The following is a 57,671-nucleotide window of genomic DNA, read 5'->3' as shown; positions in this document are numbered from 1 at the left end:
AAACTTTTTGAAAGTGAATGGGCACTCAAAGTCCAAATCAAAGATGGTAAAATTTTATCTTACCATTTTTATGAAGACAGTGCTTCCTTTGTGGTAGCTTCCAAAGATTAAAATTTTGTCAAGAAGTCACTTTAGAGCCAATCAACTAGGGAAATGAAGTTCATTCAATCGGAAGATAGATATCCGTAATGTGTTTATCATCCTCTTTTTCAGAAGGGTTCAGATAACATTCCCAAGGTGGTTGGTTCTTTATTTTTAATGTTGTGGTTTTTGGGTATTCGTTGATTAGCCAATCATAAACTTTTGGTAAACCTTGGTACTTACCTTGGTATCGAATTTGTAAATACTTCCCACCAACTATGGATTGGATTCCAAATCCATCGGGGAGTTGGTTCGAGATGGGACCAACTGTGATTCCTAAATCAAATCGAATTTTTCCTTTTGGTGAAATTTCTGGATCATCTTGACTGATACCTATCCATTTGTGGTTGGCATTCGTTGAATTCCATTTTTGTATGAGCGATTGGATTTGTTTGACTTCCTTACTTCCTGGAATTGGCCCAGGTAGTTCTTCATAAGTTCCGATATGACGAACATAGATGATAGAAAAGGAAGAAATCAATTTTTTCTGGAATCCAAATTTAGAAATTCCGTCTGGTATTGTTAGGTTTCGTTTATTAGGACTGACTTTTTTTCTTTGGTATTTTTTTCGAAACTCAGAAGGAGTTAATCCCATCACACGTTTGAAAGCTTTGGAGAAAGCTTCGTGTGATAAAAATCCTGCTTCCATCGCAATTTCTATAATAGGGAAGTTTGTGATTTTTAATTCATAAGCTGCTTTTTCTAATCGTAGTCTTCTTATGTATTCTTTTACATTTTCACCTTGTATGGATTTAAACAACCTATGGAAATGCCAGTCACTATACCCTGTGAAAAAAGCAATTTGGTTGAGGCCAATGGCTTCATTCAATTTACCTTCTAATTGGTTCCAAACGGGATAAAGATTCGGTGTTTGCGACAAGTGATGCTTCCCTACTTAAGTATAAAACTAAGTAAGGAGAGCCTAGATTCATTTGTCGTTCTAAATTTTAGTTTGGATTTCGTTCTTGGACAATATCAATACCGATTCCATTGGGGTCTATCAAAGTGAAGTGAACATCACCCCATTCTTCAGTTGTGAGTGGAAGGTCAATCGGTGCATTTTTTTGTTTCAATTCCATATATTCTTTTTCCACATCTTTAGATTCGAAAATAAACCAAATTCCTTTTCCTGGATATGGAATTTGAAAGTATGGTTTTCTCACCTGTGGTTGGTTAGGTTTCATAATAGCGAGTTCTACTTCTGGGCGGTTGGGTAAACAAAGTAAAACAAACCAATCTGATTCAAATTTAGTGCTAAGTCCTAACCATTTTTCGTAAAAGGTTTTTGTTTCGATTAATTTCTCGGTAATGATCCCTGTTTGGATTTGTTGGAAAGCCATAATATCTCCTTTTGTCATTATAGTTTACCAAAGACAAAAATCCATATTGGATCATTTTTGCTATTTTTCTCGGCGCATCGCAGAACTGCGACCGGGCTCTCCGCTTCAATCTTTACTTCGTAAAGGATTTACGCTGCGATCCCTTGCGCTTTTTCCTACTGATTCCAATTGAATTTAATAGAGTTTAATTATTTTTGTTTCAATTGGATACATTTTCTTCCTAAAATTCTCGCCGTACGTTCTTCAGTGGAACAATCGTATCCAGATTGTTCAGATTTTGTAAGGATGGATGTAAAGAGTCTTCTTTCGTCTTTATTGTAGTTTGTTTCTTTCTCAACTGTTAAAATAGTGAATTCGTTTGGCATATTTTTTTTGAGATTTTCAGAAAAATAATCGAGTAGGTTATCTCTTCTTACACAAATTACTTTTTTATCTACTAACTCGAGTCCAAATCCGCCTGAGATTAATTCGTTTGTGGTTACGATGAGAGGGGAGTTGAATTTGGACAGTTCTTTACGTAATTTTCTGAGTTCACTACTTGAAAAATAAAAAATCAGGATAACAACGAATGAACAGAGCAACATCCATGTGTAAATAGAATATAGAATCCATTTTTTTGTTTTCAGTTTTTCCATTTGTTCATTTAAGATAAATGAAAGAGGGAATATTGTAACCACTAAATATCTACCTGTTAAAGTGATACCATCGTTTGGTGAGGATATACCTGCGATGATAATAAAAATTACTGCAGATAAAAGGTGGAATAATAGATTTAGATGATCAAGGATTTGTTTTTTTCTTAGTTTTGCAATTGCATATAAAAAAATGGGGCTGTGAAGAAAAAAACCAAAGGACCAACCATCTGGTCTTGGATATGTGAATACCATCGAAAAGAAAATTTTAATTTGGTCTGTGATTGTTCTTCCATTATGGTCAAAATTTGTAAGATGTCTTGTGCCTAACGGGTGTGAGTAACTAAAAGTATTCCAAAGAAGAAAAGCTATTAAAAACAAAATAAAAATAGAATATCGAACCGGGTGGAAATTTTGAATGATTGATTCTTTTTTGATGAATATTTGGATGAATCCAATCGTGGCTTGGATAGCAAAAAAGAATAAAATTCCTTCCAATCGAAACCATAAAGATAATCCAAGGAAGAGATTCCCTAATATCCAATCATTTTTTTTGTCTGAGAGAAATGCTTTGAAGAGAAAACTATATCCATAACCAGCAAGAATGATAAACAGTCCATTTTCTGAGAAGTCGACTAACAGAGGAAAAACAACCGTACCTAATGATACAATAATAATGGTAGATATTTGAATCGAATTTTTAAATAATAAATTTATAAATAATAATAAAAAAATAAAATTGAAATAGGGAAGAACAGAAAAGGGTAAAAAACCAAACAAAGAGTATAGTGAGGTAAAAGCAATTGGATATTGGCCAATGAGTCTATCGTTATTTAAGAAAACAAATCCTTCGTTGAGTGGGCTTAATTGAAAAAGCGGATCTAAGTCCCGTGCAGGATAAAGTATGCCCTCCGTTGACCAATTTTGGTTCCAGAGGGAAACTGTTTGGATCATTTTTACGAGAGGATCGGATAGGTAATAGGTATCGACTCGAATCAGAACTTGTAAAATAAAAAATAAAAAAGCAATGGAAGCGATGATAATGGCCGGGCTTTTAGACTTTAATGTCATAGCCTCATATTTGTAAGCTTACGAAAATAGCAAAGAAAAAATTGACAGAAATTTTGTTTGCCAAATATAATTTCAGACTCTCTTTATGATGCAATTTAGATGCATTCACTTCTGTTTTGGTGTTTTTTGGTAAAAAGTAATTTGATGATTTGGTCTACAATCTATTTAAACTGGGAGTAACACGGTAAAGGTGGTTTTTCCTGGAACGGAGTTCACTTCAATATGCCCATTGTGTTTAAGAATGACTCTTCTGACAATATCAAGACCCAAACCACTTCCTTCGCCTAATTCTTTTGTGGTGAAAAAGGGTTCAAATATCCTTTCTTTTATATTTTCAGGAATTCCACAGCCATTGTCTTCTATCGAAACTTCGACAAGAGGGATCTCTTTTGTTTCTGATCGTTTTTCTCTTACGGTCACTATTAATTTACCTTTGTAACTCATGGCTTGGATGGCATTAAAAACTAAATTGGTCCAAACCTGGATTAAATCATCTGGGTAACAATAGACTAGTTGCATAGTTTCTGGATAATCTCTGACGATTGTAATGCCGTTTTTCATTTGGTTATTATAAAGTGTTAGAACTGTTTCTATATTGGAGATTAGGTCAGCCTTCACTTTAACACCTAGCTTATCAAAATGGGCAAAGTTTTTAAGTGCATACAATATTTTCGAAACACGTTGGATGGACTCAAGGGTTGAGTGAAGGTATTGAGCCGCTTGGACAAAATCTAAGCCATAATTGAATAATTGCAGAAAGTCTTCTTCTTTGACTAAAGATTCGATCATCGAAAAAGAATCTTGAATTCCTAAATCGATTACTTCTTCCGCTATTTCTGCCGAGTGTTTACAACCAAGTTCATTCAAATGAATGGTCAAAATTCTTTTTTGTTTTCTCGAAATAGAACCGTGAAGATGGTTTTTTGTATTAAATGATTTTAAAAGCCAATCGAAGTATGTTTTCCTTACTTCTTCTGATTTTTGATTTAGGAAATGAATGATTTCGTTTTGCCTTGGAATTTGGTCTTTGATTTTATTTAAAATCAGTTCACTTGATGCTTTTATCGCGCCAAGCGGATTGTTAACCTCATGAGCAATTCCTGCTATTAATTGACCCAAAGAGGCCATTTTTTCGTTTAAGATGAGTTGTGATTGAGTGAGTCTTAGCTCTTCTAGTGCTTTTTCAAGTTCTATTTTCTGTGTAATGATGTGATCGTTTCTTTCTTGAATTTCGTTTAATGCTCGTTTAATGGATTCTGCTTCGTTGATCGAAGTTAGGTCTATGAATGATAGGAGATACCTTCCATCTCCTAAATCCTTTTGATTGATTTGTAAGGGAATGGAAATCCCGTTTTTTTTATGTCCTTCTGTCGAAAAACTTTTTTCTTTGAAAGACAATCCCATCCAAAGAGGGTCGCCGATTAAACTGGATATTGTTATTTCAGTAAAGTCATCATAACCGAATAATTTTTGAAAGGCTAGGTTGGCATCGACAATTTTGTCGTTTTCCGTAATGACAATTGCTTCATTTGCAAAGTTGTAAAAGTTTCTAAATCTTTTTTCTTTGGTCTCAATCGTTTTAAGAAACTCTAATCTTGCGGAAACATTTTCTAATACACCAACAAGCCGGCCCGGTTCGGAAAGATCCTTGGATAAAAATGCACCTCTTTCTTCGATCGGGGCAAAGGAACCATCTTTTCTTCTAATTCTATAGTAAGCTCTGTAAGGAGTGCGAGTCGCAATAGATTCTTTTAATGCTTGGATTGTATACAAACGATCTTCTTTATGAATGAGGTCTTCCCAACCATCAATATCTACTTGGTTGAATTCTCCTTTTTCATAACCTAATACTGATTTAATGGCACCATCCCATTTAATTTTTCCACTAGAAACATCATAATCATAAATGATTAGTCCTGTTTGGTCAGCAACTTTATGGAATCGAAGTTCATTTTCTAAAAGTTCGATTCTTTTCTGTCTGGAATCGTTGATGTTTTCGATACTTCCTATGATTTTTTTCATAGAACTAGAATTTTCGAAGGTTCTTCCCTGGATACGAACCCAAAACTTTGTTTGAGCTGACATTTCCAATTCTAAATCAAAAGGTTCATTGTTTAACTCTGCTTGTGTGAGGGCATTCGTTATGGATTGGCGTGATTCTGCAGTAAAAAATTCAATTAATGTTTGTTTGGTTGGTTTTAAAGTTTCGGGATCTGTTCCGAGTAAAAAATAAAGGTCCGGGGTCCAAAACATTTCATCCGTTGTTATCGTCCATTCCCAAACTCCTGATTTAGATGTGCGGCGGATTTCTTCGCTCAGTTCGTTTTGTTTTTTCAGATTCAATTCGAGATTTTTGATACTAGTAATATCTTGTGCGATTCCGAGTACTTCTGTGGGAACTCCCTCTGCATTAAAAGAAAAATTTGTTTCCCAAACACGAAGCCAATGAATGTTCCTGTTATGATGAAAAACTCTGAAGTCAATTTCATAAATCTCTGTATTTTTTTCTAATAACATTCGTTTGGCATGTTCTTCAATCAGCGGAACATCATCAGGATAAAGAATGTGTTCGATTAAAAAATCAAAATCGAGAACGGAATCAACTTTATAATCCAATTGTGTTTCGAGCGTATTGTTTAAAAAGAGAAATTCATTAGTACCCATGGACTGGATGTAAATGATCCCTGGAAGAGTTTGTGTTACTTTAGAGAGGAGTTTCTCTTTTTGTTCTAATTGTTTTTGTAGTTGTACAACCTGATCCTTCTTCTGGATGACTGCTCTGGCAAAGGCCCCGCCATTAGCTGTAGAGTAGTTGTATAAACGCACTTCGCAAAAAACTTCTTCTGCTTTACTATTTAGGTGGACCCAGTCAAAACGAATGTTCCCATGTTTGAAACCTTCGCTAATGTAGTGTTTGGCGAGAATTTCTGATAATTGCCCATTTGGTTGGTACTTGGGGCTAATGTCCATAACTGATAGTTTGGTAAATTCTTCTTTCGTGAATCCTAACGTGGATGTTAGTTTTGCATTACAGTCAGTGAACAATCGACTTTCCGTATCAAAAACAACGATTGCCTCTTCATCCTGGTCGAAGAAGGTTTTGTAAGTATTTTCTTCTTTCTCCTGAAGTTTTCTTTCCAATTCAGCGATTCTTTTTTTTGCTTCTTCCAGGCTGATGGTGTCTTCGGTCTTCATGGTGATATGGGAGTGTAATAGATAGAATTAGAAAAATTCTCTAATTTAAGTCCAGAAAATAATCTGATTTCTTTCATGGAAATGGGTAAGTTGGATTTTTTTCTGTCACTCTTTGAGTGACCTCTTGTTGAAAGCGTTCACTAGTGTTTTGATTACTTTCGTAGTCTTCCGGGGATCACTAGCGCTAGGTGATCTCCTTAGATTTTAGGTTACAATCTGTACCAATATTACACAAATGTCCGTGAAAGAAAAACATCAATTCCTTTTACCAAAACAAACTTTTCGTTTTTTTCTGAGACAGCTTATGAGCGGCATTCACTAAACCCACATGACTATATGTCTGCGGAAAATTTCCCCATTGGTTTCCAGTGCTAGAGTCTATATCTTCGCTAAATAGTCCTAAATGATTGGCATGTTCATTCACTTTGTCAAACAGGTTAGTTGCTTCTTCCAGTCGATCCATACATGCCAAAGCTTCAATGTACCAAAAAGTGCAAACTAAAAATGTAGTTTCTGGTTTTCCAAAGTCATCACTGTGCAGATACCGATATAAAAATCCTTCTTTCGTTTTTAGATTTTTTTCAATTGCTGCTAGATGAGATTTTGCTTTTTCCGATTTTGGATCTAAATAACCGAGAGTGATGAGTTGTAAAAGGCTGGCATCTAAATCTTTTTTTCCAAATGCTTGCGTGTAACATCCCAACTCAAAGTCAAAACAAGATTCTAAATTAATTTCCGCAGCTTGCATTAGAGATTCTGCTTTTGTTTGTAGTTCTGATTCTCCTAGTCGTAGAAAAATTTCTCTAGCTGCTTTGGCACCTACCCAATGGAATAAAAAAGTATAACAATGTTTTTGTGAAAAATTTCGAAATTCCCAGAGACCTGCATCTGGTTCTGACATTGTCAGTTCAATTTTGTCTAAAATGTTTTTGATCAAGTTTAAATTGTGAAATCGGTTTTTCTCAGGGATTCTTTCATCTAAATAGAGTGGTACCAATGATAACAAAATTTGACCGTAGGCATCATTTTGTTTATGAGTATATGCTGAATTTCCAATGCGAACGGGTGCATTATTCAAATAACCTTCTAAATTTAGAATTTTTTCTTCTAAAATTGATTCCCCGAATATACTATATAAAGGCTGAAACCTTCCGTTTTCTCCTGGAGTTAATTTACCGATAAACTTAGAATACCTTTCGAGTTCTTCGAATTGTCCCAAATTAGTTAAAGCATATAATGTATAAAAACTATCACGTAACCAGCAGAAACGATAGTCCCAATTGCGACCAGAGTTAGGCGCTTCAGGAAGACTTGTTGTGGAAGCTGCGATGATAGCTCCTGTATCCTGAAATTGATGTAGTTTTAAACACAAAGCAGAACGAATTTGTTGTTTTTCGGCATAGTGAGGAATTGTACAATGTTTCACCCAGTTTTGCCAATAGAGTTTTGTTTTCGTGAATTCTTTTTCTATCAAATCTTCGATTGGAACTTCATCGGGAAGAATTTCCAATAATCCAAGATAAACTGTTTTGTCTAAATGAAAAAAGTTTTCATTATTGATTTGGTTTAAGGAAACATTACTTAAAATATTAATTGTAAACTCAGGTTCTTCGATTATCATTTGATCTGATAAAACCTTAGGAATTATTGTTTTTTCTCCGTAGTGATAAGTTGGAGTTATTTCGATTTTTATCTGAACATTTCCTTCTAACGGAACAATTTTCCTATAAAAGTTTCTTTTGTATTTTAATTCTCCGTTTTCGTAATATCTTGGCGCAAAGTCAATAACAGCGAAAGAACCTGAATCGGTATGGATTTCTGTTTGAAGGATATTTGTATTTTCGATATAGGTTTGTCTGGAACTGGTTTGTTTTGATTGAGAAGTAATAGAAAAGGTTCCACATTTTTTATCGAGTAGTGAACCAAAGATTGGTGAACTATCAAAGTTTGGCCAACACAGCCAAACGATTTCGGCATCGGTGTTTATATGTGCAATATAACTTCCGTTTCCAATGATTCCTGAATTGTATTTATGGGGTTTCATTTTTGCCTTCTAAATAATTGATTAAATTTTTGATCCAAATCTGAACCTCATTAGGACTTTTGAATCGATATTTAGCCATGGTCTCTGATTTCCCGATTTTGACTGTGATCGCAGGTTCAGGCATTTCTCTGAACATATCTTCATCAGTTGCATCATCACCAAAGATAAATATATTCATATCATCATTAGGTAAAATTTTTAAAGCTGCTTTGCCTTTTCCTGTTCCATACTCTCGAACTTCTATAATTTTATTTCCTCTCTGCACAAAAAATCCGCTATTAGAAGACACTTGTGAGAGTTCATCTAACATTTCTCTTGCGGCATTTAGCCCGATATCGGGATCAGCGTTTCTGAAATGCCATACTAGTGAAAAATCTTTTTCTTCAGTAAAAGAACCGGGAACTCGTTTTGTGAATTCATTTAAGTGATTGAGTATTTGAGATTTCCATTCACCAGAAGAAGTAAATAAAGAATTCCAGTTTTGAATGTTTGGTGGTTTGTGCCATGCTCCATGTTCTGCGACTAGATGGATGGGAAAATCGCCAAAATGATTTTCTAAGAAGGTTCTATCTCTTCCGCTGATAATAGCGATTGTTACATTTTTTAAACTTAAGAGTTTTTTGAAGTTTTCGATTAATTCTGGGTAAGGTATTGCTAGATGAGGCAGGGACTGAAAGGGAACTAAAGTCCCATCATAATCAAATATTATGAATATAGGTTTGTTTGCATTTGGTAAGAGTTGCTCCGAATTTGGGGAAATAGACTTGGTTTGAAATGATAAATTCTTTGTAGCAGCCTCTTCTGTTTCGTGAAAGATTTTTTCTGCCCAATCTTTCACAGAATTCTCTGAGAGTCTTTTGATCATAATTTGGTTACGGTTTTGGATTTCTTCTTTTGGCATTTCGATGGCTTCTCGAATTGCTTCGGATATACTCTTTAAGTCATTTGGATTGACGAGGATGGCTTCAGGGAGTTCTGCGGATGCACCCGCCATTTCACTGAGCACTAACATCCCTGAGTCTTGTGAAACCAAAAATTCCTTTGCTACAAGATTCATTCCATCTCGAAATGGTGTGACAAGCATCACATGAGTATTTTTATAAAGTGGAACTAGTTCTTCAAAAGGGAATCCCTTATATTGGTACAGTATTGGAGTCCAATCTAAAGTTCCGTAAATTCCGTTAATGGATCCCACTTTTTCATCGATGGCTCTTTTCATTGATTGGTAGGAGGACACATCGGTTCTAGAAGGAACGAGTACGAGGACAAATTTGCATTTACGAATCCAATGGGGATTTTCTTTCAAAAATAGGTCGAAGGCATTTAATCTTTGTAAAACACCTTTGGTGTAATCGAGTCGGTCAACAGAAAGAATTTGTTTAAGGTCTTTATGGTTTCTGTTAATGGAATTGGCAATTTCTGCACACTCTTTGGATTTTGCATAATTGGAAAATTGTTCCACATTGATTCCCATTGGAAATGCACCTGTTTTTGTTAGGTGATTTTGGTGGTAAACTACACCTCTTTCGTTTTCTATTCCTAAACATCTGAGTAAAGTTCTAAGGAAATATTGAGTGTAACTTTGTGTGTGAAATCCAATTAGGTCTGAGCCAAGTAATCCATTTAGTATTTTGGTTCGGAACCTTTCTGGCATCAATCGAAAGATTTCGAAAGTAGGAAAAGGAATATGTAAAAAGAAGGAAATAAAAATATTTGGGAAAAAATTTCGTAACAAGCCTGGTAATAAAAAGAGATGATAATCATGAACCCAGACCCAGTCGCCTGGTTGATAAATCTTAGCTACGGTTTGAGCAAATTCTTCGTTTGCTTCCTCATAAGATTGGAAGGTGAGATCCGAATATTCACAATGAGCTGTAAAATAGTGGAAGAGTGGCCAGATTGTTTTGTTACAAAACCCGTTGTAAAAGGAGTCAGCTAACTTTTGTTTTAAGAAAACAGGAATGGTCCCATATTCTTTTTCCATTTGTTCAGAATACTTTTTCTGTTCTTTTTCTGGGATGCTTTTGCCGGGCCAACCTACCCAAAGGACTTCGTTTCCCTGTGATTTCCAATGTGACAAGAAACTAGAAAGGCCGGTTGCTAGTCCACCAACGCTCGGTGTTCCGTCCCACTGTACTGGTAATCTATTGGATACAAGTATCAGTCTCATAAGAACACTCAAACATTTAGAAAGAGTATTGCAAGGGAATAATGGATTAAAAAATTTTCCTTTATCTTGCGTTTTTATATTTCTGTAAACTTATTAGACTGTGTTGCAATGTATAAGTTCGTTTTATTTTTATGTTAGCAAACTTACTTTGAAACAAGATATTCGCCGAATTCGTTTCCCAGTCATCAAGGATCTAAGCATAAAAATTTCCGAGATGGTAATCATAATGGTCTTTTGTATTTATGGACTTTCATTCTTTAAGATTTCCAAAGCCCAAAGTTTTTTAGTATAGTAAATCATTCTTTCGAAATTCTCCTTCCCTTGGTGGATTTTGTCTTTGGATTCCTTTGTTTTTATGAGCTTGAATAAATCCTCTTTGAATTTTTTCGTACATTGATTTTTGTTTAAACCATTTGTTGTATCTAATTCACTGGATTTTTCCAAACAATCGTATTTGGATTTGCAAACAGAATCTAGGCCATACGAATCAATGGGACAGTTCTCGTAGATGGACAGGTTAGTTTCTTTTCGACAATAACAACCAAAATAGGTGGTATCGATTTTCGATTGGACTTTGGACAGAAATATTTTTGAAAAACCATCAGGATTTGAATTCTGTTTTTGATCCGCTTTAGTTCTGAGTCGAATTTCTCCAATATAATTGGGGTCTGTGGCACATTCATAAGGAAATTCTAAACAGGAATCGACAAGCCTTACATCGGGTAAACTAACAATTTCTAACTTCGGTTTGGGTTCCCAGATTCTAATTTTGGAAAATGGAGCTTTGGGGTCAGGTGCGGTGTAAGCTCGGGGTTTTTCTTTTTGTTCTTCTTTCTTTTGGGAAAGGATTTCGGAGTCCATCAAGTTGTATTCCCGGACCACCATCATCGGGAGGTCGGGTTGTTGTTTTCCCTTTTCGGTTTGGAGTTTTGAGTATAACTTTTGTTTGGATGGATGATCAAAATAGACCAAATAACCTGTGATATGGTATTGGTCGCAGTCGTATTTTTCAAAAAACGGAACAAAGAATAACATCCAAAGGTAATCATAGGATTGATAAATTCTTAGATCTTCAATGATATCGAACGGTTCTTTTGATAAATTGGTGGTTCTATACGCACCATCTTCCCAAATTTTAATCATTGAGAGGTGTTTGAAATAGTCATGTGGGAAAAAATGTCTTGGAGCACAAGCAGATCCAATAAAAGGCAAACGTTTGGTTGTTGAGTGATATTTTTTATCAAAGCTGATTTGTCGGAAGGAATTGTGGTTTGTGCAAGCGAACAAAAAGCTAAGGAAAATGATTAATAGTATTCGATACATATAAAACCAGAGGATTCATAAACTGCGACAATGATTCGTTCGTCGATCAGATCAAAAGTTTTAACCAAATCTATATCAGTAGTTTCGCAAATTCTTTTTTTCTTTAAGTTTGGGTCTATATTTTTGGTTTCATCAACAACTACAGTTCCCAGTTTGATGATATTCCCTCTGAAATTCGCGATGGTTTCAAAATTACCTGTTTTTTCATCATAGTAAACTCGGTGGTTACTACCTGCGGAACTCATATTGCCCAATCCATGGAAACTAGGTCCAAAAATGCAGTTTTGAAAGCAAAACAGAAATAAGGTGATGGATCGAAGCATTGATTTATATAGTTATTTGCTTTAGTACATTCGCAACTTATTTTTTATCTATTCTTCTTCTTTGTTAGGTGTGTAATTCGAATGGCAGAGCCACATTGGTTTAACCTCCCGGCTCAACCCCACGTGTGTGGGGAATAGGTCCATCAGTACCTCGAGTCTCCCTTGTTAGTGATTGTGGAATTTTTCGAACCTATGGTAAACGAAGAAGGATTTTATGATACCATCTGTGTCATCGATATCAAAACGACACTTTTGACTCTTGATTCTAGGGAATGGTAAGTCCCTGCGCCAGGGATCCGCAGGGCTTGGTCTGCCTTTTGGCAGACGGGAGCGAAGGCGGACCCCGGAGTGAGCCCGTTCCTTTTTTTGTGGGACTTATGAAAGCCTGGGGATTGGGGGCGCCCAAAGAAGACGGTTCTCGTGTGGTTTTTTGGCGAAATGGGAACCAAGCAGGCCATTTCAGAACCTTCCGATGCCTTTCCCCTTGACAATCTGCCTAAATTCCAAATCCTGACAGGAAAGCTTGACAAAGGTGCTTTTGGATGAACAAAACCCAAATCGGGAACCTGCTTCTCGTACTTTTTTTGGGACTGATGGCGGGAGCTGTGGCTGGAGTGGTCCTTGACCGACTTCTTGGCACTACATACCTCTCTCGGTTTTTGTTCGAATCACCAGTATCTCTCGAGCTTTACATAATTAAAGTCGAGTTCCAGCTAACCCCTGCAAGTATCGTTGGTCTTGTAGCGTCTGGATATCTCGCATTAAAAAAGGGGTAACTATGTCAGTAATTTCCATGAAGAGTCTGCTAGAAGCAGGCGTACACTTCGGTCACCAAACACGTCGTTGGAATCCAAAAATGAGCCCGTATGTTTATACTGCTCGTAACGGAATCCATATCATCGACCTTCAAAAGACGGTTCAAAAAACAAAAGAAGCTTATGATGCTTTGAAAAAACTTACCGGTCAAGGTAAGAAGGTTCTTTTTGTAGGAACTAAAAAACAAGCTCGTGGCGCCATTGAAAGAGCAGCACAAGCGTGCAGTATGTACTATGTATCTAACCGTTGGTTAGGTGGGCTTTTAACTAACTGGAATACAGTAAAGAAGTCAATTGCTCGTTTGAAAAAACTAGAGCAAATGGAAGAGAACAACTCTTTCGAACAAGAAGCTAGAACTAAAAAAGAAGCACTTTCACTCAAACGCGAATTAGAAAAACTCCGCCAAACACTTGGTGGGATTAAGGATATGGCAGTTGTGCCTGAAATCCTTTTCGTAATTGATCCTAAAAAAGAAGAAATTGCAGTAAAAGAAGCAAAAAAACTCGGTTTGAAAGTGTTCGCAGTGATTGATACTAACTGTGATCCAGAACCAATCGATTACCCAATTCCAGGTAACGATGATGCGATTCGTGCGATTTCTTTATTCCTCGATACAATGGCAAATGCTGTTCTCGAAGGAACTGGTGGAGAAGTCATCCAAACTAATTTTGCTGAAGATATGGACGCAGAACAACTTGCACTTGAATACCAAGGTGAGTATGATGAGTCTGGAAAATTCATCATGGACGATGAACTTCCTCCAGTGGCAAAAGACATCCCTGTGGATGCGGATGCTGCAAAAAAAGCAGAAGTAAAAGTTGAAGCTACAGAAGGAAAAGAGTAATGGCAGTTAGCTCCGAACAAATCAAAGATCTCCGCGAACGTACTGGCGCGGGGATGATGGACTGCAAAAAAGCCCTCGAAGAAAAGGGTGGCGATATTGAAAAAGCAGTTACTTATTTAAGAGAAAAAGGTTTAGCGAAAGCAGCGAAACGTGCTGGTCGTGAAACTGGTGAAGGAAAGGTCATCGCTTACATTCACGGAACAGGGAAAACAGGAGTTCTTGTGGAACTTAACTGTGAAACTGACTTCGTAGCAAATAACGAAGCGTTCGAAGCTCTTGGAAAAGAGATCGCTCTTCAAATCACTGCGATGAACCCACTTTATGTAAATGAAGAGTCCATCCCTAAATCAGAAATTGACAACGAGATGAGTGTGCAAAAAGCACTTCTTGAAAAAGAAGGGAAAAAGGCAGACCAAATCGAAAAAATCCTTCCAGGTAAAATGAAAAAATACTTTGAAGAGATTTGTCTCATTCACCAAAAATCGATTCGCGACAACTCCAAAACCATCAATGACCTTCTCCAAGAAGCCATTGCGAAATTTGGAGAGAACATTACTGTTGGTAGGTTCTCGAGGTTCCAAGTAGGTGGGAACTAGTCCGCGTTTCAAAAGAATTCTTATCAAACTCTCCGGCGAGGCTCTTGCCGGCGAGGGTGAACTTGGTATTGATACCAATAAAACATTTTCACTTGCTGGTCAAATTAAGGAAGTTCATGACTTAGGTCTCGAAGTTGCTGTGGTTGTCGGTGGTGGGAATATGATCCGTGGAGAAACTTTAGCAAAGTCCGGAATGGAACGAGCGACAGCAGACTACATGGGAATGCTTGGCACCATTATGAATGGTCTCGCCTTACAAGATGCATGTGAAAAACAAGGGATGTTTACCCGAGTTCTTTCTGCTATCGAAATGAAATCTGTTGCAGAACCTTATATTCGTAGACGTGCGGTTCGCCATTTAGAAAAAAATCGTGTTATTATATTTGCGGGTGGGACAGGAAATCCGTATTTCACAACGGATACAACTGCCTCACTTCGTGCAGTGGAAGTAGGATGTGAAGTCATCCTCAAAGCCACAAAAGTAGACGGTGTGTACACTGCGGATCCTAAAAAAGATCCAAGTGCAAAACGTTACTTAGAGGTTTCTTTTATGGAGTCTATCAAACACCGCCTAAAGGTGATGGATTCTACTGCTCTTAGTCTCTGTATGGACAATAATATGCCCATCATCGTGTTTGATATTTTTAAGGCAGGAAATTTAAGAAAATTAATCGATGGGGAACCTATTGGTACACTCATCTCCAATTCAGAGGAAGTGATTCTAGATGGTAGATGAAATTATAAAATCCATGCAGTCCAAAATGGACAAAACTGTTGATGCTTTGAAAAAAGATTTTGGTACGATTCGTACAGGGAAAGCAAGTCCGATGATGGTAGAAGATGTAAGAGTCGACTATTACGGAACACTCACTCCTCTAAATCAACTTGGTAAAATTGCTTGTCCAGAACCTAGAATGATTCTCATCACTCCTTTTGAAAAGGGTATGCTAAAGGACATCGAAAAAGCAATTTTTGCAGCAAGCCTTGGTCTTACACCTAACAACGATGGTTCTAGCATTCGTATCAATATCCCTGAGCTAACAGGAGAAAGACGAAAAGAACTCGCAAAAGTGGTCAAACAAAAATCCGAAGAAAAAAAAGTTGCGATTCGTAACATCCGTCGTGATGCCAATGATGAGTTGAAAAAACATCAGGCTGAAATGTCTCAAGATGAACTAAAAGGCCACCAGGACAAAATCCAAAAAATTACGGATTCTTACATAGCCAAATTGGGAGATTTGGAAAAGGAAAAAGAAAAAGAGATCACCACTCTTTAATTTCCTATGAAGTTGAATACAATCCCCGCGCACATTGCTGTCATCATGGACGGAAATGGAAGGTGGGCGGAAAGCCAGGGGAAAAAAAGAACCGAGGGCCATAGAGAAGGGGCGAACGCGATCGATCGCCTTTTGGATGTGGCTTTGGAATATAAAATCCCCAACATTTCTCTTTATGCGTTTTCTACAGAAAACTGGAAACGCCCCATCACCGAAATCCAAGCCATCTTTGGTTTGTTAGTTGAATTTATTGAAACTCGCCTCGATACCATCCACGAGAAAGGGATTCGGATTCATCACAGTGGAGCGAGAAATAAACTATCTAAAACTGTTCTCGCAAAAATTGACCATGCTATGTCGGTCACAAAGAAGAACAAAAAGCTCACTGCTAACTTTTGTTTGAATTATGGTGGGCACGAAGAGATCCTAAGTAACTTTTCTCGGATTATGGCAGTGCGGAAGTCCAAAAAAGAGGCCTTGGACAAACCGATCAGCCCCAAAGAATTTGAAAAATATTTGTATACATCCCCTTTGCCACCAGTAGATTTATTGATCAGAACTGCGGGAGAACAAAGGATTTCCAATTTCCTTTTATGGCAAAGTGCGTATGCTGAAATGTATTTTACAAATACACTTTGGCCGGACTTTGGAAGAACCTCTTTGGAGGAAGCCCTTCTTTTTTTTGATTCCCGAAAACGTAAATTTGGTGGTTTGTTATGAGTGAGACAACACTCCGTATCCTATCTGCAATTGTACTGACCTTTGTCTATGTGTTTATGATCTTCCATAGTTCTTGGTATTACCTCGAATTTTATTTGTTTGGTTGTGTTACGATCTACCTCGGATTAAAAGAACTTTATGCATTCTGCAAAAGAGAGGATTCCAAACCTTTTTTCGGAACAGGGCTTATCTTCTCACTTTTGATTTTTACAGTATACTACATTCAATTTTTAGGAATGCAGTTTGAAGTCACTCCACCTGCATTTGTATTGGAATTGTCTAAAGTTTTAAGAGAAGGATTCCATCCGATTTCTTTTTTACTCATCGCACTTTCGATTACCGTTTGGATTCTTCAGATTCTCAAGCGTCCGTTAGATGGTGCTTTATTTTCTGCAAGTTCTACGATCCTTGGCCCGATTTACTTAGCAATTCCTATCGGACATTTTTTACTCCTCCTCGCATTTCCTTTTGGAGCCTATTATATCTTTTTAGTATCTGTGATTACTTTTATGAGTGATGCCGGTGCTTATTTTGGCGGTCGTTGGTTTGGAAAACATCCTGCCGGTCTTAAGATCTCTCCCAAAAAAACTTGGGAGGGTTATGTGACAGGAAATATCACGGCAGTTGTGGGCGTACAAATTCTAAACTTAACTTGGGAACATTTTGGCGGTGTGAAGTTGCCGGTCGGGATTTTGGAATCGGTGGTTCTTGCTTTTGTTGTCTCGGTGATTTCTGTGATGGGAGATTTGGCAGAGTCTGCAATGAAACGTGATGCCAAAATCAAAGATTCAGGAAGTTTGATTCCGGGCCATGGTGGGGTTCTCGATTTAGCAGATGCTCTTCTTTTCACCGTTCCTGTCATTTATTATTATTTCCTATTTAAGGGAATTCTCGGTTACGCGGTCTGATTCTCTTCCTGAGAACGGTCTAAGAGTTGCATGGTTGGAGTATCCGTATTAGGAATATCTGGTTCTGTTGGCTCTTCTACCGTTAAGGTACTTCGCCAATTTAAAGAATCTTTCTCGCTACGTAGTTTTTCTGTTCATTCCAACCTAGAACTTGCGAAGTCTCTGATCGAGGAATTTTCCCCGGAAGTGGTTTCCATCACCGATTCTAAGTTAGAGGGGGCTTTGGGTTCTAAGTACAAATCCACCTCCATTCTTTATGGGGAAGATTCTCTTTCTAATTTAGTAACACTTTCTTCTGTGGAAGGTGTAGTCACTGCTGTTGTGGGTGCGCGTGGGGTAAGACCAACCATTGCTGCCATCGAAGCTGGAAAAAAAATCGCCATCGCCAATAAAGAAACTTTAGTTACTTTTGGGCCACTCATCAATCGTTTGGTAGTAAAATATGGAACTCTGATGGTTCCTGTTGATTCCGAACACAATGCACTCTTTCAACTCATTGAAAAAGAAAAAAGATCTAATATTCGGGCCATCACGCTTACTGCTTCGGGGGGGAGTTTTCGCACCCTTCCTTTAGAAGAATTGGAACATGTTTCCGTAAAACAGGCATTAAATCATCCAACTTGGTCCATGGGCCCAAAAATTACGGTGGATTCCGCTGGCCTTATCAATAAAGGTCTAGAGGTGATTGAAGCTCACTTTTTATTTGGATTTTCCTATGACGAGATTGAAGTGGTGATTCATCCGCAATCACTCACACATGGAATCATTGAAACTTTGGATGGAGCTTGTTTGCAATACACAAGCCATCCCGATATGGTTTATCCCATTGCTCATTCATTATTCTATCCGACCCCAACTCCCAAAATGTTAATCGAAAGAAAACCTGCTACTTGGAAAACATTAGAGTTCTTTCCGCCAGATTTAAACCGTTATCCAGGTCTTACATTGGCTTACCAAGCGGGAAGGGCAGGGGGAACGGCACCTTCTGTGTTCAATGCGGCAAATGAAGAAGCTGTGGCTTTATTTTTAGAAGAAAGAATTTCTTTTACCGCCATACCTAAGTTAATCGAATCTGCGTTAAATCAAATTCCAAATTCATTCCCAGAGGATTTGGAAGGATACTTAGAAAAAGACAGGGAAACCCGTGAATTCATCCAAAGAGAATTTGTTAAAGGAGGAGTGACTCCATGATTATAATGGTGTTTGGCGCCGTATTTATGTTGGCGGTTTCTATTTTTATTCACGAATTGGGGCACCTTTTATGTGGAAAGTTGGTTGGTGTAGAGGCTCGTATATTTTCGTTAGGTTATGGAAAGGGGATTTGGAAAAAGAGAATTGGTAAAACCATCTACCAAATTACAGCCATCCCTATTGGTGGTTACGTTCTTTTCCGCGGAGATGACTATAGCAAAAACAAAAAACCAAAACAAGGGGATTTGTTGGCAACTCCTCCATTACGTCGTATGATCCCAGTTCTCGGTGGTCCATTTGCCAATTTAGTACTCGGTTTTGTTTTATTATTTATTTTGGAGTTATCAGGAGATAGCCCTTCTTCCAATCGTATTTTTATTGAAGATGCGAACAAAGTGTCCAGCCCAGCTTATACGGCAGGACTTCGCACTGGGGATCAAATTGTATCCATCAATGGGAAATCTACGGAAAGTTTTGAAGATATTTTTACGAATGTAAGTTTGACTTCAGGTGACCCGGTTACTGTTTCTTATCAAAGAGAGAAAGAAATAAAAACCGTACAGGTGATTCCTAATCTATATTCGGCAGGGGGACACCCCACGATTGGTGTGATGCCTTTTGGAGAAAGAAGGGTGGTGGCCACCTTTACTTATGGGGAACAACTCAGTCATTTTATAGCGAATCTCCTGGATCGTGATGACAAGTCTTCTGTTTACTTCCAAGAAAAAATTGAAGAACGAAAGGATGAGATTCCGGAAGAGTTACTCAAACAAAGGGAAATTCAAGAACGAGAAAAATCTCTTCGTAGGCGCGCTTTGTCTTTTTTGAAAGACGGCGATATGATTTTGCAGGTAGCCGGTGTCGATGTTCATACCGTTCCTGAATTACAAACGGAACTTGGAAAACACCAAGGGAAAACAATTCCTGTTGTGGTAGAAAGAAAAACGTATCCACTCCTCACTCCTTGGGCGACGGAAACAGTTACCATTCAAATTCCTGTGTTAGGTGCGAATGTCTTTGAATTTTGGGATATTCGTCATCCCAAGTTTGCTGAACTTGGGATCCCTTATTTTCGGTTGGATAGTTATGATTCAGAAATTGAAAACCGGTTATCCAACTTAAAAATCGAAGATAAAACCTTTGAAAAAGCGGAATTGTTTTCTGAATACTTAAAACAATCTTCAGGTAGAAAGGATATCTGGATTGGAAATATGAAATATTCTGCAGACGTAAACCTGAAACCCATTGGGCTTTTGGGTTTTCGTGCTTCCATGAAATTTGAAGCAGAAAAGTTACAGAAAGAATCTACCGTATACTCATCGCTAGTTGGTGCTTCGAATAAAGTCTATGAAAATGTATCCACAACTCTAAAAGGAATAGGGATGTTGTTTTCTGGACTTCTTTCCCCGAAAGAAAACCTTTCTGGTCCTATTGGGATTGTACAAATCGCAGGGATTAGTTTGGAATATGGTTGGGTGACTTATCTTGACTTTGTTGCCAAAATTTCTCTCGCTCTGATGGTAATGAATCTACTTCCTATTCCGATGGCTGACGGTGGACATATTGTACTGTATGCTTATGAGGCAGTGACAGGTAGGCCACTCCCTAGAAAAGCAATCGAAGCCATCTTCCGATTAGGGTTTTTCTTTCTCATTGGACTTGGGCTTTATGTTTCCTTTAATGATGTGATGCGTATTTTCTAAATTTTAATAAATTAAACTGTATATAGATAAAAGAGAAAAGGTCGATGAAAGCTAGTTCCTATTTAATTCCTACTGCAAAAGAAGATCCCCAAGATGCCGTTGTTGCCTCTCATAAATTAATGACGAGGGCGGGGCTCATTCGTAAGTCTGCTGCGGGGCTTTATTCTTATTTACCTTTAGGGCTTCGTATCTTAAAAAAAATTGAAGGCATTGTTCGCTCCGAAATGGACAGGGCTGGTGCTTTAGAATTCCAACTTCCGATTTTAACTCCGAGTGAAATTTGGAAAGAATCAGGTCGTTGGGATAAAATGGGGAAAGAGATGTTTCGTTTGAAAGATCGTCATGACAATGAAAGTTGTCTTGGTCCCACTCATGAAGAATCCTTTTGTGTTCTTGTGAAACCAATGGTTCGTTCTTATAAAGATCTTCCGATTAATGTTTACCAAATCCATACTAAGTTTCGAGATGAAATTCGCCCTCGCTTCGGAGTGATTCGCTCTCGTGAATTTACAATGAAGGACGCTTATTCTTTTCATTTAGATGATGAATCTTTGGATAAAACGTATCAAACTATGCGTAAAACCTACCGAAGGATTTTTGCGGGGATGGGACTTTCCACGATCCCTGTGCAAGCGGATTCGGGGAATATGGGTGGATCTGCATCTGAAGAATTTATGGTAGTGTCTCCCATTGGAGAAGAAACCCTTACCATTTGTCCTTCTTGCCAATATTCAGGAAATATAGAAAAAACTCCTGTCATTCATGATCCAAAGGTAAACAAACAAGCGTTTGCTGGAAAAGATAAAATCCATACTCCCGCAAAGAAAACAATTTCGGAAGTAGCGGAGTTTATCAAAACAAAGGAAGAGAATTTACTAAAGGCTGTCGCTCTTTGGGCTGACGGAGCCTATGTCCTTGTTTTTTTAGAAGGAAACCGTGAGCTCAATGAAAACAAATTAAAAAATCATTTGGGTTGTAATGAACTAAGGCCAATGGGTCCCAAAGAGATGGAAAACTTAGGTTTGGTTCCTGGTTTTATTGGCCCTGGGTTTCCTAAATCAGAAAATCTAAAAATCGTGATTGATTCTCTGATTGATTGGAACTTTGAATATATTTCTGGCGCCAATGAAGTGGATTATCATGTAGCGGGTGTTAGACTAAATTCCTTTTTTAAAGAGGAAGAAATAACCAAAATCGATGTTTCCCAAGCACAAGTGGGAGACCCTTGTCCGAATTGTGGGAATGGCCTTACTGCCGAAAAGGGAATTGAAGTGGGTCATATTTTTAAATTAGGCCAAAAATATTCCAAAGCATTTGATATTACTGTTTTGAATGATAAAGGGAAAGCCACAACAACCACTATGGGTTGTTACGGAATTGGCGTGAATCGTTGTATGGCAACTGTCATCGAACAATGTAATGATGACAAAGGGATTTATTGGCCAGTTTCGATTGCACCATTTACTGTTTGTTTGGTGAGCATTGCCAAAAACCCAGAAGATATAGCAAAAATTGAATCGATCTACCTGGCTTTGGTGGCGGCTGGGATTGAAGTCCTTTGGGATGACCGCGATCTTGGCCCCGGTTTTAAATTCAAAGATTCGGAACTCATTGGATTCCCCATCCGACTCACGCTCGGAAAAGGGTTTTTGGAAAAAGGTGAGATCACAATCCTCGATCGTAAGTCCATGGCGGAAGAAACGGTGTCCTTTACAACGAATGAAGATTTGGTCGGAAGACTACAAAAACAGATCCAAAACCTTCGTGAGACCCTTGAAAAAGCAGTGGAACAAGTGGGAACATGAACTTCTAAGGATTTTTTCTTCAGAACCAGGGTAAGCGGTGGTAGGAATTAAGGCTTTGTGATAGAAGGGAGCCATTGGGTGGCGGGTCTAGTTCCCCACCCTTAAGTCAGGGCGGGGAGAGTGTACCCAAAAACCCCCACCCCCCGCAAAAGAAGCAGTTTTCATATTCGCCCATCCCCTCATCATGGGATATATGGGCAAAAACCTACCTGGATATTTTGGTGAATTCGGCGGCCGTTACTCTCCTGAGATTTTGACGGAAGCATTAGAAGAACTTGAATCCACCTATCAAAAGTTAAAGAAAAGTAAAAAGTTCAAAAAGGAACTTGAATACTATTTAAGAAACTATGTTGGAAGACCTAGTCCTCTGACTTATGCAGAACGTCTCACCAAACAATGGGGAGGTGCTCGTATCTGGCTCAAACGCGAAGATCTTAATCATACAGGTGCACATAAAATTAATAATGCCATTGGACAGGCGTTAATTGCTAAGTTCATGGGAAAAAAACGCATCATTGCAGAAACGGGAGCTGGTCAACACGGTCTTGCGACAGCAACGGTGGGTGCTATGTTTGGAATGGAAACCGTTGTCTATATGGGGGCAGTAGATGTTGAGAGGCAAAATCTCAATGCTAAAAAAATTGAGATGTTAGGTGCTAAAATCCTTCCGGTCACTGCAGGAGAAGCCACTCTTAAAGAGGCAACTAGTGAGGCGATGCGAGACTGGGCACTCAATGTTTCCACTACACATTACATTGTTGGTTCTGCCATTGGACCTCATCCTTTCCCTACGATTGTTCGTGATTTTCAAGCAGTCATTGGAACAGAGGCAAGGTCTCAGTTTAAAAAACAAAATAAAAAACTCCCCAGTGCGATTGTTGCCTGTGTCGGTGGTGGATCCAATTCTATAGGAATGTTCCATGCATTTTTGAAAGACAAACAAGTTGCTATCTATGGAGCAGAAGCTGGTGGACTTGGTCCCAAACCAGGAGAACACTCTGCAACATTAACTTATGGGAAAACAGGATTTTTACATGGTACAAAAACCCTCATTATCCAAGATGAGTCTGGTCAAATTGTTCCAGCTCATTCTGTATCCGCTGGGTTAGATTATCCTGGAGTGGGCCCAGAACATGCTCATCTTTCTAAGATTGGAAGGGTGGATTACCGGATGGTGACAGACGAACAAGCATTAGATTCCTTTTTGGAAGTCACTCGTGTGGAGGGAATCATTCCAGCACTTGAAACTGCCCATGCTTTTCATGTTGCGAGAGAAGTTGCCAAGGATCTTGGAAAGAAAAAAGATTTAATCATTTGTCTTTCCGGGCGAGGGGATAAGGACGTAACGGAAGTTTTACGGCTACTGGGTGAAAAAAACAAATGAGTAAAATAAAATCATTATTTGAAAGTGGAAAATTCAAATCTGCTTTTATTCCGTATTTTACCTTAGGGGATCCAAACTACAATGATTCGATTGAGTTTGGAAAAACCATTTTAGACAATGGAGCCGATATTTTGGAATTAGGAATTCCTTTTTCGGATCCTGTTGCCGATGGCCCTGTGATCCAAAGAGCAGTTGCTAGATCTTTAAAGAATCGTTTTTCTTTTGATGAAATTTTTCGTGTGACAAAAGCGATTCACGATCACAAACCTGAGACCCCTCTTGTTTATCTTACTTATTTCAATCCCATTTACCATTGTGGGATTTCGAAATTTTTGGACCGGGCCAAAGAGTCGGGAATCATTGGACTTGTGATTCCTGATTTGCCCTTTGATACGGATGAAAGTGAAACCTTATTTCGGGAATTAAAAGCTCGTGATATGGATCTTATCCACTTAGTGACGCCTGCTTCCGAAAAAAAGAGAATCCAAGCCCTTTCTAAAACCTCCTCTGGTTTCATTTACTATGTAACCTCTTTTGGAGTGACGGGAGAGAGAAGGGAGTTCTCGGTGGATTTACAGGAAAGGATTCGATTTTTAAAAGAAACCATCCGACTACCGATATGTGCTGGATTTGGAATTTCAACTCCGGACCAAGCCAACCAAATTTCTCAGTATGCAGATGGGATCATCATTGGTTCTGCCATCCAAAGGGTCATAGAAGAAAACGGGACGGATCGTTCGAAGGCAGTTTCGGCACTGGCAGATTATATTTCTAAGATTCGGGCTGCCATTTCCTAAATTTTTTTCCCGCACTTACCAAAAACATTTGAGTCTCTTTAAAAATTCCGGGAAAATGGTCGGAAATTCCCAAACGAATAAAGAGGCTCTATGTCCGACAAAGAATCAAAATCGCTTTCGATTTTGGACTATCTCAGTGTTACCGTCGCCACCCTAGGTTCACTCGGTGTGATCATTTCTGTCGTAATGACAGGATGGGAATATGAATTTTCCTTCCTGATTGGCGGTTTACTTGCCTTACTCGCATCTTCTTACTTTGTCTATAAAACGATTGAAAAGGTATCTAAAGATAAACAAAAGTCAGGTGCCATTTGGTTGTCCTATGTAATTGCCATTTTTATGTATGCTATGGTAAATACCTTCCAACCTCTAAAAGATTTGGAAGAGAATTCCGTTTCGACTCGTTTTCAATTCCTACGTGGATCAAATACCAAAACAGAAAGTGAAGGTGATACGGGTCGCATCGAATACATCCAGTTCCAACCTCCAGCTAAGGCTCGTAAGGATATCAATATCATTGGTATCACAACAGAATCATTAGAAAAACTACAAGGGACTTGGCCTTTACCTTGGGGTTACTATGCTGATATCATTGATACATTTAAAGAATCGAATAACATTCTAATGTTCGATATTTTCTTCGTAGATTACAAACCCGGTCAATCAGAAGAGATGGCAGCCGCTCTTCAAAAGAACCGGAATGTCCTCTTTGACTACCCTATGGAAGTCAGTGCGGAATCAAAAGAAGCGGTTCTCAATTTAGAAAAACGAATTGATATCCTTCGTAAGTTCCAATTGAAAAACGTAATTGATGAAAACGATGCGGGAATTTCCTGGGTGAAATTTCCTCAGCCTCCGATTGAACCAATTGGTGAATTGTCAGCTGGTCTTGGTTTTGCGAACGTAAAAAAAGACGAATCTGGTTTGAACCGTAAAATGCCACTTGTGGTAAAGGTTTATAACTCTGGTCGGGACAGAGAAACAGAATATTTCCCATCCATCGACTTACTCATTGTTTGTAAATACTACGGCATTGATGTACAAAGAGATGTAGAAGTGAATATGGGACACTATGTTAAATTGTCCAACATTCCAAACAAAATCATTCGCGAGTTCAACATCAAAGAACGTAAGTTCGAAGAAAGAGATGTAATGCAAAGTCCGAATGAGAAAAGAGAAGTTGTGATTCCCATTGACTGGGAAGGCCAAATGGAAATCAACTTCGTGGGTGGCCGTTACTCTTTCAAACAAAACGAAATTTTTGAAGTTACCAATGACTGGGATGCTGAATTACTCGAAGCCAACCAAATCAATAACAAAATTTTCCTAGTTGCTATGTATTATGCAACGGGTCGCGGAGCTTCTAAAGACTCCCACTTATCTCCGTTTGGTGATATGTCCGGAATCGAACACCACGCCCATGCAATCAATACCATCTTAAACCAGGACTTTTTATCCACAGTTCCCAACTGGGGGATTTTTCTAATTTATGTGGGCCTTGGTGTGATGATTGGTTTTTTACAACCAAGGGTAAAAACACATATCGGTTTTGTGATTATGTTAACTCAGTTATTACTCTATGTGGTTGCTGCGCTTTATATTTTCCAAACGTTTAATCTCATCACAGTCCTTCCTTCAGTGACCATCGAACAAATTGTGGTTTTTGTGGCCATCATCGGATTTAGGATCTTAACAGAAGAAGAAAACGTAAAATACATCCGTCAGACTTTTTCTAAATTCGTATCGAAAGACGTTGTGGATGAACTCCTCAAACACCCTGACAATTTAGCTCTGGGTGGATCGAAACGAGAAATCACAATTTTCTTCTCTGACGTTCGTGGGTTTACCACCATCTCTGAACAATTAGGACCGGAAGATTTAGTGAAGTTGCTCAACGAATACCTATCAGCAATGACGGACATCATCATTGAATACAAGGGAACCATTGATAAGTATATGGGAGATGCGATTATGGCATTCTGGGGAGCACCGGTTCCTTTAGAAGACCATGCGTACTACGCTTGTGTTGCTGCACTAGCACAGCTTGATTATTTAAAAGTCCTCCAACAAAAATGGGCAGAACGAAATGTTCCTGTGATCGATATTGGTTGTGGTCTGAATTCAGGTCCAGCGGTTGTGGGAAATATGGGTTCCTCACATAGGATGGAATACACCTGTATGGGGGACACAATCAACTTAGGCTCCCGTTTGGAAGGGTCCAATAAAATGTACACCACCAACGTCATCATCTCTGAGTATACTTACGAAAAAGTAAAGGATCGGGTGGTTGCCAGGGAATTAGATTTAGTGCGAGTAAAAGGAAAAACCCAACCTGTTCGGATTTACGAATTGCTTGGAATCACAAACCCAGAAGATATGGAGAAAATGAAGCGGCCTCTCCAAAAGGCGGCAACATGAAGTTTACATGCCATCTTACCCTTATCTTGACAAAATTGAATTTCCCGAAGACCTTAGAAAGATAACAGAAGCAGAACTCCCCAAGGTCTGCCATGACCTTCGGGAATACATCATTGACACCCTCTCCGACGTGGGAGGGCACTTCGCCAGCAATTTAGGCGTTGTGGAACTCACAGTAGCCCTTCACTATGTTTTCCAGACCCCCCAGGACAAAATCATCTGGGATGTGGGCCACCAAACCTATCCTCATAAAATCCTTACTGGTCGAAAAAAAGAACTCCCCACCGTTCGAAAATGGAAAGGACTTTCTGGGTTCCCTAAACGAGAAGAATCGGAGTACGATTTATACAACACAGGCCATGCGGGGACTTCTATTTCCCAAGCACTTGGTGAGGCTTGTGCCCGTGATCTACTAGGCAAAGACTATAAAGTTGCTGCAGTGATTGGAGACGCCTCCATTGCTACGGGAATGGCCATTGAAGCCATGAACCATGGCGGCCATATCAAACCGAATATGCTTGTCATTTTGAATGATAACTATATGTCGATTTCCAAAAATGTGGGTTCCATTTCGAATTATTTAAATCGTATCATCTCATCTCAAGTTTATAACAGAGGTAAGACGGCATTTTATAGTTTTTTAAAATGGATCCCGCTCATTGGGCCTGCCTTACAAGCCCTTGCTCATAATATGGAAACCTCGTTTAAACATTTTATGATGCGTCCTGGTGGGCTTTTTGAAGATTTAGGATTCACTTATTTTGGACCGATTGATGGTCATGATGTGAATCGAGTGGTTCATATGCTTCAGAACCTTTCTAAAATCCAAGGCCCAATCCTTTTGCATGTACTAACACAAAAAGGAAAAGGATACAAACCAGCCGAAGCCGATCCCATCAAATACCATGGTGTGACACCGTTTAACAAAGAGTCGGGAAAGATGGCTTCTTCTGATTCCAATAAAATTAGTCTTTCTAAGATTGTTGGAAAAACTCTTACTGACCTTACCGATAAAGACAAACGTATCGCTGTGATTACCCCTGCGATGATTGAAGGTTCAGGGCTTCGGGAATACGAAGAGGCATACCCAGAACATACCTTTGATGTAGGAATTGCCGAACAACATTCCGTAGCATTTGCTGGTGCCATGACAAGTGGTGGTGCCATTCCTTTTATGTGTATTTATTCCACATTCCTGACTCGGGCGATGGACCAACTTGTGGAAGATGTATCCCTTATGAATTTACCGGTTCGGTTTGTGATCGATCGGGCTGGGATTGTGGGTCCTGATGGGGAAACCCACCAAGGTCTTTCGGATCTTGGTTATTTAGCAGGACTTCCCAACATGGATATCATTGTTCCAAGTTCTGCCCAAGATATCATTGATAGTCTTTATTTTATGAAAGACTATACGGAGCATCCAATAGCAATTCGTTTTCCTAAAGATAATGGCGACTTACGCGAGTTAAAGTTTGATGCGCCACGCCATGTCACGAAGGCAAAAGGCCGATTGGTTTCGGAAGGAAAAGACTTACTTATTTTATCTATTGGGTTTATGTTACCGATTGCAAATTCGGTGGCTGAGAATTTAAAACAACAAGGGATCTCGGTTTCTGTTGTGGATCTATTTTGGTTACGCCCTTATGATACAGAACTTGTCCATGGACAAATTGGCAAGAACCAAAGATTTGTCATTTTAGATGAAAGTTATATTCATGCTGGTGCTTCCGGTTTTCTTTTGAATGAGATTCCTTCTGATTTACTTGGTAAGTTTTTAAAGACCTTTGCCTTGCCGCCAGAACCCATCCATCATGGAGAAAGGAACCAAATTTTGGATCATTACCGACTGACTGCTTCGCAAATCGCAGAAGAATTGATTTTGTCTTTGAAAAAATAAAATTAGTTTTAGGGATATTGTAAAGAGTTCCGAAAATGAAAGAAAACAGGTGAGGATCTCATTGTCTTCTAGTTCTTTCCAACTTTCCTTAGATTTAGCAAAAGACCATTTTAAAGTCGGTGACTTAGACCGAGCCGAGTTTCACCTTCGTTCCAGTTTGGAATTGGAAGAATCCGAAGAAGCTTATTTTTACTTAGGATTGGTTCAAAATGCCCTCGGCCAATGGAGTGATGCTCTCGCATCGTACTACAAAGCGGTGAGTTTGAACCATGAATATGGCAATCCATGTAATGAAATCGGAGTTCTTTTGTTACGGATGGGAAATGATAAAGAAGCTGTCTACTGGCTTAAAAAATCGGTTCGTTGTGAACGAAATGATGCTCCTCATATTTCTTATTTTAATCTCGCTACTTTATATAAGTTATGGAACCGTCCAGAAAGATCCTTACAATACCTTCACAAAGCACTTTCTCTAAAAAAAGATTTTTCCGAAGCCAATGAACTTTGGAGAGAACTAAAATCTGACGAGGAAGCTCCTTCGAATTAAGAAAAATCTGTTGGGAGAGGGACGGAAATCTCTCCCAAATATTTCGGAACTTCCATCTTAACTCCCTTCCATTCTAAATAGGTAGATTCACCTTCCTCTTCTAAATGATCTGAAAGTTCTTTGGCTGCATTCCATGTAAAACGGTATTTAATTCTTTCTTCTGCAGACCGTAGGCCCAAAAGACCACCATCACTGGTTTCATAAATTTCAAATTCACCAAAAGGATAACTTCTTCCGTCATCGGTATGAAAGACTAGTTCAGTCTCCGTTGGTTCGACATGAAGGACATGACAAGGGCATCCATCAATGCGAATGTATCCATGTTCTGAGAGTTCTCCAAACTGATTCTCAATATAAACTCCTTTTCCATTCCCATGAAGATTGTTTCGGAAATATTGTAGGATTTCTTCTTTATCAATAGGATTTTCACGGAAGATCCACTCATCACTCGGTGAAATATAGATTTCTGAGTCAAAGATTCTCGGCATAAATTTTATTTGTACCTATATGCATATCCCTTCCAACTAGGAAGGTTTGATTTTTGTAGAAAAGAATTGGTAGAGCGACCCTTTTGGTCCATAGTTTCCACAGTCACTGAATCAACTGTTGTTTGATTTTTTTCTGTCATCCAAACTCCATCAATTTTCCTTCGAAACAAATCCTTTTTGACACGAGGTTCATAATCCTCCCAAGTCAAGTCTTCTGTATTACGAATGACTATCTCTCCCACAATTTTAAAGAGTCGTTTGGGACGTTCACGGAGGATTTCCACTTCTTCCCAGGAGTTTACCTTATAACGGGAATCATTTGGCCTGTAATCAGGTTCTGGGATGAAATCCACAGTAGAGCAGTGAATTACAAGTAAGAGTAGGGGAAATAGGGAAAAATTAAACCTCATTCTATTCCTTAGACAAAAATATGCTATACATTGGTAGAATTGCCATAGGATAAGCAATACAAAGATTTAGGCACCAAGCTTTCATGGAAGAAACAGACATCGGGAAACGCAAACGGGAAAATGTACTAAAGATTGGATACTCAACCTTGGATGAAATCGAGGAAAAAGTAAAGGCCTTTCGAGTCATGAACCAAAATGCCGTCAAAAAACGGTATCTCATCACGCGAGACCCCATCCTAGACCCTCAAGGGAAGGTTCTCCTCGCCAAAGCTCAAGAAATCGATGTATCAGCTGCAAAACTCCTGCGTCGTCATTTTAAGGGTGCTGATATGTTTAAGGTATTCCAACCGGACGAGGGACTTGTCATCATCTCTGATATGTCCACCATGGAAGGGGTCTCCTTCTCCATGGACATTGTCACCCAGATTATGAACCTGGGTGGTGGTGCTTACGAAGGATTCATCGACCGGGTGGATAGTTTTGAAGACTTCATCGGACTTCTCAAAAAAAACCTATTCCCGCGAATGATCATTGTGGGATACCTTCCGAAAGAAAAAATCCAAAACGAAATCATCAATTTTGTAAAAGTAAAACGGTTGGATAATTACCTCAGGGCCCTGGAACTTACCCATTCCGTTTTTAAACCCACAGCCTATTTTCCAAAAATCAAACAGGTCAATATTTCCCAAGAAGACCCCAAATCTTGGGGTCGATTTGTTGTGGAAATTGTCAGGGAATACACAAGACCTTATTTCGTAGAAGAAGTTTGATCAGGAGAGGATCATCGACCGGTTGAGCATAGCGCCGGCGATGTTTCCTGAATGGACAGCATGGGCCACCGATCGAAACATGGAAGCCATATCTCCCACAGCATAAACACCGGGAACACTCGTTTCATAAAGATTGGAAACTTCCAAGTGACCACTAGGAAGATGGTTACACCCAAGTTCTTCTGGTAACTTAGAATGTTGGACCATCGGTAGTTTTGTGTATAAAGCTTCGATTGGAACTTCTTTTCCTGAATCCAATTGAATGGCAAAAATTTGTCCCTCCTTGTGAAGGAGAGCCTTTACTTTTTCTGTAACCATTTGGACTTTTTCATTTTCCAATTGTATTTGTTCTTCTTTAGAAAATTGGATAGGACCGTTTGTATAAATGGTTAATTCTTTTGACCAGTGTTTTAGAAATTTAGAATGTTCGAATACTCCTGTCTCATTCATCCAAAGTCCAGTTTTGTTTCCCACATATTCATAACCGTGACAATAAGGACAATGGATCACAGACTTTCCCCAAGACTCAGAAAACCCAGGAATTTCAGGTAAGATATCTTTTAGTCCTGTGGCAAAAATAATTTTTCCTGTTTGGATATCTTCGAATCCACTCCCTTTTAAAACATACAAATTGTCTTTCTTTTCAATTTTGGTTACTTCGCTGATTCTAAGTTGGAAGTTAGGATACTTTTTTAGATCGCTTAATGCTTGGGAACGAATTTCACCTGGAGTCATTCCATCATGAGTGAAGAAGTTATGAGAGGCAGGTGTGTTTTTGTTACAGGGCCTTTCGGAATCAATGACAATGATCTTTCTTAAAGATCGAACTAGGGAAAGTGCGGCGGAAAGTCCAGAAAAACTACCACCGATGATGGCTACATCGTATGTTTGAGAAGATTCCATAAATGCAATTATGTTGCATTTATGGAAATTGGCAAGGACTAAACTTCGTAAAAAGTTAAATTTTCATAGAGCTCTTTGGGTAGGTTCCCGCTCGCATCCATATACTTTTTGTATTTGTTTTCGAATTCTTTATGTTGGCGAGTTCGAATGTTTTTGAACCGGTTGTGTAATTCTGAATAAGCTGGTTGTGAACTTACTTTTTCTCTGATGTTTTTATGGAAAGGGATATGTCTGTAAAAGATAGATCGGACGACACGATTGACTCTTTGTACACCTTCTGCTTCATACCGAATCCACATAGAATAATCATAAGCAAATTTATCCCTGTCTGTACGGAAACGTTTGAATTCGGAAGAGATCTTTTCTTTGAGTTCTGGAGAAAGGTCCTTACTCTTTTTGTAAAACTGCACATAATCTGTGTAATCTGCCGTGATGGATGGAATCCCCACGTTATTCCAATCGGGACCAAGTATGTTTTTACAAAGTTCCCAACGAAATGCTGCGATGGCTTCCAACATAAAGGTTTTTAAATCACCTGTTACGAAGTGAGGAATACAAATACGGCCTCTTGATTCCTTGGACCCTGCTCCACGGAAAATCGAAAGATCCTGCCACATCATGATCTTAGGCCCGATGGATGGAACTAAGATAAAGTCAGGAATGATGGATCTTTGGATGAATTCGTTTTTGATTCCAATCTCTTCATTTCTATAAATGACTTCTCTATTGAAGGCAGTGTAATCTACGCTTAAAATATATTGGAGGGCTTTTTCCACATCTTCTTTGGAAACAAAACATTTGTCCAAAGGAATTGTGATATGGTATTTTGTTAGAATCGGGAAATGGCTGGCAATGTTTCCTGAAGTTAATCTTACGTTTGGTTCATACATAGAAGAAATTTCAGAACCAAGTCTTGCTTCTCCTGTATCATAATCTGGTGGGATGTCTTTTTCTGATTTGATTCCTGAATCTTTTAGATCCATTTTTAGTTTTTCGAAAAAGGTTTGTCCTAGTTCATCCACAGAAGTAGGGGCTTCGCGTGAATAGATTCTTTCTAACCAATCAGTTCCGTAATGGATTGGTGCACTTGGATTTCCACCACCTTGGTGTAACCTACCAACAAGTTCTACGATATGGCCTTCATCCAAAAGAGTTTCGTCGAAGTACCCGTAACGTAACATAAGTTCAACGGCTTTGGGAGCTTGTTTTCCTGCCTGAAGCCATTTTGAGAAAGATTTTTTATAAACTTCCCAATAGGTTTTTGCAATCGTTCTTCTGATCTTTCTATTGTCTGGTTCTGGATCCAATGGGTTTTTAAAGGATTTCAGTTTTACCATTAGAGTCGAAAATTCTTTTACTGCTTCTGGATCTACTTGCGAATAGTTTAGAATCTGGCTTGCTGAGTTTAAAAGTTCCGTTTTTAGAGCTTTGGTATCGATTCCTGCGTGAATGGTTCCATTGCTCTGCGCGGAAAGTTCCTCTTTGTTTTTTTGTGCTGAAAGTTCGTGGCTGTATTTACCAGTAAGTTCCGTTTGTTTTGTTTCTAATTTGTCTAAACTATTTCCGACTGAAGCAAAAGGAGAACCAAAAATTTGTTTGTATTCTTCGAGTAGGGATTTGGATTTTTTAAGTGCCCATTCGGTAACTGGTAATAGAACAGTGGAAGGAATTGTAGAATACCCTGTGTTAAATAAATCCAATGTTAAATTGAATTTTTCAATGAGAGCATTTTCTCCAGCAAACATTGTATTTAACATTTCTGATAGTTCGAATGTTTCTTTGTTTAAAATTTCAAATAACTCACGATAAGTTTTCACATAACTTTCTGCGGCACTTTGTAATAGGCTTGGATCTGCTTCAAATAAGGCCTGTGAAATTTTTGGATTCACAGAAAGGATTTTTCTAATGAAGTGGAATTCTGCATCGTTCCATTCAACAGATTCGCTATAGTTTCTTTCAAAGAATTCGCCGTGGTCTTCTTCTAAAAAAGTAACACTTGGTTTGTCCGGTAAAATTCCCCCGTGTTCTTGGAACCCTGCAAGATTGTTTCTGATGAGTTTCATCACAGGATCAATGATGTTTTCATCTCGAGTGATGAGTGCTCCAGGACTTACATCAGAAAAAATAGATGGATTTAAAATATAATAGACGGCACCTAAATTGTCCATGGTCTGTTCGAACTTTGCCGCAAGACCTTTGATCGAAAGCACCCGTTTATAAAGTTCTCCAATTTCTTTGAGTAAGGTTCTAACTGCCATCACTCCTACGGAAACTTTGGATGTGAGAGTTTTTTTTGCATTGGGTTGGTTCATCACATACGTGGAGATGACACAGGAAGTTTTAGCTCTGATGGTATAAGGGTAAGGAGTTCCTTCGAGGAGAGCAAAGATACCTGGTGTGAGATTTGCCCCTTCCAAACTATAGAGAACAATGCTTGTATCACCGAGAGTGGTCTCTATACGAACCGATCCTTCGTGTAGGATGTTCATAGAAGTAGAGGCTTTGCCTCCGATGAAAAGGACTTCACCTGGATTGACTGGGATCTTTTGGTTATTTTTACTGGTATCTAGAGGCATTTGGTTGTTCGTTCGAGAAACTTTGGTTTCCGTCAAAACCTAATAAAGAAGCACCAAATTGCAAAATACTTTTTAGAAAAATACAACATGTTGAAGCCCCAAATCAAATTAAGTGCCAAAAAAGAAATTTATGTCCCAGGAGATAAGTCTATATCCCATAGATCAGTACTCTTTAGTGCACTCTCCCATGGAAAATCGGAAATTCATGGATTTTTAGAAGGGGAAGATCCTCTTCATACCTTAAATTGTTTTGCGTCTTTAGGGCTTTCGGTAGAGTCCATCGGCAAAGGAAGTTATTCCATCCAAAGTCCAGGGAAAAACAACTTAAAGTCTCCGGAAAAGGTTTTGGATTTTGGAAATGCTGGGACAGGAATTCGCCTCTCTGCCGGACTTTTGGCTGGTCTTCCTGGGTTCACGGCCACGCTGACTGGGGACGCCTCTCTCTGCAAACGGCCTATGGCAAGGATAATGAATCCACTTCGCGAAATGGGGGCAGAAATTATTTCCGTAGAAGGAAATGATCGGGCACCACTCCGTGTCGCAGGAAAACAATTAAAAACTTATTCTTATACAAGCCCCATTGCTTCGGCCCAAATCAAAAGTGCGCTGGTGCTTGCGGCTCTCTCCTCTGAAATCTCTATCGAATACAAAGAAGCCGAAGTTTCCAGAGATCATACAGAAAATATGATTCGGTTTTTGGGTGGGAATATCGAGCACCATTCACCCGTCCACTTCACAGTCAAACCACCATATCATTTTGAAGGTGCTAAGTTTGTCATTCCTGGAGATATATCAAGTGCTGCTTTTTATATTGTTTTTGGTTTGTGTGCGGGGGGGAGTGAACCACTTCTGATTCGTAACATTGGGCTCAACCCTTCCAGAGTCGGAATTTTAACGGTTCTAAAAAATATGGGCGGACGAATTGAAGTTATCGCCAAACGCCAAGAATGTGGTGAAGAGATTGGTGATTTACTTGTATATCCTTCAAAACTAAAAAGAACTGTCATCACAGAAGATTTAATTCCATCCATCATCGATGAAATTCCCATCCTTACCATTGCTGGTTTATTTTCAGAAGGTGGATTCCAAATTTCCCATGCAGAAGAACTCCGAGCTAAGGAATCTGATCGTATTTTATCCATGGTTTCCAATTTGGAAAGACTTGGGATCACTGTAAACGAATCCAAAGATGGATACGAATTTGGTGAAGTAGGAAAAATCCAACCTTGTGCCATCGAAACTTTTATGGATCATAGAATTGCAATGAGTTTTGCAATTCTGTCCAAACTTTCTGGCGTAGAACTGACGTTTGATGATACAAGTTGGGTAGATACAAGTTTCCCAGGTTTTTTCGAAATCCTAAAATCATTTTAAAAAAGATGGTAACGATTTGAATTAACATCTGATCTTAATTTTGAAAAATAAGATCAGATGAACCTGGTTCTGCTGGGATATGAACGCGGATGGTCACATCAAAACTAGAATCGTCCATTTTGGTAAATTCGTATGCTAGTTTTAATTGGTAATCCTTTAAAAGCATCAGTAATCCAATTCCCATATTGCCTGTTCCATGATTTCGTGATTCCAACGCCTCAAAATACAATTGGTCTATGTTTCCCGATTGGATCATTTGGATTTTGTTTTCAAAAATTGCTTTGATCCATGGGCTCACTCTGTTTTTGACTTCCACTCGTAAACTTGTTCCTAAGTCTTTGATCTCTACAAAAATTTTACTATTTTCTTTATCAGAATACTTGGCCGCATTTTCTACTAGTTCGTTGATGATGGTAGAAATTGCATTTTTGTCTAAGTGTTTTGATTCATAAGAATGAAAATAAAACTGAGAAATGAAATTGGACAATACATCGCATCTTTTCCAATAGAAAGTCATATCAATGGCTGATAGAGAAATCGATAAATGACTATGGTATAAAACACTTCCTTCCAGAAGTGATTTATCTTCACTTTTGACAGTAGCATTGTGATCGATTGTATCTTTAGAAGACAAAGGGAAATTGGTTTTTTCTCTGAGAGTTGGTGCGGGAGCGGAAAAACTGACAAAAGACATTGGGTACCTCTTTATGATTAGAGGATATCTTAAAAAGAAATGATCGTCGTCTGAGTGGATCAATCCTTACCTATAAAAAAATCGGTTTCGATCGAATCGGACAAATTGTGTTCGAAGTTTTCCGAACCTGTGTTAAATCATCTTGGAAAAATATTTCCATTTCAGAAGGAAAGAGACGAGAGTAATGATTGATACTTTGTTCGTTTACGTCTAATTTTAACAATCAAGTGGATTTAGATCTTTTTAATCTGGTGTACCAATGGCTTCTCCTATCCCATCTTTCAACGAATACTTAAATTTTTTCCTTTTATTTTCCGCATTACTTGGGTCCTTGTATGCGATCGGTGAGTTTTTTAGTTATCATAAAAATAGAAAACAAATTCTGCTTGGGATCATTTTCCTGGGAACTAGTTACTTCTTATTCAATTTTTACTTAATTTCTTCAGGGAAAATCAAGTGGTTGTATCCCTTATTCTTAACAGATTTGCCTGTCGTTGCTTGTCTTGGAGTTTTACTTGATGAATACTTCCTTACAATTTTAGAAGGAAAGTTTCGTTCTTTTCGGAGGCTTTCTTACCGCATTGTTCCTCTTGTTTCCCTATTTATTTTGATCATCATTTGGAATTTTTTGAATCAAAAATCATACTTTGAATCTCTGAACCAAGGCCAGAATCCATTTTTAGCTCGGCCACTGTTTCTGGTTTTGCCTATCATTTTGATTTATATTTGGTGTATGTTGCGGATTTTTAGAAGGATTTCAAAGCAGATTCGTTGGAGTACATTTAGAAAAAATTATACATTAAGAATTGGGTTTACCATTGTCGGATTTTGTTTGGCGTTATCACTTTATGGCCTCGTTACACTAGCAAATGGAGGCCAAATGGCTCACCAATTTTCCGGGATCGCCATTGGATTGTTTTTATGTTTTTTATATGTGTTAAGACAAAGTTATCCTGATTTCTTTTTGGAAGTTCGAAAAATTGTAGAAGAGGAAAAGAAAGAAAAAATCTCACAGATTTCTAAATTAGATCGAAATCAAGTTCGTCAAAAACTCCAAGATTTATTCGAAACAGAAAAGATTTACCGAGAAGAAAAACTAAGCCTTCGCGAATTATCAGAAAGAATGGATCTTAGTTCTCACCAACTTTCCGAATTTTTAAATACAGAGATCAAACTTAGTTTTTATCAATATACAAACCTTTACCGGGTGAATGAAGCAAAGGAAAAAATCGAAAAGGAACCGGAAAGATCCCTCCTTGCCATTGCCTATGATGTAGGTTTCGGTTCTAAATCTACCTTTAATGAAGCATTCAAAAAAGAAACTGGAACCACTCCCAGAGAATATAGAGAAAAAATTCTTAAAAAACATCCAGTTCGATCCATCCGGTCGTAGTTTTCATTCCAATTCGATCGATCCAGACGATTCTCATTCTTTTTCGTAGTAGGATGGATTCAAGTTTGAGAGAGAAATTTTGAAAAATTTCCTCTAAACAAATTTGATCCAAAGGATAATCACATGAAAAAGAAAATTAGTTTAGTAATTGCTATCGTGTTTGCTTCGCAAGTCACATTCGCTGCACCAGCAAATCAAATGAGTGTAAAGGAAGTCGCAAAAGTTCTTGTAACTAACGGAATGACAAACAAAGACGCGAATGAGTATTTAAAAGCTCATATCACTCCTGAGGAATTTGTTCGTATCAGTAGAGAGATCAAAAATGCTGAGTTTGCAGGAACTCTCGACCAAGATATGGATAAAATTGTTTCTTCCATTCAATTAAAAAAATCCACAGGGAACTACTTACATGGAGCAAACTTTAGAGTTTTTGAAAATGTTTTAGCTTCTGTGACTGTAGTTGCAGTGGTAGGACTCGTGGTTCATGCTGGTGGATTTGGAAACATAGTGAGTGGCGGGATGTATGATTCTGTAGGAATTGGATTCTAATCCTTTCTTTAATCTCACAAATAAAAATAATTTGATCTTGTTTCCATCCATTTTAAATGGCGATGCGAAACAAGATCTCTTCTTAAGAATAGAATCGATAGAGTATAAAAAAATGAAGAACATGAAGTTTAGAGGAAGTAACAAAAGACAAGTTATCTATATTTTGTTTTCTGTTTTTACATTGATTTTTGGTTTTGGCTTATCTGCAGAGGTAAAAAGGGAAAACCAAGTTTTAGATTGGGAAGAAGGCCGGAAGCGATTCATACATAAAAACATAACACTAGATGAATTGGGTCTTCAATCTCCAACACATTATATTTTAGAAAATTTTTCCATCCATTCAGAGTTGGACAAAGGGCCAATCCCTATAGAGAAGGTGGAAGGAAATTTGAAATTATTAACTTTGGGATTCCAACTTCGTAAAATAGAATCCAAATTTAAAAATATAGTCATTCTCTCTGGAACAAAAGATAAAGTTACCAGTTTCCAACCAAAGATAATTGTTCGGGTTGATGCACCATTTGCCTATTCGCCGACTAGTTATGTGGATTCGAAAGTTTCGCTTAAAAATACTGCATTAACCATTCCTGCAGCAGAATCTACAGGCAATTGGAATACGGAGTTGTGGTTTGCTCCTAAATGGGATTTCCCGATACTCAATACATTTGCTTTCGAAAGAATCATCGACACTGCATCTTGTCCAGATGCCATTTATCATGAATATACTCATTTGATTACAGGGAAGTATTTGGGAAATAACGCGATTGGTCGCTCTCTGGCGGAAGGAATTTCTGATTATTATGCAGCTTCTTTACTTGGTCATCCAGAACTTTACACTCACAAAACATGTGAAGCCGTCAAACGCCAACTTTTAGTTTCTACCTTTCGTTTGGATCAAAAGATTGGATACTATGATGCAACCATCGAATCCGATTTTAAAAAAGATTTTTCCTTCATTCCATCCTTGTTATGGCAGTATCGGGACTTAGTTGGGGATGAATTAGCAGATGTTACTATTTTTCAAGCGATCACAAAAACAAATGCAGGAGATCGTTTTTTTCCCGAGTTTGTGAATACACTCTCTAAGTCTCTATATGAGGAAATAAAAAAACGAAATGGAGAAGGGAAGGCCAGAGAAGTGGTTCTCAAACTTGAGGAAAAAGTATGGATCCCTCACGGAGTGTTTTCCCATTACAGCGAAAGACAAACTGTATTTTCTACTTTTCCAAAAACCACCGTTCGTATCCCCAATTCAGATGAGAAATCAAATGAGTTCTGTGATACTAAAAACGAAATGGAGTTTTATTGGAAGGAGGTAAACGTTGAGGAACCAACCCTTCGTTTCTATTGGAATTGTAACCAAGTGAAACTTCCGCTTGTGATCCAGATGGACCAAACCTCTGCTCTCAATTTTTTACTATCAGCCAATATGCATACATTGAATGGAAAACTAAGGTTTGCAAGTAGGAGCGCAGAAAAACCAAATGCAAAACTATCCAAAGAAGATCAAATGTTGTATCTCCAAATGTATGATTATATCAAGGAGAACTATTTTTATCGTAGAACTATGGAGAAAGAAATTCGTTTTTATTTTGATAGTGGGAACGATGCAAACCAAATCGAAAATCTTCGAATGGAGTTTGCTTATCTCGGGAATTCCAAAAAAAGATTTCGGTATACCTTCCCAGTCTTATAAGATTAGTTTATTTGATTGGAACTGAAATTAAATATTCTGCTCCCTTGTCTCCTCGAAAGCTAATAACCCCATTGATTTGTTTGGTGAGCATACTCACCAAAGTCAAACCAAATCCCATTTTGTCGGGGTTTCCCATCTGAGGGTCAAAACCTTTGCCATTATCGCTAATGAATAATTGGAAATTTTGACCTTCTCTATAAGCTTTGATGGTGATTTCTAATTCCTTACTGGTTTGCCTTGCGTATTTTACACTGTTTGTGAGAAGTTCATTGACAATGATACCAATTGTTTGGAGCTGTCCTGCTGATAATTCTAAAGGAGCAATCTCTGTATTTAGTTTTACTGGATAAGGAAATAAAGAAATGATTTCTTTTGCTAACGGAACTAAGTATTCATCCAGTCGTGATTCCCGAAAACCCTTCCCGGAATACAATTTATCATAGAGAAGAGCCATGGTTCTAATTCGACTTGTTGCATCTTTGAGAGAATTTCGAATCTCTTCGTTTTCTTGTGACCCGGCCTGTAAATCTAAAAGATTACTGAGGATAGTCATATTATTTTTGATTCGATGATGAACTTCTCTAAGGATGATTTCTTTTTCTGAAAGAAGGGATTTTACTTTTTCTTCTGCCGTTTTTCTTTCTGTAACATCATGGACAATGGAAAAAAGTAAAGAACGGTTGCTAGTTTCTATGGGAGTGGAATAAACTTCCACTTGTTTGATTTCGCCACTTGCCAATTTGTGTGGAAAAGAAAAATAATTTCTTTCTTCTTTCAGTGCACGGATTCTTTCTGCTTTGATTTCTTCACTCGGTAGAATATTGATTTCATCAATTTTCATCTTGGTTAAAATTTCGTGAGGGTAACCATAATATCCCACGGCAGCTTGGTTGGCACTGATGATTTCTCCCGTGTTTGGTTCGATGATTAACATAACCGAAGAGTTCTTTTCAAAAAAATCTCGAAACCGCCTTTCGCTTTCTGTGAGTTTTTCAGAGACAATTGATTTTTCGATGGCGATGTTGACAAGGCTCGCGGCTTCCGATATGATAAAGATATCAAATTCATTAGGGCTTGCAATTTCATGTTGGTAAATGGCAAAAGTACCTATGACTTCATCTCTGTGAGACTTGATTGGTTCAGACCAACAAGACAGAAGTTTTTCTTGTAAAGCCACATTCTTATATTTTGTCCAAAGAGGACTTGTTTCGATGTTTTCTACAATGACTCGTTTGCCAGTGTAAGCGGCTGTTCCACAAGAACCCACACTCGGACCGATGGTTTCCCCTTCAATCGCATCATTATAAATTTTTGGTAGAGAAGGGGCAGAGGCAATTTTGATTTTTGAATTCTCGATGAGAATGACAGAACAAAGCATGGAAGGATTGAGGGTTTCAATCCCTCTTACAATTTCAGTTAAGGTTTCGGAAAGGATGGTATTCCCAACGATGAGTTCTAAAACCCCGCTTCGGAAACATTCGAAGTCTGCAATTTTCTCAGGATCTAGATTTCGATTTCTAAGTTTCACCAGCGCTCCGCCTTGAGTGCTGTTGACGCTAAGAGGGAAGAAACAGATGTCAAGGTAAAATCGTTTACCACCGGTTAGCCTAAGCTTAGAAAGAATTCGTCTGGACGAAATCAATTCCAATTCTAGTTTTAGAATATAAACACATGAATCATCTGAATATAGAAAACGTCATTGCCATTGATGGGCCTGCAGGTTCCGGGAAAAGTACACTCGCACGTATGATCGCCCATAAGATTGGATATCTTTACTTGGATTCGGGCGCCTTTTATCGTGGATTAACTCTTGCTATATGGGAAAAATTTTTAGAAACAAAACAAGACGAATCTAAATTTCCTTTTTATGCTGAAGATTTAAGCGATGCGACACTTTTGGAAAAAGACGAAGCGCAGTTCGGATTTTCTGTGGCAAAAATTCCCGTACACTGTGAACTTTCTTCCACAGGGGAAAATTTGATGTTTTTAGGAGATCGGGACATAAGTGCTGAAATCCGAGATCCAGAAATCACTAAAAAAATTCGTTACATCGCCCCAAGGCGGGCTTTTCGAGAAATCATCAACCACCACATCCGAGAATTTGCTGGAAAACACAAATTGGTCATGGATGGCAGGGATATTGGGACAGAAGTTTTTCCTAAATCCAAATTTAAATTCTTTCTAACTGCCTCTGTGGAAGTCCGAGCCAAACGCCGTTACGATGAATTAATCACAAAAGGCTTCAAAGCGGACCTAAAACACATCCAGGACGAGATTGAGGCCCGGGATGAAAGTGACACCACCCGGACCGTGGCTCCCCTGAAACAGGCTTCCGACGCAATCCTAATTGACACGAGCACCCTCGACACAGAAACTGTCCTAAATACTATCCTGTCCAAGGTTTCATCCTCTGGGCAAATCTAGGTTTTGTATCCCGGTAACCATTGAATTCAACCAACCCATCCTCCCCCAAAAATGAGACCACTTCCTTCGGCGAATTATTAGAGAAGTGGGAATCGCAGTCACAGGCACAAGAGCAAGAGAACTCCGCAGGAAAAGGTACCCTCATTGAAGGGACTGTAGTCGATGTCATTGGTGACACTGTTTTCCTTGATATTGGAGAAAAATTAGAAGCTCGAGTTCCTCGTGAAGACTTTTCTGAAACGCCAAAACGCGGTGAAAAAGTCAGTGCGATCATTAAGAAACGGGTCGACGGATATTGTGTCCTTTCCAAAAAAGAAGCGGACCAACGAGTTGGTTGGGAAACCATTAAAGATGCAAGCCAAAACGGATACCCTCTCTCTGGTAAAATTGTCGGAGAAGTAAAAAACAAAGGTTACCTCGTAGAAAGCGAAGGAATTCAACTTTTCCTACCTGCTTCTCATGTAGGCGTTCGTTTTAAAGAATCCACAGAAGGTGGAAAAGAGTTTTCATTCAAAATCATTGAACTCAATGAAAAAACGAGAACTGGTGTAGTTTCTCGTAAAACCCTCCTTGATGAAATCAACGGCGAGAAGTGGGAAGAACTTCTTGGCAAAGTAAAAGTTGGCGACAAAGTCAACGGTAAGGTTGTGAAAATTGCCAATTTTGGTGTTTTCCTTTCTGTTTACGAAGTAGTAGGGCTTCTACGTCAAAACGATATTTCTTATAAAAAATTCGCTCCTTTCAAACAATACTTCAACATCGGTGCCGAAGTAGAAGTGGTTGTTTTGGAAGTAGATAAAGAGAATAATAAACTTTCTCTTGGGATCAAACAACTCTATGAAGATCCTTGGATTTGGGCAAAGAAAGAACTCGAGAAAGGAATGGTGGTACGAGGAATCGTAACTTCCCTTACTAACTTTGGTGCTTTCGTTGAACTCAAAGAAGGTCTGGAAGGACTCATCCATACCACAGAACTTTCTTGGGCAAAAAAACCACCTCATCCAAAAGATGTTTTGAAAAAAGGCCAAGAAGTTGATTCCGAAATTCTAGACATTGATTTCGAAGCAAGACGTTTGTCTCTTGGACTAAAACAACTCCTTCCTAACCCTTGGGAAGCTCTCTCTGCTAACGTTCGCGCTGGAAACGTGCTCGAAGGTAAAATCACTGGAATCACTAAATATGGTGCTTTCGTGGAAGTAGAAAGTGGAATCGAAGGACTCATTCATATCTCCGACATCACTTGGGATGAAAAAGAAAAGAACCCTTTGAACCTCCTTAAAAAAGGCCAATCGGTTCAATACAAAATCTTAGATGTCAACTTAGATGCACAACGTATCAGCTGTGGTCTCAAACAACTTTCAGAACACCCATACGAGGCTCTTCGCAAAAAATACCCACCAGGTACTCTTGTGGAAGGTCGTGTGAAATCCATCGTTAGTTTTGGAGTGTTTGTGGAAGTAGAACCAGGTTACGAAGGCCTTGTTCATATCTCCGAAATTCCAGATGGTCGCAACATTAAGTTAGAAGATCTTTACAAAGTGGGTGATTCTGTTCGCACAGTCGTTGTAAAAATTGAACCTAACAATAAGAAGATTTCTCTCTCTATCAAAGACTTTGATAAAGCAGTAGAACGCGAAGAGATGGCTAAATACATGAAGGAAGACAACCAACCTTCACGTGAATCCATCGGTTCTTTTATGAATTTAAACCAAAACCGATAGGTCCATGGATAAGTTTCATAAAAAAAATCAAATCGAACAAAAGAAACAAGCAGAACTCATCCAAAAGGATGAGTTCGCTGATTTTGAAGGTTCCAAAGCAGAACTCATATTTTTAAAGTTCACACATTTTTTAGCACGCAATCGTAAGTCTGTATTTATCAGCCTTGCTTCCGCTATTGTTGTGCTCGCGATTGTGATTGGATTTTTTGAATACCGTGCTTATCTTTTTGAAAAAGAAACAGTCACTCTTGAGGATTTGAAACTAGGCCATCAAAAATCCAAAGTGGCTCTCGATGCACAAATTCAAAGTTTAGAAACATTTTTACAAAACCAAAGCACCGGTAAAATGGAACTTCGTGTTTGGAAAGATCTTTCTAAACTCTATGCAGAAAAAGGTGAGTTTGGAAAAGCCGCTGGATTTCTGGAAGATGCTGCCAAAAAAATTGATTCTCCTAAAGAAATCAAAGCTCTTTACTTTTACATTGCTGGAAACTACCGCGAAAAAGAAAAAAATAACGCGAAGTCTTTGGAAAATTATAAGATTGCAGCCGCAGTGATTGAACCTGCTCGCGAACTAGATGGATTCAAAGCTTGGTCTTATTACCAAGCAGGACGTTTGTCTTATCTAACTGGTGACAAACAAGCTGCCAAACAGTATCTTGAAAAAGCAGTCAAACTAGAGGGATCGGAATCTGCGGATGATGTGAAACTCCTTTCTAGTTATTTACTCCTCAAACTCGGGAAAAACTAATTTATGTTAACTTTGGCTCTTCCGAAAGGTAGGCTTGCCGAAGAAACCGCACTTCTTTTGCAATCCAAAGGATGGTTGAAATCTCTGCCATCCGAGGGTTCGAAAGAACTCACCTTTGTCTCTGAAGACAAACGCCTCCGCCTTTTATTTGTCAGATCCCAAGATGTTTGCACCTATGTGGAAGAAGCTGCCGCAGATGCCGGCATTGTGGGTTGGGATATCATCCGAGAGGGTGGATTTGACCTCATCGCACCTGTGGATTTGAAACTAGGGGCCTGTAGGCTCTCTCTTGCCTCGTTTCCTGACTTTGATCTTTTTGCCAAACGTTCGAAAGTGCGTGTGGCCACGAAATACCCTAATTTAACCCGGGAGTATTTCTTTTCCAAAGGCATCTCTTGCGAAATCATCAAACTTTATGGTTCGATTGAGCTTGCTCCGATTGTGGGCCTTTCTGACTGCATTGTGGACCTAGTTTCCACGGGAGGCACCCTAAAAGCCAATGGTCTGAAGGAATTTGAGTCGATTTTATACAGTACAGCCCGTTTGGTCTGCAATCGCTCTGCTTTTTATCACAAACATACCGAATTACGGTCTCTTATCGAGAGCCTAGAAAATTAAAATATTGTTTTCACATTCGTTTTCCAAAACATAGTAAAAACCAGTTATAATTCCATAGAGGATAGCCATGGCAGTCCCAAAGAGACGTAAATCAAAATCGAAAGTTAGAACAAAAAGAGCCCATCACGCGATCGGCAAACCTAACTTAAACCCGTGTTCCAATTGTGGATCATTTGTTCTATCCCACCGTGTTTGCCCTTATTGCGGTTTTTATAAGGGAAAACTCGTAGTCGCTCAAAAAGTTAAAAAAACGACCGAAGATAACTAACCATTATGTGGGTCGCCGTGGACGCGATGAGCGGAGATTACGGCCCTGAAGGTATCGTCGAGGGCGCGGTACTAGCAGTTCGAGATTTCGGACTGTCTGTGTATCTCGTTGGCGACGAACAAGAGTTACTTGATATCCTGTTAAAATTTGATTATGACACTGAAAAAATCCGTGTCATTCATTCTACTGAAATCATCGGTATGAATGATTCTCCTTCAATAGCAGTCCGCGCTATGGAGGATTCTTCCGTAGTCAAAGCAGTTCGTTTAGTGGCAGATAAAGAATGTATCGGTGTGTTTTCTCCGGGAAACACAGGTGCTACTATGGCTGCCGCATTACTTCATCTTGGTCGCTTACCAGGTGTTTTGCGGCCACCCATTGCTGCCCATATTCCTAGAGAAGAAGGACCACCTGTACTGTTGTTAGATGCTGGTGCGAATGTCGATTGTAAACCAGAATACTTAGCACAGTTTGCTGTGATGGGTGAAATTTATTCCCGTGAACTTTTTGGAATCAAAAATCCCAAGGTGGGAATCCTTTCTAATGGGGAAGAAGACAAAAAAGGAAATACTGTTTCTGTCAAAACTTTTGATCTCCTAAAAAAAATCCCTTTTAACTTTGTCGGAAATGTAGAAGGCCGTGATCTTTATGGTGGTGGTCGCGAAGTGGACGTTGTTGTTTGTGATGGTTTTATCGGGAACATTGTTCTCAAAGCAACTGAAGGTCTTGCGAAGTCTATCTTTAATGTTTTAAGAAATTCCATTAGACAATCCAGTCTTGCCCAAACCGGTGCCTTACTTTTAAAATCAACTTTTAACGCTGTGAAAAAACGTTTAGACTATGCGGAATATGGTGGTGCCCTTCTTCTTGGTGTAGAAGGGATTTGTATGATAGGCCACGGTTCTTCGAATGCTTTGGCCGTTAAAAATGCTGTACGTGTGATTGCAGAGTGCGCCAAACATGGAATCAACGAAAGGATTCGGACAAGACTTGGCGAATACAAAACCTTACTTGGTGATTCGGGTTAAGATCATACAGGATTCATTTTAATTTAATTAATTTAGAAAATGTTTTAGGAATTAGAAAAGAAGAGGAAAAAATCAAATGATTAGTTTATCAGGAAAAACGGCCATCGTAACAGGTGGAGCTAGAGGAATTGGAAAAGCAACTTGTTTGAAACTTGCTTCTCTTGGAGCCAATATCGTTGTAGCAGATATGAACCCAGAAGCAACCAATGCCACTGCGGAAGAATTAAAATCCAAAGGATACAAGGCAATTGCTGTGGTTGCAAACGTTTCTGTAGAAGAAGATGCGCAAAAACTAATTGATTCAGCAAAAAAAGAATTTGGAACTGTAGACATCCTCGTGAATAACGCAGGGATCACTCGTGACACTCTACTCATGAGAATGAAAAAAGAGCAGTGGGATTCTGTAATTGCAGTGAACCTTACTGGAACTTACCTCTGTACACAAGCAGCGATCAAAGTTATGATGAAACAAGAAAATGGTGGATCCATCATCAACCTTTCTTCTATTTCTGGTGAAAACGGAAACATTGGACAAACAAATTACTCTGCATCGAAAGCAGGTGTGATTGGTTTCACAAAAGCAGTGGCTCTAGAACTTGCTTCTAGAAAGGTTCGTTGTAACGCGATTGCTCCCGGTTTTATTGCCACTGAAATGACAGAAGCAATCCCTGAAAACATCAGAGCCGGAATGGTACAAGCGATTCCGTTAAAACGTGCTGGTCTTCCTGAAGACATCGCCAACGGAATTGCTTTCCTTGCGTCAGATGCATCTTCTTTTATCACAGGACATGTCCTTGATATTAATGGTGGTGGTTTTCTACCAGGTGGCGGTCACTAAGATTTAGGTTAAGAAATCCAATTCAATGCCTAGCCTTTGACTTTTTGGCTGGGATTTGGATTGGATCTTCAATTCATTTGTTTTCGCGAATTGATCATTCAAATCATTTCGATTTTACCACCTTCGCTTTCCTCCTAAAAAATACTTAGATCTATTCATTCTGCACTTATAATTCTAAATAACAATATTTAGAGCAATTACAAGGTAAATTGCTAATTCAACATTTTAAGGATCAGATATTTGGTAATTTTCCCATATCCACCGAGTTTCTTCGGTAAAAGAGAGAGATTTAATATAACCAAACCTATATATGGGATTCGAAAAAGTGCTGATATCTCTTGAGACCGCGATACTTGCACAAAATTCCTTAGGATTTCTATCATCACTCAAATAATATCCATTTGTAATAATATTACGATTACAGAATAAATTAAGTAGATTTATGCCCAAAGGGCAGTCAAATCGTTCCATTATGCAAGTAACTAAGCGCGAAGTTACTGGAAGTGCTCTTCCATTTATCATTTGATAGTGTCTTAAATTTGGCATTGTGTAACTTGCAGGTGGTGGTGAGCCTGCGGTAGTTACTATGCCACCTTTCAGCGAAATTTTCTTTTTAGTGAAGGCAATGGATTTGTTGGTTACATTCGAACCAGTAGACAGACACTCTGAAGAATGATCTGTCAGCGAGTAATTTAAAGATAAATTAGGATCTGAAGGGCGAAAGTCAAAGGATAGTTTTTTCGACCAAAAATCACCAAATGATTGGATATTTACAGCTGTATCGCTAGAATCTTTCACGGATAGAGTCTCTGTAAAATCTGATTCTCTTTTGTTACACCGAATGAATGCTGAATCGGAAATGGTTTTTGATACTTGAATAGAGTTTCCAATGGAACGATCAATTAACGGTTGTCCAGTTCTGGTATATAATCGACAAGGGTCACCATATATGGATGAGGGTGGTAATACACCGCAAGTTGTATTCGGAATAACACCTACTAACATAGTATTTGGTGCTGGGTATTTCACCACACCATCCCTTTGTAAAAATCCCAATTGGTTGGTTTGGGTGAGAGAAACTTCTACAGGGGGATTTGTGTTGTCGTAGGAATGGACAACTTGATTTTGGTAGTGATTATCTTCGCCTAAAATCTGGTCTCCCACTTGGTCCAATTTCCGTGTGGTTTTATCTACTTTGAATATTTTAGTTCTAATTTGTGTAGTATTATTTTCAACTTTGCTATATTTTAGGTAAACAAATTGGGAAGTACTATCAATCATTACCGAGCGAAAATTTCCTCCGATGGCAATGGTATCTTTTTTAGTGAGATTTCCATTTGATGGATCTATCTCATAATTTCCAAGTGATTGTCCATAGTTTTCTGTTCTTAATAGTATCAATCCATCTTCTGATATAATAAATTTTTGTGGGCCTGAATATGAATTGTTTATTGGATTTCTGAAATTATATAGTTGGCCAGTGATTTGGTCTACATCTGTAACTTTGAGTTCACCGGACTGTAAAAAATAAGCAAATAGTCCACTCGGATGAAAGTTTAAAGTTTGAAGGCCATCAAGATCGGTTGATCCAATACTTTGAGATGAAAGTTTGTTTAGAGAAGGTAAATCTACTATATGGTAGCGATTATAGTGATGGAATGCATAAACCCAATCTTTTTTAGGGTGGGTTTTTGTTATGATTGCAAATCCTAGCCAGCCAGCATTACCATCATATGGATCAAGATTTTCTGTGTAACTGTTGTTAGTTATTGTTCCATTGGTTTTATTGAATTTGATTTTGGCTACACGATAACCACTATGCGTTCCTATTAAATAATTTTCATTCCTCGATAGTTCAAAGTTTAAAGGAATTACCGACTTTTTATCAGAAAAGGTTATTGTATCGTTCACGTAATCGATTCGATACACGGATAAATAAAATTCCTCGTAATCAGAATTGTATACATCTGATAACAGAAAAAAATATTTCCCATCCTTTGATAGAAAAGTTTGAAAGATGTTAAAGTAAGGATCTATTGACTTTGAGATTTTCTGTTCCAAAATATTTGTCAATAAGTTGTGTTTATACATTTTAATTTGGTTGTTTTCAACTGAAATTAAGTGCTTTGGATACTTAAACCCCAACACATTGATCGTAACCGGTGCATATAGATTACTGATATTTCCTGCTTTGTCTTTAGCCCACACATAAAAGTTTTGATTGCCCAAATCTTTTAATTCAATGCCAGAAAACTCTTTTAGTGAAGGTGAAACGGTTCCTGTTTGCCAACCAGGATGATCAAACTTTGGCTTTACATTGCTCTTCGTGATTAGCCAGTCGATCTCCTGTCCAGGCACATTGTCGGTAGCATTTGCAGAAAGTTTTGCGATGGGAAAATAAGTAGGGGTTTCGCTTAATAAAGTGAAAGAAGAAATGTTTGGTGGATTTGTATCGGGATCATTCGGATTTGTTTGTTGTATGATTTCTGTTAGGTCATTAATGCCATCAGAATCCGAATCGGCGAGATTGGGATTTGTTGTACAGACTGGAAACCAGGAATAAGCGGGACAAGATAAATCGGATTCAAAACTGTCTCGGATTCCATCCTGATCAGAATCTACTCCCGTTGTAATAAGCACCGTCTGTGCCAGAGAGGTAACACCTTCAGAGTTTAAAGCAAAGATAGAATAGTAGTACGTTGTATTTTCTTCTAATAGCGTATCTTTAAACCCTATTGTAGAGATTTCTTCTCCAAAGACAGGGAGTCCATCGGCTGGGCTTGATGGGGGTGCATTTTTTTTCCTTCGGATGATTAGGTTGGAAACAGAGTTTAGATCAATGTCCTTCCAAAGTAGAGTGGAAGAAGTTTGACCTGGAATTGCCGTGATATGAGTGATTGGATTCTGAAAATTTTCAGCAGAGGCAAGACAAGTCCCTGGATTATTTTCTTTTCTCTTAATGGCAACCCAGTAGTTGGTATCTACCGCAGTGTTTGTGGGTAGGCCGACTCTATTTCCATGTAGGGTCACTAAATTCCCTTTCAAAAATTCTTTATAATAGACTTTATAATAGACTTTATAACTTCCGACGGCATCGGTTGTTTGGATGGTGCGACTATCTAATGTCCAACTCTCAGAGGCGAGCCAACTGGCGTCACTGGCACCTCTTCTATCATACATGATGTATACTGTTAGGTCTTCATCTGCCACAAAATTGATATAATTCAGATTTGCGTTATGTTTATGTTCGGTAAAACTTCCGCAAGGCTCTGATCCAGTTTGGGGTGTTCCTCCGTTGCAGGTGGCAATACCAAAGGATCTGTTTAAACCCAATTCATAAAAATCGTTAGTAGGTGTAATTGTATAATTTCTGTCTTTGTAATATTTAAAATGTGCATCCAGTTGAGTCCACTGAGCACCTCCCTCCCCAGTGATAGGCATAGTAGTGGAAAGGCATTGTGGTGCAAGAGCCACTCCTGTATTTGTGGGAGTCGGTAGTGCCGTTAAAACAAAAGGTGTAAAGTGGTTTGTTGCTACTTGTATGGTTTGTTTTTCTAAATCGATGACTACGTGATCCATAGGGAGCCATGTTTCTGAAAAAACATCGAAATAATAGACTGTGAATTCTTCGATAAACCCAGCTTCTGTTAGACTTGATTTGTCATATTTATACTCGAAGGTAATGGGCTCTGGGAAAATCACGGATTTTGCTTCTACCGGATTGATCCCAGTAAAGGTCTCAAAGTTGAGTCCTATGTCATAAACATCTCCAATGGGAACCATTTTTCCTTGGACTAAGACGGGTGTTTCTGTAGATCCTTTTGAAATTTTCAAACTATTCTCAATGCTTGAGAATACTGAGTTACTCGGAATTGTTAAAGTTGGAGCTGGAACTATATCTACAGGAGCTGGCAACCTGTCTTCTCCTGAGTAGAAACCTGCACTGCTTAGAAAGGCAATTAAGACATTCCCAAATTGATTTTTGGTATTTTGGATTAAGGAACAATGACAGAGAAGAAAGAGGATGATTAAGGTTTGCTTTTTCATTTTAAGAATTTCCTATGTTTCGCTTTTCGTTTTTGGTAACATAAATATATGCTATAGCAAATGTTAACCAATCGGAAAGGATACTGGAGCAGGCCTGAGTTCAGCTTTGAACCATTTTTTGACATTTCGGCTGTTAGTTGAAGTATCATATTGTACATTGTGCACAATAAATTGTATAAATATTTCGTTTTGCTAGTTTGGGATTGATGTATCTCCGCTTGTTTGTTTGAGGAGTTCGTAGGCAAACGAAAGGAAAGTGTCTAAAGTAGGCTCTATCCTTTCTATATTTTCTAGAGACTAAAACCATCCCCTCTCTTCCAAATTACATCGGAATCGAGGGGATTTTTTTATTTCTTTTGTTGGTTGTGTTTGGATTGGTAAGAGAAAGCTCTCGGAATCTCCATTGTGTAGACTATCCCTTCGGTTTCTTCTGTAAAGAAATCTAATGCTTCCAATTCTGCGATCACTTCGTTTAACATTTTTTTAGGAATGAGTAAATTAGCAGAATCGCGTGCAGGGTTGAATAGGCTATTTTCTTCATCAAGTTTGATAAGTCGGTCTTGTGAGATTGTAGCACCAGAAATTCCTAGTTTAGAAAGTTTCATCAGCACTTTTTCAACAGACCCTTCCTTAGCATTGAGATGGATGTTGACCCCTTCAAAGTAACTACGTTTTCTTGCACCTTTTCGAAAGTTGGTAAATTGCCTTCTCCAATCTATATTTCCATACAACTGATCGAGTGCGGAGATGACTTGTTCCATGCTGGCGGCTTGTTTTGGTCCATCCAGACTAATCTTGGTATTGATCAGACCTCGTTTGATTGGGTATTCAAAGATAAATCCTTTGCCTGGTAGGTCGAGTTTTCCTGCTTCAATGATAAAGTCTAATGCGTGTTCTGCGTCAGAAGAGTGGACAATTAACTTAACAATTTCCTTTTCTTTGGGAATGGTAATTCTTAAAAGTCCAAGTCTGTCCCGAAGTCCTCTTCCAACCCCATAAGTGATGGTAGGAACGGCCACACCATTTTCTAGAATGTAATGTGACATGGTATCGGCCGCACCCCTTTGGATGATGCAAAAGATTCCAGTGAGCCCCGTAAAACCCATTGGTTTTGTTTTGATGGGATTTCTGTAAACCAGGCTATCTGCCACTGGACAAAATACCGAGATGTCTTCGGTATAAATAGATCCATGACCCGGAACGGTTAGGTCTGCCGTTTCAATGATCTTGTTAAACAAAAAGTCTTCTGTTTTTTTATCCGTGAGTACTTGGAAAATGACAACAGGTAGATTGTATAATTGATTACTGGAATAAAGGTTCAAAAGAAAAATATGATTTCTTTTGAGAATGGGATACCTTCCTAGTTCATGAGAAAAATACCGAACTCCTAAATTCGTAAAAAGTTTTTGGACCTCATCGGCAAGGTCTTTATGGACAACGACTGTAATTCTAATGGCTGAGGATTGATTCATTTTTCTTCTGCCTCAATATTGGTTAATGATTGTCTGCGAGATCTTTCCATCCATAAACCCATAACGAGGACGGTGAGTACGGGGAAAATCGCAGCGGAAGATAAAATTCCAAATCCATCTACAATGTTTAGTTGGTTCCCGATTCCAAGCCCAAGAACAATGATTAGGGGAACGGTAATGGGGCCTGTGGTCACACCCGCACTATCCCATGCAATATCGATGAACTCGGGTTTACTGAGTAAGGTTAGAAATACAAGAAAGATATACGAAGGTAGAAGGATGTACAAAAGGGGAATTCCTACAAAGATTTTTAAGATTCCGAGTAAAGTCCCGAGTCCCACTCCAATCCCGACGGCTTGGATGAGAACTCTCTTTTTGACGGTTCCTACGGTGACTTCTTCCACACTCGTTGCCAGAGCACTTAACGCAGGCTCTGCGAGTGTGGCGCTATATCCGAGTAAAAAAGCAAAAAGAAGGGCAACGAAATATCCTAAAAGATTGTCCTCTTTTCCAAAGAGTGGTCCATGGATGGGCACATAACTATAGATTTCTGATTTCGAGTCGTAGTTTTTATCTCGGAACGGAATTTGCGAAAATGATTTTTTATCTTTCAAATAAAAGAAATCTTCCGTGGTTCCATGTTCATCAGTGGCGGTGAAAACAATTTTAGGATTAAAGTTTTTAATTTCTCTTGTGGAATCTGTGAGTTCAATGGAGCGAAAGGAAGAAGGGAGTTTGTTTCCCACTTGGCTTCCGAGTTTACTCAGTCCAAAAAAGATTCCAAAATTAAAAATAGCAAGGCCTATAAAAACAAACAAGATTCCTAAATACAATTCATCTGTAAAAGGCAAACTCTCTCTTAAGATAACATATAAAAAGAGAATCAAACATCCGGCGAGAGGAATGATGGCTTGGAGGGAATCCGAAAAACTTTCGGACATTCCTTCCATAATTTTTACGAGTTTGTTATGGATGGATAATTGAGAGTTATGTTCTTTTTCACTGATACCAAAAAGAGTTTCTGGATTTTTTTCTCCAAATAAAAGTTTGGATTGTTCTACAGTGATTCCACCTGCAAAGAATTTTTCTTTAGGCATTGGTTGTGGTAGATTTGGTGCAAAGTAAAGGCCAACCACAAATACACTTAAGATGGGAAATAGGGAAGCAAGTGTCACCACACCAAAACCAGTGGTTGTATCACTTGTGCGAGAGGCTTTTGATACACCAAGTCCTAAGGCAACAATGAGAGGAACTGTGAGGGAACCAGTGGCGACCACTCCCGAATCCCATGCAAGTCCTGAAATGAGTCTTAAATTTTCGTTATTAAAAGCATAGATTGTGATCAAAATTAAAATGATAAGACTTGGAACTAAAAATTTCGATAAAGAAATTCCGTAGATGATCCGGATGATTCCAAAAACAATAGAGAAACCAACTCCAATGGCAATGCTCAGAAATAAAACATCAGCACCTTCATTGAGTAGATGAAATAATAAGGGAGCATCCCATGGATTGACAGCCGATCCACTTTGTTTTAATACAGAGATAGCAGGTTCTGCTAGCGTTGCCACAATTCCTACGAACAAACAGAAAACAATAATTGTGAACAAGTTTCCTTTTTGCGGAAGCCTTAGTCCAATTGTTTCCCCAAGAGGCATGATGCCTAAATACAAACCTTCCATAAAAAAGGTAAGCCCAATGATCACAGCAAAAATTCCTAAAGAAATGATACCTGCTTCTTTAATAGGGATTCTGAGTACTATGAGTTGGAATAGTGTCATATAGGAAACAACCCAAACGACGGATTTTGTTTGTTCCCAAAATTTTTTACGAAAGTAAGGGATTATCAGTGCTAATGCTTCTTTGGACCCAATGTGGATCGTCTCTTCTTTTTCATTCCTTGCCATATAGACAATGAACTAGAATAAAATCATTTTGCAAAGGGATTATTTAAAAGAATGTCTCCCGGCAAGATGCCAGGAGACCAAGTGTAAACTGGGAAAGAGATTAGTACTTATACGCCTTATCTTCTTGAATGAATTTTTTTGTCGTTGTTGCCGTAAGATTGACTTCCGCGGATTTCACTCTTGCGATTGCTCCACCAGCGGCACCTGCATTAGTTATTTGAGGGTTGTAATCATGCACACTGACTGTATTTACATCAGTTCTCCACTTAAAGTCAGTCGGAACTTTGTTTAACGAGGATGAAGGGTGGCTTGCAACTAATGAAGTCCATTCCACGAGAGATCCGTCGTAATATGTAGTAGGGTAACCTAATATATTGATTGCAGCAAAGCCATTGACTTGAGCCTCAAAATTGGTTCGGCATTGACTGACAACGGTAGCTCCAGAAGTATAACCTTTATTAGTAAAAATTGTTTTTAAAGCAGATTTCGATTTGTAGCGATAGCCAATATTGAATGCGGCTTCCGCTGCAGCATCATCTGCAACTCCACCTGCATCAGTAAATCCTTCGAAGAGAGCAAGCCAAGGAAATGAAACAGCACCTTTGATATTGCCTTCAAAAGGCACGAAGGTTTTACCAGCATTTAGATCGATGTTTATATCACCTGTAAGACCCCATTGCACTGGCCCACCATTTGAGTCCCACCCAGTGGTAATGTAGGTTGTCGCACTTCCATTGGCCACAATACCAGCACTTCTGCCAGTTCCAAATTGGCTAGTTGGTCTAGCATCAATTAAGAACTGTTTTGTAGTGAGTCCAGGAATTTGCGCTTCCAGATTGTTTTTCGCGATTTCGTATATGTCTTCGAGTCCAGAAGTAATAATCGTATTATCAACACGAATGCTTTTTACAGAGAAGTTACCTTTAGCAGGTAGTGAACTTTTGGAATCACTAGTTTGAGTCGGATAAGTGAGAACAAAATTGCTCCTTAAATTTCCATTGAGAATGGCAAGGTTTTTGATATTGACTCCCCAATAACGTAACCAATAAACACCTCTTGTAATGTCTTGAATGGCCCCCGCTAGTCCAGCCCCAGACGCCACTAGTGCGGAAGCTGGTATTGTTCCATTGCCAGTCCCAGCTGCAAAAACGATTAGATCTTTCGTAGGATTAATGCCATATGTATTTAGCCAATCATCCACAAATTCTCCATTCGCTTGGTACCTAACAGAATTATTGAAAAGTCCTGAATCTCTTGTTTGGTTGAAACGAAAACCTCCTGAGGGTAGGCCTGAAGGAGTATAGTCATTCAGTAAATAAACATAGACTCCTTTTTCAGGATCGGATTTCACATAAGGTTTCCTTCCAGGACTATCGCCAGTTCTGCGGTTTGCAACATCCGTTTGTAAGATGATCAGGTTACCAGTAATATGACTTGGTTTGTTGGCTTGCCAATCGGATACAAATCGGTTTAGAGTGGAGCCAGTGATCAGTCCCCAATTGTTTTCGTTGTAATCATCGGCTGATTCGTTCACCAAGTCGGTAGCGGAACTAACCTTAACTTGGTTTGCGGCAAAGAGAAGTAAGCCTGCAAGTAATGTATTATTGTCGTCTTTCTTTTCTGCACACGAGACTGAGAAGGAAAGTAGGAGGACGGTGGTGATAGATTGGATCCATTTTTGAATCATGGAATTCTCCTTATTTTTTTATTCTTGGAGTCGATTTGGTGAGTAGGAAGAGAAAGGGAAAGCGCATTCTGCTATAGCAGAAGTTAAATCTGCTAAAATAGAGCAAACCATTGGAAATCCGCCTAGGATTTTGGAATCATGGATGGGATTGTTCAGTTCTCGTTAATTTCTGAGCAGAACGTTCTTAAATGGGTCTATTTAATTTTTGTTAGGTGATGTTAGAATGATGTCAAAGGTTTCAAGAGGAAAATAATCTATTTAGACTTGCCAAAAATTCCGACAATTTCATTTTAAAAAAACGCTAGGCGTACATATATGCCTGGTGGAAAACGATTTAACACTTGCCCCACTGTTTACAGTGGTCTGGAGGATATAAAATGGCAGATTTCGATAAAATTAAGTCAATCATCGTAGAACAACTTGGCGTTGATGAGTCAGAAGTTACACCTGAGGCTCACTTCATCAATGATCTTGGTGCTGACTCTCTTGATACAGTTGAGCTAGTTATGGCTCTTGAAGAAGAGTTTGGTGTGGAAATTTCTGATGAAGACGCAGAAAAAATCCAAACCGTAGGCGATGTAATTAAATTCATCGATAAACTTAAGGGGTAATTCCCAATCCAAAAACCGGGTTCCTTTCATAGAGGAACCCGGATCTTTGCACCTTGTCCGACCAGATCCGTATCAAACTTCCTCCCGAAAGAATTTCCTCTCTCAAAGAACTTCAAGCCCTTACCAAAACTCAATTTAAAGATATTTCACTTCTCCACCTAGCATTTGTTCATAGGTCATTCGCAAACGAAGATTCTGATCGTTATCTTTCTGATAACGAACGTTTGGAATTTTTGGGAGACTCTGTTCTTGGGATTTTGGCTGCGGAGTTTCTATACAAATCCCTTCCCAAAGGAAAAGAGGG

The 57,671-nt window shown here is 38.8% G+C and carries 48 protein-coding genes (2 of these 48 cut by a window edge); 30 read left to right on the top strand and 18 right to left on the bottom strand.

Annotated features, from left to right (window positions below; all coding sequences use genetic code 11):
* A protein-coding gene (locus CH361_RS15060; protein ID WP_100791638.1) for a nuclear transport factor 2 family protein crosses the window boundary here: on the top strand, window positions 1-111 show its end. The gene continues 360 nt to the left of window position 1, outside the view; only the last 111 of its 471 coding nucleotides appear in the window; its start codon lies beyond the left edge, outside the window; it ends in the stop codon at window positions 109-111.
* Between the two features lie 49 nt (window positions 112-160).
* Here the strand turns inward: CH361_RS15060 and CH361_RS15055 are convergent, their stop codons facing one another.
* From CH361_RS15055 to CH361_RS15020, 8 genes are all read right to left on the bottom strand, one after another.
* The gene (locus CH361_RS15055) at window positions 161-1,021 is read right to left on the bottom strand and encodes an AraC family transcriptional regulator (protein WP_100791637.1); all 861 of its coding nucleotides are present in this window, start codon (window positions 1,019-1,021) and stop codon (window positions 161-163) included.
* 67 nt (window positions 1,022-1,088) lie between these two features.
* A complete protein-coding gene (locus tag CH361_RS15050) occupies window positions 1,089-1,481 on the bottom strand; it encodes a VOC family protein (RefSeq protein WP_100791636.1) in 393 nt (130 codons plus the stop codon).
* A gap of 188 nt (window positions 1,482-1,669) precedes the next feature.
* On the bottom strand, window positions 1,670-3,184 hold the full coding sequence (locus CH361_RS15045) for an LA_3751/LA_3752 family putative glycosyltransferase (RefSeq protein ID WP_100791635.1): 1,515 nt from the start codon (window positions 3,182-3,184) through the stop codon (window positions 1,670-1,672).
* Window positions 3,185-3,349: 165 nt separating this feature from the next.
* On the bottom strand, window positions 3,350-6,379 hold the full coding sequence (locus CH361_RS15040) for a PAS domain-containing protein (RefSeq protein WP_100791634.1): 3,030 nt from the start codon (window positions 6,377-6,379) through the stop codon (window positions 3,350-3,352).
* Between the two features lie 265 nt (window positions 6,380-6,644).
* Entirely contained in the window at window positions 6,645-8,423 is a 1,779-nt protein-coding gene (locus tag CH361_RS15035; protein ID WP_100791633.1) for a glycoside hydrolase family 15 protein, read from the bottom strand.
* On the bottom strand, window positions 8,410-10,593 hold the full coding sequence (locus CH361_RS15030) for a bifunctional alpha,alpha-trehalose-phosphate synthase (UDP-forming)/trehalose-phosphatase (protein WP_100791632.1): 2,184 nt from the start codon (window positions 10,591-10,593) through the stop codon (window positions 8,410-8,412). The genes CH361_RS15035 and CH361_RS15030 overlap by 14 nt, the downstream gene beginning before the upstream one ends.
* Before the next feature lie 240 nt (window positions 10,594-10,833).
* Window positions 10,834-11,880, bottom strand: a complete 1,047-nt coding sequence (locus CH361_RS15025; protein WP_244279905.1) for a hypothetical protein — start codon at window positions 11,878-11,880, stop codon at window positions 10,834-10,836.
* Between the two features lie 17 nt (window positions 11,881-11,897).
* On the bottom strand, window positions 11,898-12,161 hold the full coding sequence (locus tag CH361_RS15020; RefSeq protein ID WP_125232072.1) for a hypothetical protein: 264 nt from the start codon (window positions 12,159-12,161) through the stop codon (window positions 11,898-11,900).
* Between the two features lie 620 nt (window positions 12,162-12,781).
* On the opposite strand from CH361_RS15020, the gene CH361_RS15015 reads away from it, so the two are divergent.
* The 15 genes from CH361_RS15015 (at window position 12,782) to CH361_RS14945 (ending at window position 29,142) form a co-directional block, all read left to right on the top strand.
* Window positions 12,782-13,015, top strand: a complete 234-nt coding sequence (locus CH361_RS15015) for a hypothetical protein (protein ID WP_002974969.1) — start codon at window positions 12,782-12,784, stop codon at window positions 13,013-13,015.
* A gap of 2 nt (window positions 13,016-13,017) precedes the next feature.
* Window positions 13,018-13,899, top strand: coding sequence for a 30S ribosomal protein S2 (gene rpsB / locus CH361_RS15010; RefSeq protein WP_100791629.1), 882 nt, complete (start codon window positions 13,018-13,020; stop codon window positions 13,897-13,899).
* Entirely contained in the window at window positions 13,899-14,495 is a 597-nt protein-coding gene (gene tsf / locus CH361_RS15005) for a translation elongation factor Ts (protein WP_100791628.1), read from the top strand. The genes rpsB and tsf overlap by 1 nt, the downstream gene beginning before the upstream one ends.
* Entirely contained in the window at window positions 14,485-15,231 is a 747-nt protein-coding gene (gene pyrH, locus CH361_RS15000; RefSeq protein WP_100791627.1) for a UMP kinase, read from the top strand. The genes tsf and pyrH overlap by 11 nt, the downstream gene beginning before the upstream one ends.
* Entirely contained in the window at window positions 15,221-15,772 is a 552-nt protein-coding gene (gene frr, locus CH361_RS14995; RefSeq protein WP_100791626.1) for a ribosome recycling factor, read from the top strand. The genes pyrH and frr overlap by 11 nt, the downstream gene beginning before the upstream one ends.
* A gap of 45 nt (window positions 15,773-15,817) precedes the next feature.
* Window positions 15,818-16,492, top strand: a complete 675-nt coding sequence (locus CH361_RS14990) for an isoprenyl transferase (RefSeq protein WP_425268691.1) — start codon at window positions 15,818-15,820, stop codon at window positions 16,490-16,492.
* On the top strand, window positions 16,489-17,400 hold the full coding sequence (locus CH361_RS14985) for a phosphatidate cytidylyltransferase (protein WP_100791624.1): 912 nt from the start codon (window positions 16,489-16,491) through the stop codon (window positions 17,398-17,400). Before CH361_RS14990 ends, CH361_RS14985 begins: the two co-directional genes overlap by 4 nt.
* 30 nt (window positions 17,401-17,430) lie before the next feature.
* Window positions 17,431-18,591: a 1-deoxy-D-xylulose-5-phosphate reductoisomerase gene (dxr, locus tag CH361_RS14980; RefSeq protein ID WP_100791623.1), complete on the top strand. Its 1,161-nt coding sequence runs from the start codon at window positions 17,431-17,433 to the stop codon at window positions 18,589-18,591.
* Window positions 18,588-20,294 (top strand): site-2 protease family protein, encoded by a 1,707-nt coding sequence (locus CH361_RS14975; RefSeq protein ID WP_100791622.1) that lies wholly within the window; start codon window positions 18,588-18,590, stop codon window positions 20,292-20,294. Before dxr ends, CH361_RS14975 begins: the two co-directional genes overlap by 4 nt.
* A 44-nt stretch (window positions 20,295-20,338) precedes the next feature.
* A complete protein-coding gene (locus CH361_RS14970; protein WP_100791621.1) occupies window positions 20,339-22,099 on the top strand; it encodes a proline--tRNA ligase in 1,761 nt (586 codons plus the stop codon).
* Window positions 22,100-22,292: 193 nt separating this feature from the next.
* A complete protein-coding gene (trpB, locus tag CH361_RS14965) occupies window positions 22,293-23,483 on the top strand; it encodes a tryptophan synthase subunit beta (RefSeq protein ID WP_100791798.1) in 1,191 nt (396 codons plus the stop codon).
* Entirely contained in the window at window positions 23,480-24,280 is an 801-nt protein-coding gene (trpA, locus tag CH361_RS14960) for a tryptophan synthase subunit alpha (protein ID WP_100791620.1), read from the top strand. The genes trpB and trpA overlap by 4 nt, the downstream gene beginning before the upstream one ends.
* A gap of 90 nt (window positions 24,281-24,370) precedes the next feature.
* A complete protein-coding gene (locus CH361_RS14955) occupies window positions 24,371-26,698 on the top strand; it encodes an adenylate/guanylate cyclase domain-containing protein (protein ID WP_100791619.1) in 2,328 nt (775 codons plus the stop codon).
* Window positions 26,699-26,705: 7 nt separating this feature from the next.
* On the top strand, window positions 26,706-28,595 hold the full coding sequence (gene dxs / locus CH361_RS14950) for a 1-deoxy-D-xylulose-5-phosphate synthase (protein WP_100791618.1): 1,890 nt from the start codon (window positions 26,706-26,708) through the stop codon (window positions 28,593-28,595).
* 61 nt (window positions 28,596-28,656) lie between these two features.
* Complete coding sequence (locus CH361_RS14945; RefSeq protein ID WP_100791617.1) at window positions 28,657-29,142, top strand: tetratricopeptide repeat protein; 486 nt, start codon at window positions 28,657-28,659, stop codon at window positions 29,140-29,142.
* Here CH361_RS14945 and CH361_RS14940 read toward each other — a convergent pair.
* Window positions 29,139-29,630: a hypothetical protein gene (locus CH361_RS14940; protein ID WP_100791616.1), complete on the bottom strand. Its 492-nt coding sequence runs from the start codon at window positions 29,628-29,630 to the stop codon at window positions 29,139-29,141. The two genes, CH361_RS14945 and CH361_RS14940, sit on opposite strands and share 4 nt — an antisense overlap.
* Window positions 29,631-29,635: 5 nt before the next feature.
* Window positions 29,636-30,040: a hypothetical protein gene (locus CH361_RS14935; protein WP_100791615.1), complete on the bottom strand. Its 405-nt coding sequence runs from the start codon at window positions 30,038-30,040 to the stop codon at window positions 29,636-29,638.
* Window positions 30,041-30,123: 83 nt separating this feature from the next.
* Between CH361_RS14935 and CH361_RS14930 the strand changes: the two genes are divergently transcribed.
* The gene (locus CH361_RS14930) at window positions 30,124-30,810 is read left to right on the top strand and encodes a hypothetical protein (protein WP_100791614.1); all 687 of its coding nucleotides are present in this window, start codon (window positions 30,124-30,126) and stop codon (window positions 30,808-30,810) included.
* Here the strand turns inward: CH361_RS14930 and CH361_RS14925 are convergent, their stop codons facing one another.
* Both CH361_RS14925 and CH361_RS14920 read right to left on the bottom strand, forming a co-directional pair.
* Window positions 30,811-31,713, bottom strand: coding sequence for an NAD(P)/FAD-dependent oxidoreductase (locus CH361_RS14925; RefSeq protein WP_100791613.1), 903 nt, complete (start codon window positions 31,711-31,713; stop codon window positions 30,811-30,813).
* A 38-nt stretch (window positions 31,714-31,751) separates the two neighbouring features.
* Window positions 31,752-34,289: a cyclic nucleotide-binding domain-containing protein gene (locus CH361_RS14920; RefSeq protein ID WP_100791612.1), complete on the bottom strand. Its 2,538-nt coding sequence runs from the start codon at window positions 34,287-34,289 to the stop codon at window positions 31,752-31,754.
* Window positions 34,290-34,376: 87 nt separating this feature from the next.
* Here CH361_RS14920 and aroA point away from each other — a divergent pair, with 87 nt between their 5' ends.
* A complete protein-coding gene (gene aroA / locus CH361_RS14915) occupies window positions 34,377-35,663 on the top strand; it encodes a 3-phosphoshikimate 1-carboxyvinyltransferase (RefSeq protein WP_100791797.1) in 1,287 nt (428 codons plus the stop codon).
* A 34-nt stretch (window positions 35,664-35,697) separates the two neighbouring features.
* Here the strand turns inward: aroA and CH361_RS14910 are convergent, their stop codons facing one another.
* Window positions 35,698-36,357, bottom strand: a complete 660-nt coding sequence (locus CH361_RS14910; RefSeq protein WP_100791611.1) for a DUF6272 family protein — start codon at window positions 36,355-36,357, stop codon at window positions 35,698-35,700.
* Window positions 36,358-36,616: 259 nt separating this feature from the next.
* On the opposite strand from CH361_RS14910, the gene CH361_RS14905 reads away from it, so the two are divergent.
* The 3 genes from CH361_RS14905 to CH361_RS14895 all read left to right on the top strand — a co-directional run bounded on the left by CH361_RS14905 (window position 36,617) and on the right by CH361_RS14895 (window position 39,995).
* Complete coding sequence (locus tag CH361_RS14905; RefSeq protein ID WP_100791610.1) at window positions 36,617-37,750, top strand: helix-turn-helix domain-containing protein; 1,134 nt, start codon at window positions 36,617-36,619, stop codon at window positions 37,748-37,750.
* A 123-nt stretch (window positions 37,751-37,873) separates the two neighbouring features.
* The gene (locus tag CH361_RS14900) at window positions 37,874-38,299 is read left to right on the top strand and encodes a hypothetical protein (protein WP_100791609.1); all 426 of its coding nucleotides are present in this window, start codon (window positions 37,874-37,876) and stop codon (window positions 38,297-38,299) included.
* Between the two features lie 121 nt (window positions 38,300-38,420).
* Window positions 38,421-39,995 (top strand): hypothetical protein, encoded by a 1,575-nt coding sequence (locus tag CH361_RS14895; RefSeq protein ID WP_244279904.1) that lies wholly within the window; start codon window positions 38,421-38,423, stop codon window positions 39,993-39,995.
* 7 nt (window positions 39,996-40,002) lie between these two features.
* Here the strand turns inward: CH361_RS14895 and CH361_RS14890 are convergent, their stop codons facing one another.
* Window positions 40,003-41,523, bottom strand: a complete 1,521-nt coding sequence (locus CH361_RS14890; protein WP_100791608.1) for a histidine kinase dimerization/phosphoacceptor domain -containing protein — start codon at window positions 41,521-41,523, stop codon at window positions 40,003-40,005.
* A gap of 143 nt (window positions 41,524-41,666) precedes the next feature.
* On the opposite strand from CH361_RS14890, the gene cmk reads away from it, so the two are divergent.
* The 7 genes from cmk to fabG all read left to right on the top strand — a co-directional run bounded on the left by cmk (window position 41,667) and on the right by fabG (window position 47,643).
* Window positions 41,667-42,419: a (d)CMP kinase gene (gene cmk / locus CH361_RS14885; RefSeq protein WP_100791607.1), complete on the top strand. Its 753-nt coding sequence runs from the start codon at window positions 41,667-41,669 to the stop codon at window positions 42,417-42,419.
* A 20-nt stretch (window positions 42,420-42,439) separates the two neighbouring features.
* The gene (locus CH361_RS14880) at window positions 42,440-44,140 is read left to right on the top strand and encodes a 30S ribosomal protein S1 (RefSeq protein WP_100791606.1); all 1,701 of its coding nucleotides are present in this window, start codon (window positions 42,440-42,442) and stop codon (window positions 44,138-44,140) included.
* Between the two features lie 4 nt (window positions 44,141-44,144).
* A complete protein-coding gene (locus CH361_RS14875; protein ID WP_100791605.1) occupies window positions 44,145-44,891 on the top strand; it encodes a tetratricopeptide repeat protein in 747 nt (248 codons plus the stop codon).
* Window positions 44,892-44,894: 3 nt separating this feature from the next.
* Window positions 44,895-45,509, top strand: coding sequence for an ATP phosphoribosyltransferase (hisG, locus tag CH361_RS14870; RefSeq protein ID WP_100791604.1), 615 nt, complete (start codon window positions 44,895-44,897; stop codon window positions 45,507-45,509).
* 67 nt (window positions 45,510-45,576) lie between these two features.
* Window positions 45,577-45,777 (top strand): 50S ribosomal protein L32, encoded by a 201-nt coding sequence (rpmF, locus tag CH361_RS14865; RefSeq protein WP_015679024.1) that lies wholly within the window; start codon window positions 45,577-45,579, stop codon window positions 45,775-45,777.
* A 5-nt stretch (window positions 45,778-45,782) separates the two neighbouring features.
* Entirely contained in the window at window positions 45,783-46,805 is a 1,023-nt protein-coding gene (plsX, locus tag CH361_RS14860; RefSeq protein WP_100791603.1) for a phosphate acyltransferase PlsX, read from the top strand.
* A 76-nt stretch (window positions 46,806-46,881) separates the two neighbouring features.
* Window positions 46,882-47,643, top strand: a complete 762-nt coding sequence (fabG, locus tag CH361_RS14855; RefSeq protein WP_100791602.1) for a 3-oxoacyl-ACP reductase FabG — start codon at window positions 46,882-46,884, stop codon at window positions 47,641-47,643.
* Between the two features lie 225 nt (window positions 47,644-47,868).
* Here fabG and CH361_RS14850 read toward each other — a convergent pair whose 3' ends face one another.
* The 4 genes from CH361_RS14850 to CH361_RS14835 all read right to left on the bottom strand — a co-directional run bounded on the left by CH361_RS14850 (window position 47,869) and on the right by CH361_RS14835 (window position 56,756).
* Window positions 47,869-51,690, bottom strand: coding sequence for a beta-propeller fold lactonase family protein (locus tag CH361_RS14850; RefSeq protein WP_100791601.1), 3,822 nt, complete (start codon window positions 51,688-51,690; stop codon window positions 47,869-47,871).
* Window positions 51,691-52,037: 347 nt separating this feature from the next.
* On the bottom strand, window positions 52,038-53,162 hold the full coding sequence (locus tag CH361_RS14845) for a P-II family nitrogen regulator (protein ID WP_100791600.1): 1,125 nt from the start codon (window positions 53,160-53,162) through the stop codon (window positions 52,038-52,040).
* Window positions 53,159-55,069: a DUF1538 domain-containing protein gene (locus CH361_RS14840; protein WP_100791599.1), complete on the bottom strand. Its 1,911-nt coding sequence runs from the start codon at window positions 55,067-55,069 to the stop codon at window positions 53,159-53,161. The genes CH361_RS14845 and CH361_RS14840 overlap by 4 nt, the downstream gene beginning before the upstream one ends.
* A 100-nt stretch (window positions 55,070-55,169) precedes the next feature.
* Window positions 55,170-56,756: a sulfurtransferase gene (locus CH361_RS14835; protein WP_100791598.1), complete on the bottom strand. Its 1,587-nt coding sequence runs from the start codon at window positions 56,754-56,756 to the stop codon at window positions 55,170-55,172.
* Between the two features lie 377 nt (window positions 56,757-57,133).
* On the opposite strand from CH361_RS14835, the gene acpP reads away from it, so the two are divergent.
* The gene (gene acpP, locus CH361_RS14830) at window positions 57,134-57,367 is read left to right on the top strand and encodes an acyl carrier protein (protein ID WP_100744393.1); all 234 of its coding nucleotides are present in this window, start codon (window positions 57,134-57,136) and stop codon (window positions 57,365-57,367) included.
* 53 nt (window positions 57,368-57,420) lie between these two features.
* Window positions 57,421-57,671, top strand: the beginning of a protein-coding gene (rnc, locus tag CH361_RS14825) for a ribonuclease III (protein ID WP_100791597.1). It continues 478 nt past the right edge of the window; only the first 251 of its 729 coding nucleotides appear in the window; its start codon is at window positions 57,421-57,423; its stop codon lies beyond the right edge, outside the window.

It is taken from the genome of Leptospira brenneri, from assembly GCF_002812125.1.
Lineage (GTDB): Bacteria > Spirochaetota > Leptospiria > Leptospirales > Leptospiraceae > Leptospira_A > Leptospira_A brenneri.
This window is presented reverse-complemented; position numbering and strand designations above follow the sequence as displayed.

Bases quoted from the DNA above. Each gene is read 5' to 3' on its own strand.
- CH361_RS14940 (WP_100791616.1), bottom strand. From the start codon at position 29,630: ATGCCGAGAATCTTTGACTCAGAAATCTATATTTCACCGAGTGATGAG.
- CH361_RS14930 (WP_100791614.1), top strand. From the start codon at position 30,124: ATGGAAGAAACAGACATCGGGAAACGCAAACGGGAAAATGTACTAAAG.
- rpmF (WP_015679024.1), top strand. From the start codon at position 45,577: ATGGCAGTCCCAAAGAGACGTAAATCAAAATCGAAAGTTAGAACAAAA.
- CH361_RS15020 (WP_125232072.1), bottom strand. From the start codon at position 12,161: ATGAGTTCCGCAGGTAGTAACCACCGAGTTTACTATGATGAAAAAACA.
- aroA (WP_100791797.1), top strand. From the start codon at position 34,377: ATGTTGAAGCCCCAAATCAAATTAAGTGCCAAAAAAGAAATTTATGTC.
- CH361_RS14970 (WP_100791621.1), top strand. From the start codon at position 20,339: ATGAAAGCTAGTTCCTATTTAATTCCTACTGCAAAAGAAGATCCCCAA.
- CH361_RS14840 (WP_100791599.1), bottom strand. From the start codon at position 55,069: ATGGCAAGGAATGAAAAAGAAGAGACGATCCACATTGGGTCCAAAGAA.
- CH361_RS14900 (WP_100791609.1), top strand. From the start codon at position 37,874: ATGAAAAAGAAAATTAGTTTAGTAATTGCTATCGTGTTTGCTTCGCAA.
- CH361_RS14975 (WP_100791622.1), top strand. From the start codon at position 18,588: ATGATTATAATGGTGTTTGGCGCCGTATTTATGTTGGCGGTTTCTATT.
- CH361_RS14905 (WP_100791610.1), top strand. From the start codon at position 36,617: ATGGCTTCTCCTATCCCATCTTTCAACGAATACTTAAATTTTTTCCTT.
- CH361_RS14895 (WP_244279904.1), top strand. From the start codon at position 38,421: ATGAAGTTTAGAGGAAGTAACAAAAGACAAGTTATCTATATTTTGTTT.
- trpB (WP_100791798.1), top strand. From the start codon at position 22,293: ATGGGCAAAAACCTACCTGGATATTTTGGTGAATTCGGCGGCCGTTAC.
- CH361_RS14875 (WP_100791605.1), top strand. From the start codon at position 44,145: ATGGATAAGTTTCATAAAAAAAATCAAATCGAACAAAAGAAACAAGCA.
- dxs (WP_100791618.1), top strand. From the start codon at position 26,706: ATGCCATCTTACCCTTATCTTGACAAAATTGAATTTCCCGAAGACCTT.
- CH361_RS15030 (WP_100791632.1), bottom strand. From the start codon at position 10,593: ATGAGACTGATACTTGTATCCAATAGATTACCAGTACAGTGGGACGGA.
- CH361_RS15015 (WP_002974969.1), top strand. From the start codon at position 12,782: ATGAACAAAACCCAAATCGGGAACCTGCTTCTCGTACTTTTTTTGGGA.
- CH361_RS14850 (WP_100791601.1), bottom strand. From the start codon at position 51,690: ATGAAAAAGCAAACCTTAATCATCCTCTTTCTTCTCTGTCATTGTTCC.
- CH361_RS14990 (WP_425268691.1), top strand. From the start codon at position 15,818: ATGGACGGAAATGGAAGGTGGGCGGAAAGCCAGGGGAAAAAAAGAACC.
- dxr (WP_100791623.1), top strand. From the start codon at position 17,431: ATGGTTGGAGTATCCGTATTAGGAATATCTGGTTCTGTTGGCTCTTCT.
- frr (WP_100791626.1), top strand. From the start codon at position 15,221: ATGGTAGATGAAATTATAAAATCCATGCAGTCCAAAATGGACAAAACT.
- CH361_RS14925 (WP_100791613.1), bottom strand. From the start codon at position 31,713: ATGGAATCTTCTCAAACATACGATGTAGCCATCATCGGTGGTAGTTTT.
- CH361_RS15045 (WP_100791635.1), bottom strand. From the start codon at position 3,184: ATGACATTAAAGTCTAAAAGCCCGGCCATTATCATCGCTTCCATTGCT.
- tsf (WP_100791628.1), top strand. From the start codon at position 13,899: ATGGCAGTTAGCTCCGAACAAATCAAAGATCTCCGCGAACGTACTGGC.
- hisG (WP_100791604.1), top strand. From the start codon at position 44,895: ATGTTAACTTTGGCTCTTCCGAAAGGTAGGCTTGCCGAAGAAACCGCA.
- CH361_RS14985 (WP_100791624.1), top strand. From the start codon at position 16,489: ATGAGTGAGACAACACTCCGTATCCTATCTGCAATTGTACTGACCTTT.
- CH361_RS14845 (WP_100791600.1), bottom strand. From the start codon at position 53,162: ATGAATCAATCCTCAGCCATTAGAATTACAGTCGTTGTCCATAAAGAC.
- CH361_RS14955 (WP_100791619.1), top strand. From the start codon at position 24,371: ATGTCCGACAAAGAATCAAAATCGCTTTCGATTTTGGACTATCTCAGT.
- CH361_RS15040 (WP_100791634.1), bottom strand. From the start codon at position 6,379: ATGAAGACCGAAGACACCATCAGCCTGGAAGAAGCAAAAAAAAGAATC.
- CH361_RS14910 (WP_100791611.1), bottom strand. From the start codon at position 36,357: ATGTCTTTTGTCAGTTTTTCCGCTCCCGCACCAACTCTCAGAGAAAAA.
- trpA (WP_100791620.1), top strand. From the start codon at position 23,480: ATGAGTAAAATAAAATCATTATTTGAAAGTGGAAAATTCAAATCTGCT.
- CH361_RS14920 (WP_100791612.1), bottom strand. From the start codon at position 34,289: ATGCCTCTAGATACCAGTAAAAATAACCAAAAGATCCCAGTCAATCCA.
- plsX (WP_100791603.1), top strand. From the start codon at position 45,783: ATGTGGGTCGCCGTGGACGCGATGAGCGGAGATTACGGCCCTGAAGGT.
- cmk (WP_100791607.1), top strand. From the start codon at position 41,667: ATGAATCATCTGAATATAGAAAACGTCATTGCCATTGATGGGCCTGCA.
- acpP (WP_100744393.1), top strand. From the start codon at position 57,134: ATGGCAGATTTCGATAAAATTAAGTCAATCATCGTAGAACAACTTGGC.
- CH361_RS15035 (WP_100791633.1), bottom strand. From the start codon at position 8,423: ATGAAACCCCATAAATACAATTCAGGAATCATTGGAAACGGAAGTTAT.
- CH361_RS14935 (WP_100791615.1), bottom strand. From the start codon at position 30,040: ATGAGGTTTAATTTTTCCCTATTTCCCCTACTCTTACTTGTAATTCAC.
- fabG (WP_100791602.1), top strand. From the start codon at position 46,882: ATGATTAGTTTATCAGGAAAAACGGCCATCGTAACAGGTGGAGCTAGA.
- CH361_RS15050 (WP_100791636.1), bottom strand. From the start codon at position 1,481: ATGGCTTTCCAACAAATCCAAACAGGGATCATTACCGAGAAATTAATC.
- CH361_RS14835 (WP_100791598.1), bottom strand. From the start codon at position 56,756: ATGATTCAAAAATGGATCCAATCTATCACCACCGTCCTCCTACTTTCC.
- rpsB (WP_100791629.1), top strand. From the start codon at position 13,018: ATGTCAGTAATTTCCATGAAGAGTCTGCTAGAAGCAGGCGTACACTTC.